Here is a 57671-nt window from a genome sequence, read left to right as displayed (position 1 = left end):
GGATCGGCTTGTCGCCCAGGTGTTCGCGCACCAGATCCATGCCGGCCCGGGCGCATTCGACCGAGGTCAGCGGGTCGACGACGAGGTAGCCGGTGTCGCCTTCGATGACGGTCATGTTCGAGATGTCGAAGCCGCGGACCTGGAAGATCCGATCGGCGACCTTGAACAGTCCGTGCGCCGAGTGCAGCTGCGAGATACGCCAGAGACTGGGGTTGACGGTGGCGGGGGCGTCCTCGTCGAGGAAGCCGTAGCGGTCGAGATCCCAGACAACACGGCCGGTGTCGTCGGTGATGACCATCGAGTCGAGGGTGGCGATGAAGCCGCGGTGCGCGTCGTCGTAGGCGCGGCGGTCCTCGAACGGAAGGTGCTCGAGCACGGCCTGGTTGGCGGCGACGGTGTAGGAGGATGCGGGTTTGGCGTTGCTGGACAAGGTATCTATCTCCGTTTGATCAGTTACGTATAGAGGAGGTTTGTGTCAGTTCGTCGGTTCGCCGGCGGCGATCAGCTTTGCGACGTCGCGTTCCGGGCGGATCAGGGTCAGGGCAAGGAGTCCACCGATGATGACGATGACGCCGGTGAGAGCGAAGGTCGCCGTGTACCCGGAGGACGGGTCGGTGCCTGCACGGTCGATGAGGACGCCCGCAATGGACGGTGCGAGGACACCGGCCAGGGAGTACAGCGCGACGAATGCGCCGAGGACGATGCCGCGCTGGCCGACCGGCGCGATCTCACTGCAGGCGGTGGTGCCGGCTGCGAGGGCGACACCCGAGAGGCCGAGTCCCAGTGCCATGAACAGCAGGGTCATCGCGTTGCCGTGAGCGAAGACGAACATCAGGATGCACACGCCGGACGCGAGAATCATTGCGCCGGGAAGGATTCCGCGGGCCTTGCGGCTGGAGACGCCGTTGCGCATCATGCGCTGCGAGGCGAAGCCCTGGGCCAGCAGGGCGATCATGCCGACGAGCCACGGGAGGGCGGTGAGGGTGCCGGCGGTCGCCTTGCTGAAGCCGAGGTCATCGGTCAGGTAGGCGGGCACCCAGGCGATGAGCAGCGCGAGCGACCAGTAGGCGGCGAAGGCGCTGAGCGCGGCGCCCAGCCAGGTGCGTGAACCGAAGATCTTGCGCAGCGGGACCCGAACCTGATCGATCGGGCGGACAGACGCATCGACGGTCTCTTCGTTGTGCAGATCGACCGGTCCCTCACGGCCGATGAACAGCCACGCCACGCACCACACCGCGCCGATCACGGCGACGACCACGAAGGCCGACCGCCAGCCGTGGGCGCCGATGATCCACGACAGGACGGGGGCACCGATGATGACGCCGATCGAGGTCGCGAGGCTCAACAGTGCGGTGGGGATGCTGCGTCCGGCGTCGTCGAACCACTTGTGCACGGCGTGCTGCGCCACACCGAACGCGGGGCCTTCGGCGGCACCGAGGACGACACGCGACATCAGGATGACCATGAAGCCCGCCGGCCCGATGACCGGGAGCATCGCAAGCGACCAGATCAGGGCCAGGACCAACAGCACCTTCTTGGTGCTGAAGCGGTCGGCGAGGTGGCCGACCACCAAGGCCGAGATGGAGAACAGCAGGAAGAAGGCGCTCGAGATGGTGCCGTACTGCGCAGCGGTAATACCGAACTCTTCACGGATGCTGGTGGCGGCCAAACCCAACACCGCCTTGTCGGCGAAGTTGATCATCATGAACACCATGAGCATCACGGTGATGACCCAGGCACGGGTCCCGCCGATGGTGCGGCTGCGCTTGCCTGCGGGAGCGGTGGAGGCTTCCGGGGGTGCGGTCGGTGTACTTCGTTGCTGCGTGGCGGGCTGATTCATTCGTTTTCCTTGTACTTTTCCTGCGGTCGAGAGCAGATTCGGTGCCGGTGATCGGACTGCGTGAGAACTCGGGTCGCGCTTGTGCTGCGTGACATCGGAGCCTGATGTGCCGTTCACGTCTCTGTGGAGTGCGTGAGGTGCTGCTCATCACATCTGCTTCCAATAAATCAGGCTACGGTGGTCATTTACCCATCGCAATGGGCCATAGACACAGGTAAAGTCCAAGATGCATGTGCGATCGCACAATCTGAGAGGCTACTGATGAGTACGTTGGCACCGAACCCGCCGCCGGCGGGGACAGCAGAGCTTCTCAACCGGCTCCAGGCCCGCGCCTCCGAGATGATCCGGCAGTCGGCTTTGGACAGTTCGGACGCCCTCAGTGCGTTACCTCCGGAGATCACGGTGACCGAGCTGCCGTGGGTGACCCGCCGCACCCTGACGACGGTCTTCAGTACTCTGCGCGAGAACCGGCCGCCGGTCGGCGACGAGTTGCGGCCCGCTCAGGAGATCGCGGTGCAACGCGCGGACGAGGGTGTGCCGCTGTCGGTGGTGATCCGCAATTGGCAGCGCGGGTTCCAGCGCTTCTGGGACGACGCGTCGGCGCTGGCGGGGCCGGAGGACGCGGACGCGATGGCCTATCTCGGCACGGCGCTGCTCTCGCTGTTCGGTGCGTTCGCGGCGACGCTCGTGGATTCCTACGAGCAGGAACAGGTGATCCTCGACAGCGAGAAGAGCAGCGCCGGGCATTTGGTGGCTCGGATGATTCTCGACGGGCAGCAGGCCCGCCCGTACGCGGATCGGTTCCGGATCGAGTTGCACGCCGCGTACCACGTCCTCGCGCTGGCGATCGCCGCGACGCCGGACGAGTCCGTCGACGACGCGACCGGTCGTCGGGTGGCGGGACGGCGCAAGATGCGCAAGATCCTCACGCTGACCGAATTCCGTCGGAGCAGCCCGACGCTGACCACCCTCGGTCCGGCCGGCGGCCACGTGCTGCTGCCCGCCGACATCGAGTCGGCCAACTCGGCGTACGAGATCGCGGTGGAGTTGGTCGAGCGCATCCGGTCCGCGGTCGGCGTTGAGGTACGCGCCGGGTTGGTCGCCGAGGCGCCCATCGGGGAGGTGGCGCGGGCGGGGACATTGGCGTCGGAGGTGCTGCGGCTCTCCGCGCGCCATCATGCGGAGCATCCGGTCTACGTCCTCGACGACGTGGCGCTGGAGTTTCAGCTGACCCGTCCGGGCCCGGCGCTCGACCTCATTCGGGACGCATTGACGCCGATCGAGCCGTTCCCTGAGTTGGTGGAGTTCATCCAGTGCTACATGCGCTGCGACATGGATCGCGGACGTACCGCGAAAAAGCTTGGGGTGCACCCGAACACGGTGAACAACCGGCTACACAAAGTGGCGTCGCTGACCGGGATCGACCCCACCGGCTATCAGGGGGTGATGGCGTTCGGGGCTGCGTTGGCCATCGCGAGGAGTGCCGGGGCCGAAGAGGAGGGGATGTCGGGGTAGGCGTCGATCACCCGCGAGCAGTCACCGCCATGCCGTCGCCATCAGCTCGTCATCGGCGAGTCCGGCGTGACTCGCGGTGAAGCGTCGCAGATCGTCGAACGTCACCGTGACACTCTCAGCTGCAGCGTCTTGCAGGATTCGGCGCCGAAGGTAGTCGGTACGAGACAGGCCCAGCCGTTCGGCTCGGGTGTCGATCGCTGCCAACACCTCGTCGGGGACGTCGCTGATCCGAACATCGTTCATAGGTGAGCACCTCTTTCCCGGTCGGGCATCTGAATGGTACCGCCGTTTGCGGTGGTCAGCCCAGGTATCGAGGTGCGATCCACTTGCGGGGCGACTCAACCTGCGGCGCGCGCCAACTTCTCCGCACGCTTCCCGATCTCCCGGAGCATCTTGTCTTCCATCACCAGTGAACCCGGCTCCATGGGGATCATCCCGAGCCGATCGATCAGCCGCGGCAACCGATAGCGGTTGCGGCTGATCAGTCGGGTCCGGCCAGCACCGTCGTCGGATATGGTGAACGCCCACAACCAGTTTCCGTCCGCGGACCGCCACGCGATCGCGTGCGGCGGGTCGACGAGTTGCAGGATCATCCGGTTGCTGCCGAACTCGATGGTTTCACCGAGACGTGGATGCTGGTACTCGTCGAGGACGAGGTCGACGCTGTGCATGTTGAGCCGCAGCAGGTTCTCGATCCAGTCGTAGGTGTAGGCACCTCCGCGTGGTTCGGGACCCATTTGCGCGAGCCAGGGGAAGACCGCCGACGGCGGTGCGTCGATGGTGATCGCGCGGGTGGTCTGGCCGTCGGGGTCGTCGAGCAGGTCGTCGCCGGGCAACCCCGCAGCGGCCTCGTCGGGTGTCGCGCCCCAGGTGCGGATCCGCTGCCGCAAGAAGACACGGTACGAAACCGCGGCGCCGATCCCGAAGACCGTCACGCCACGAAGTACGGCCAGGGTGGTGCGCATGCTTCCATCGTGACCCGATCTCGCTCCGATGGCGACGGTCCTTGGTCCTGAAATCAGTCGTCCCCAACGCGACAAGTCCGGGCATAGCTGTGGATAACTCCACTGGGCGCGCCGGAAGCATCGTGGCGATGCCCTACCGTGCAACTCATCATCCGAGGTTCCAGTGCAAGGAGTTGCCATGTCCACCAACGACTTCGATGTTTCCGATGCGGACCGGTCCGAGCTGGCCACCGCACTCGCCGGACACGTCGCCGACCTCGCCGACGGCGCGTCGGTGATCGTTGTGCGCGACGACGATCCCGATCAGCACCCGCTGATCGAGTTCCGGCTGACCAGTGCCCGCCGGATTCGCGCGACCATCGATGGTGAGGCGATCGGGGCCACCGGTATTGCGGCCAATGATCACGTGGGCGAGACACTCGCTGCCCTGGGATGGCGGCACCTCCCCACCAAGCGTGAGTACATCGCCGAGGCCGGCCGCAAGGGCGCCGATGAACTCGCGCAGACCGTGGTGGAGACGCTGCGGGAGGTGTGGGGACGCACCGGGTCGTCGGTTGTCCTGGTCGATCCGGAGGCACCGGAGTCCGATCCGGAGGAGGCCGTGGAACCCGAAGCGAGCCCGCATCTTTCCGCGGTGCCCGACCTGGTCGAGGAGACCGAGCAGGTCGCGGAATCCGAACCTCCGGCGGAGCCCGCTGAGTCGGTGACCTCCGCCGCGCCAGAGGTCGTGGGGTGCAGCTTCGAGATTCCGCCGGTGTTTCCGAACGACCCCGAGAACCTCCTCGCGTTGGCGCACGCGGCATTGTCCGCGCTGATGGAGACGCACCTGCCGATTGACGACGGCGCGATCGTGCTGTCGGCGCCCGGCGGTCCGCGGACCCGGGTGTCGACGACCGGTCGCGGATTCTGGTTGCGGTTCACCGCGCAGATCACCGATCGACTGCCCGCTCCTGCCGCGCTGGGTGAGCTTCTCGTCGAGCACTGCGCCCGATGGCCGGAGGTGGCGATCCTGGCCGGCGACGACGGGGTGTTCGCCGAACGGATCATCGAGTCCACGGTGTTTCACCCGCTCACCCTGGAACTGATGCTGCCCGACTGGCTCGATTTCGTCGGCGGCACCCTTCCGCGCTACATCGCAGACCTCAAACCGGCTGGTGCAGAGCCACATCCGTCAACACCGACCATCCCACCGGCCTTACAGGTGCTGCTGGCCGAGCACACCGATGACCAACCGTTGACGGCGGAGCGCATCGCCGAGTTCTGTGCCGGGCGACCCGTGCGGCTGCGTAGTCATCTCGAGGCGTGCCGGACCGTGGCCGACGGCTGGCGCGCCATCGCCCAGGACCTGCGGGCGAATGGTGCCGACGACGAGGCCGACGTCTATGCCGAGATGCAGCAACAATTCGAGGGGTTCGCCGGACTGATCGATGCCGCGATCGTGATGGTGGAGGTTGAGCGTACCTGACCCCACCCCGCCGGAGATGTCCGATTCAAGAACTCACCCCCAATCCGTGTTGCTTGACGGGACCATCACATATGATCCGGGCGAAACCACGATTCAAGGAGTGACTCGATGCTGAGCACCATGCAAGACACCCCGCTGTCGATCGCGCAGATCCTGCGCCACGGCAGCAGCGTCCACGGCACCGCGGAGGTCGTGACCTGGACCGATGCGGGTGCGCGACGTCGAAGTTACGCCGAGGTGGGCCAGCGATGCGCACAACTCGCCCATGCGCTGCGCGGGCTCGGGGTGACCGGCGACCAGCGCGTCGGCACTTTCATGTGGAACAACGCCGAGCATCTCGAGGCCTACCTGGCGGTGCCGGCGATGGGCGCGGTGCTGCACACCCTCAACATCCGGTTGTTCCCGGAGCAGCTGATCCACGTCGCCAACCACGCCGAGGATCACGTCATCATCGTCGATCCCACCCTGCTGCCGCTGCTCAACCCGCAGCTCGCGCAGCTGAGCACGGTCAAACATGTAATCGTCAACGGCACCTCCGCCGACGGCGTCGACGCACCGGAGGGTGTGCAGGTGCACGCGCTCGAGACGCTGCTCGCCGATCAGCCCACCGAGTTCGAGTGGCCGGAGGTCGACGAACGATCCGCGGCCGCAATGTGTTACACGTCCGGCACCACCGGAGATCCGAAAGGTGTTGCCTACTCGCATCGTTCGATCTACTTGCACTCGATGCAGGTGTGCATGACCGAGGGACCGGCACTCAAGCAGGGTGATCGGGCGCTCGCGGTGGTCCCGCAGTTCCACGCGATGTCGTGGGGACTTCCCTACGCGGCGTTCATGATCGGCGCGTCGTTGATCATGCCGGACCGCTTCCTGCAGCCCGAGCCGCTGGCCGCGATCATCGCCGCTGAGCAGCCGACCTTCGCTGCCGCGGTCCCGACCATCTGGCTGGGACTGCACCAGTACCTCGAGCAGCATCCGCAGGATGTGTCGTGCATGCACGACGTGCTCATCGGCGGGTCGGCGGTGCCGCCGTCGCTGATGCACGTGTTCGAGGAGGAGCACGACATCCAGGTGCTGCACGCGTGGGGCATGACCGAGACGTCGCCGCTCGGGTCGGTCGCACGACCGCCGGCCGGCACCGAGGGCAAGGAGCGGTGGTCCTACCGCTACACCCAGGGCCGCTTCCCGGCATCGGTGCAGGCGCGTCTCGTCGACGACCTCGGTGAGGTTGTGCCCAACGACGGCAAGAGCATTGGCGAACTCGAGGTCCGCGGGCCGTGGATCACCGGCTCCTACTACGGCGTCGACGCGCCGGACAAGTTCCAGGACGGGTGGCTGCGCACCGGCGACGTCGGCACCATCACCCCGGACGGCTACCTCACACTGACCGACCGCACCAAGGACATCATCAAGTCCGGCGGCGAGTGGATCTCCTCGGTCGACCTGGAGAACGCGGTCATGGGACACCCGGACGTCATCGAAGCCGCAGTCATCGGCGTACCGGATCCGAAGTGGGATGAGCGCCCGCTGGTCGCCGTCGTACTGCGCGAGGGTTCGGAGGCCACCCCGGATTCGTTGCGGGAGTTCCTGTCCGACAAGGTCGCCAAGTGGCAGCTGCCGGAAAACTGGACGGTGATCAACGAGGTCCCGAAGACCTCCGTCGGCAAGTTCGACAAGAAGCGGCTGCGGTCGCAGTACCACGACGGTGGGCTCTCGATCACCCACCTCTGACCCCCCAACTGGAAACGCCTCCCCCGCGACCCGAAAGGTGTCGCGGGGGAGGCGTTTTCACGTGCCCCGGGGTCAGTCGTTGACCAACTCCTTGGTGGTCGCACCGGTCGTGGTGCCGGCACCGGCGATCGGCTTCTTACGGCGCAGGACACCGACGGCGATCAGGATGAGTCCGAGAACGAGCAGTACAAGCGGGACCACGACCGACAGCAGCGTGAGCTTCTGGGCGGCCGACCCGGCCGACGACACGTTGTCGGCGACGGTCTGCGGGGTGAACTGGGCCTTGACGGCCATCACCGGCATCAGCGGCACGGACTTGCCGCCGATGGTGATGTTCGCGAGGATCTGCTGCTCGACGGTCGAGTTGAGCGGAGCGCCGATGGTCTTGTCGGCGGAGAGTCCGATCTTCGACGACGCGGTGTAGTTCAGCGGCACGACAGCGGGCAGCGTCGGCAACGCTGCGGTCAGCGCGACCCGCTGGGCGGCGGGCATGGTCGCGGCGAGTGCGCCGATCAGCGTCTTGGGCAGGGCCGGCGGCAGCGTCTTGAGCGTCTCCTCGTTCGCCAACGGACCCGAGGCGTCGACGGCATAGCGGTACACATCGCGACCGTTGACGGTGCCCTCACCGAGGTACTTCAGCGGCGCCGCGGTCTTCAGGTCGGGCACGAAGAAGCTGTAATCCTGCTGCTTGGGGTGCGGCGGCAGCGTGAAGATCAGGCCCGACGCCGCCTGCGCGTTGCTGCCCGACGGCGGCTGGGAGGTGGCCTGCATCGAGGTGCGGTCGATGGCGTAGGTGTGCGTCGATGGGCTTTCCAGGCCACCCGGCCCCTTGAGCAGCGAGTTCTGCTCGGTGATCGCCAGACCGTCCTGGATGCCGGTGACCTTCACGCCCTGCTCCAGGGTGATCGGCGCGTCCTTGATCATCGCGTGCGCGAAGTCGTTGGCCGCGAGTGCCTTCGCGTTCAGGAGCGTCGCGGTGCCCGCGTAGGTGGAACCTTTGTCGAGGTCTTCGGGCAGTTTGGTGGCCATCGGGGTCACCACGAATCGGGCGACGGCGGACAACAGCAGGAGCAGTATCCCCACGATGATGAGGACAACCGAGGAACGGCGAATACCTGACATGAACACTCTCCATGTGAATCGAGACTAGACCAGGTGACCCCACCAGAGTGGGACAGATCACAGCAAGGCCAGACCCTCCTCGCGGCCCATTCTTGTGTGACGGCATAACGTCAGGCCTCAGAAAGTGGGTCGCATCACACTGACGTAGGCTGCGAGGGCACGAGGGGGATGCCGATGAAGAAGTCGACCGCACCGGGAGCGATCGGCTCCCGGTTGTCGAACACCGGGCGGGCGCGGGTCGCCGAGGCCGCAGCGACCACCCCTACCCCGCCGGACCTGCTGCAGCATGCGGCGCGGTTGGCCGCCAGCCAGATCTCCCTGATCGCCGACCGCACCTCGGCTCGGATCCGCACGGAGGTGGCGCACTACTCGTCGTCGATCGGGAATCCGCGCGACCTGGAGTCGACGATCTACGCCGCGATCGAGCTTGCCGTGCGGTCGCTGGCCGACACCGATCACTACACCGAATCGGCGCGACACTCGTGGGAGATGGGCCGTATGCGGGCGCGCGACGGCATTCCGCTGCTGGCGATGACCCAGGGCTATCGCATCGGCGCCGCAGTCCTGTGGGACCGGCTCGTCGAGTTGACCACCGCCGACCGACCCGACCTCGCCACCCCGTTCGCGCGCTGCGCCAACGAGTACTGGCAGTTCTGCGAGCGGGACAACCGGCTGATGGTCGAGTCGTACCGACTGGCCACCTCGGGCTACGCAACGCACTCCGAACGCAAGCTGCTGCCCCTGCTGCGGAACCTGCTGCGCGGTCACGCCGACACCGTCGACGCGACCAGTGTCGCTGTCGCACTGGATGTCCCGCACGACGGACGGTACGCCGTGGTACGCATTCCGAGCGGCACCGGACCCATCGACGACGATGGCCCGGTACGCGACGAGATCGGCGCCATGACCTTGTTCCGGTGTCCGCAACGACACGGCATGACCCTCGTCGTGCATCTGGGTGACCGGTCACCCGACGATCTACGGATCGCGCTGACCGAACGGTATCCGGACGTCCCGCTGGGCATCAGTGCGGTGGTCGTCGGCCTGTCGGCCATCGGGCGGGCCAACCAGCACGCCGACCTCGCGCAACGGATCGGCGGCGACGACGCCGTACTGCTGTCCGAGCGGGTTCCCGAGGCGCTCCTGGTGGCGCGACCCGACCTGGCCGCCGTGCATGTCACGTCGGTTCTGGGTCCGGTGCTCGCGCTCGATCCCGCCGAACGCGACATTCTGCTGCACACCGTGCAGACCTGGCTCAACGTCGACGGATCGACCGCGCAGGCCGCCAAAGCCCTGTTCTGTCACAACAACACCGTGCTCAATCGGCTTCGGCGTCTCGAACGGCTGACCGATCGCGAATTGGATCGGCCGCGGGATCTCGTCGAGCTGACCCTCGCGTTGGACGCATATCGATTGACCGGGCCCACCGCGCACTGAGCCGTTTCAGCGCTTCTTCAGCTCCGACGGCGCAGACTCACTGCATGGTCGCGTCACGTCGTGCTCTCGCGGGGATCGTCGCACTGTTCGCTCCCCTGGTTCCGGTCTCCGTCGCGGTGACGCCGGCGTCCGCCGCCGTCGCCTCACCGCCTCCTGTGCAGGCTGTCGCGAGTCGGCCCGCGCCACCGCCGGGAGCGATCGCCTCGGCTTTCGTCGCGAACCAGCTCACGTACTGTTCGCTGATCTGCCCGCACATGCTGGACTTCGTGGTGCAGATACCGACGGCGCTGGTGCAAGCTCCCGGCGTGTACGTCGTTGCGCGGAGCCGGGGCGAAACCTCGGACCGGGCAACGGGAATCGCGGCGAGGTCGGTGACACGCCCGGCCGACTCGGCGATGGCCGGCATCATCGACAACGATCTGAACATCGTGCTGCCCCGCGCCCAGAACGCGTTGGAGGTGGCGGTCGTCGGCATGCTCGACGTCGCCGACACCGCCCGATCGGGCGCGACGCCGGGTGCCGTCGGACAGTCCTTCGGCACCGCGCGCGCCGACATTCTCGACGCGCTCAACGCGCCCATCGTCCGCAATCCCCCCGACATCGCGGTGCCGCATACGCCGGCGCAAGCAGGTGCGCTCGATGTCATCGACCGCGGGTCGGCGGTGTTGTTCCAGGCGCCGGAGATGCTGTTGCCCGAAGCCACCAAATCCGCGGATCTCGCCGCGCAGACATTGGCGTCCACCGGGGATGTTCAGCGTGCGGCAGCCGTCGGCGTCGACCATTTCACCCAGGCACTGGGACGTGCGAACGAGCTCATCGAGCAGGCCAACACAGCACACCACACACTAAACCGCAACCCGGCTCAGGCTTGATGCGACATCACCTGGGTCACCAACTCTACTGCAGCAGTCGCGTTTTCGAGTTGGCGAGCCCGTGCGATGTCCTCGGCGGCGGTGGACTTCTGCCAACGCGCCACCGGATTCAGTTCGCCGTTGATGAACTGATGCCGGCACCGACCGCGCTGGATCTTGCCACTGGAGGTGGTGGGCATGGTCACCCGGTCGACGAGAAGCACCGAATGGGCCATCAATCCGTACACATCGGTGATCGCCTGACGGATCTCCCCGATGACGGCGGTCAGATCCCCTGTGGCGATCCGGTCGCGGTCAACCTCCTGCACCACGACCAACCGCTCCACCTGACGGAGGCCCGGCGTGAACGCGAAGGCGGCACCACGACCGTGGACAAGTGCGGGATGACACTGCTGCACCGTCCGTTCGATGTCATTCGGATAGTGGTTTCCGCCCCGTATGACGATGAGGTCTTTGCAACGACCGGTGATGAACAGTTCGCCACCACGCAGGAATCCGAGATCGCCGGTGCGCAGGAACGGACCTTCCGACGTGTCTGCAATGGTGGCGGCAAAGACGTGTTCGGTCTCTTCCGGTCGCTCCCAATACCCCTGCGCAACAGCCGGTCCGGCGAACCATATTTCTCCGACCTCGTCAGCTGCGCACCGGCGGTGAGTCATCGGGTCGACGATGGCTACCAATCCGGCGCGAGGCCGGCCACAACCGACAAGGGCTACCGACCCGTCACCTTTCGCGGTCTCGACGACACGATCGACAGTGAGTGCCGCCCGGTCGACATGGGCGACTCGCGGCCGCGTGGAATCCGATCCGCCGGAGACCATGAGAGTCGCCTCGGCCAACCCGTACACGGCAGAGAAGGCATCGGGCCGGAACCCGGCGGGCGCGAAGGCTTCGGCAAACGCATCCAGCGAATCTGCATGAACCGGTTCCGCGCCGTTCATTACCCTTCTCAGACTTGAAAGATTCAGCGTCGCAAGTTGTTCGGGAGCGTTGTTCGCAACACACAGATCATAGGCGAAGTTTGGCGCGACGGTGTAGGTCGCACGATGACGCGATATCGCTTCCAGCCACCGCATCGGTCGCTTGATGAACGCGGTGGGCGACATGAGATAGGTGGTGCACCCCAGGTAGATCATCGCGAGAACCCCGCCGATCAGCCCCATGTCGTGATGCTGAGGTAGCCAGAAACATCCGATGTCAGTCTCGTCGCCGCCCCAGGACTGGCGAATGGCTTCCACGTTGCGCAACAGGTTCTGATGCGTGAGGACGACGCCCTTCGGGACGGTGGTAGAGCCAGAGGTGTACTGCACCATCGCAATCGCGTCACTGTCGAGGTCGGGCTCAATCCAGTCTGCAGGATCCATGGTGGCATCGTCGGTCAGGAACCACTGAAGATCTCGAGCCTCACCCAGGGCTTCGAGTGCCGACTCGATTCCGTCCCGGGTCTCGCCGATGCCCAGCACGAACCGCGCCCGCGCATTCGGCACCACCGTCGACAGACGCGGAGCCAGACGTTCGTGTACCGGCACCGCCACAGCCCCCGCGTAGACGCACCCGAAGAAGCCGACAATGTGGTCGAGTCCCGGCCGACACAAGACCAGAACGCGCTGGCCTGCACCACCGCCGCGCTGTAGCGCTGCGGCGACCGCTCTTGCGCGCGAGTCCAATTCAGCATATGTGAGTTGACTGGTCTCGTTCCCGTCGCCGTTATAGGAAAAGCTGAACGCAAGCTTTTCGCCGTGGGTGTGGGCGCGCCGACGAAGCATCGCCATGAGGGTGGTGGCTTGATCAGGGCGTGCGTGCTTGGGCATCTGGGACCTCATCCATCGTGCGGGTCGACCGGGTAGTGACCATGGCCCGGTCCGTCGCGACGCGCTCTGACGCTCGACTGGCGGGAGCGACCTCGGATGCTGAGAGACGATATACCACGAGTCAAGCGGCCCCAGCTCGGGTCGCGGCACCGTCTGCACAGCCTCGACCGCACGGGTCTTATGGCTCTGACCTGCGTATTTTCATCCCAGGCACCTCTCCAAGCGGTGTCACGCGGAGAAAATTGTTGCAACTTTCACATTTTCTCTTCCATTGTGAGACTGCTCAGTCTAAGTTCAGGATGTTCTTACTTTTGAGTAATAAGGAGTTCGCCGTGCCGCGTACAGCCGCCGCCACCATCGATGTGAACGACAATCCATCCCGCCGCCCCTGGCTCGTCGCCGGAGTTGCCGCGGCCAGCGCGAGCATGCTCGCGCTCACGCCCGCCCTTCATTCAGGTATCCCGGACGCGCACAAAGCAATTGAACTCAACACGATCAAACTCACCGCTGACTGGAAACCTCTCGCACCGTACATCGACCAGCTCAACGCGGCGTCTGCCGGCGCCTCCACACTGTTCGACAACTTCATGCTCGCGCCCGGCCTCTCGCTGCAACAGGCGATCGTCAACCAGGCGGGCTACCTGAATGCCGTCATCAGCGGCACCTCCACCATCGAGGATGTCGCAGGCGAGATGCGCGACAACCTGCACAAGATCGTCACGGGGTTATCGCTGATCAGCGCCGATTCTGACACCACCAGCGTGGTCACCAACCACAGCGTCGACGGCCTGCACGGCCTCGTCCTGCAACTCCTCCCGACGTTCCTGCCGGCCGACAGCCCCATCGATCCATCAGTCATCTCGGCCGTCATGAACGTACTGGCGTCACCGTTGAGCGGCGTGCTCATCGGTATGGCGGGCCCCTTTGTCAGCCCGCCGGTCGCACTGCTGAACAGCGCACTCACGATCGCAGCCGCGATCAAGGCCGGCGACCCGGATGCCGCCTTCTCTGACCTATTGGCCACCCCCGCCAATGTCGCCGGATCGTTCTTCAACGGTGCCACACTGGATCTCAGTGGATTGACGCCGTTGATCAACAGCACCGGTGTACTCGGTACCACCACTCTGAACAGCCTTGACATTGCGTTCGGCGGCCTGTTCACCGCCGGCAGCATCGGACGTGGGTCTTACGACGTGAACGGCAACACGATCACCGCGCCCGGCGGGTCAATGCTGAACAGCGTCGGAATGAGCGTGACCACCGACGCCCTCGGATTCCCATTCACCTTGGATATCCCGAGCCAGGCAGTGGGACCGATCGGTGCGCTCGAAGGGATGTCACAGACAGTCGGTGCCCTTCTCGGCGACAATTGGGACGGCAAGAGCGGCAACCCCACACCGCCGCTGGCCGGGCTGCACTTTCCCACGTTCCCAGGCGGATCGGACGACTCGAGCAGCTCGACAGACACCGGCGCCACCGCCGCCAGTGTCGTCAGCGGCAAGCACGTGAGCGAGACAGCTTCCGTCGAGACATCCGCGCAATCGCCTGCGGCCGCCGACCCGGGCACGGAGGCAACCACCACCACGGCGGCCGCCGATACCCCGGAGACAGCGACCACCGAGTCGTCCTCGACCGGTTTCGATTCCACCGCAACGACTTCGGTACCCAGCCAGCCCTCGTCTGCCCCCGTCGACTCGACCGATACCGCGGCATCCGCCGAGAGCGATTCGGCGGGCGCCGATTCGTCCGGTAACGGTTCATCATCTGGCAGCGAGAGCAGCTCCACCGGCACGGATTCCTCGAGCGGTAGCGAAACCTCGAGTGCCGACGGCGGTTCGCCAGCTGATGACACGAGCTCGGCCGGCTCGTCGACCGGCGGCACTGGCTCGTCGTCGAGCTCGGCGGGATCGTCGTCCGGTTCGGCCGGCGGATCCTCGTCGACGGGCAGCGGATCGTCGTCGTCGGGTAGCTCCGGTAGCTAACCGTATCCAGGGCCACCAGAAGTGCTCGACCTCCCCGGGCCGAGCACTTCTGCTGTTCTTCAACAACTTTCATGGGGAGCGAAGGCAAGCCGTTCCATCGCAATTCGTCGAAACCCTACCCAACCAAGCACTTGCTTTGCTAGCGTCCGAGTGGTGCCGTTCCTGAAACAGACCACCCCCACCGTCGACTTCGCGACCTGGAGTCAGGGCACCCGGGCGGAGAAGATCCGCCCGATGGCCCTGCACTGGGCCGAGGTCGGATTCGGGACGCCGATCGCGCTACACCTGTTCTATGTGCTGAAGATCGTCGCCTACGTTGTCGTCGGCTGGGCGATTGTGGTCTCCACGCCCGGCATCGACGGTTTCTTCGACGTGACGACCTGGTACAACGAACCAATCGTGTTCGAGAAGGTCGTGCTGTACACGATGCTGATCGAGGTGATCGGATTCGGGTGCGCGTTCGGGCCGCTCAACAACCGATACTTCCCGCCGTTCGGATCCATCCTGTACTGGTTGCGGCCCAACACCATTCGGCAGCCTCCGTGGCCGTCTCGAGTGCCACTGACCGGCGGTGACAACCGCACCCCGGTCGACGTCGCGCTGTATGCGGCGCTCGTGGTGATGCTCGTCGTCGCCTTGTTCTCGCCTGGCACGGGGTCGATTTCGGCGCTGGACACCACCGTCGGCGTCCTTCCGCTCTGGGAGATTGCGACGATCGTCGCACTGCTGGCGCTGATCGGGTTGCGCGACAAGACCATATTCCTCGCCGCCCGCGGGGAGGTGTACGGCGCGTTCTGTGTGACGTTCCTGTTCGTCGGAGTCGACATGATCATCGGCGCCAAGCTGGTCTTCCTGTGCATCTGGCTGGGTGCGGCGACGTCGAAGCTCAACAAACACTTCCCGTTTGTCATCGCGACGATGATGTCGAACAACCCGATATTTCGGTCACCGGGTATCAAGAGGAAGTTCTTCGAGAACTTTCCCGACGATCTACGGCCCGGTCGCCGCGCCCGGTGGATCGCGCATTTCTCCACGGCCGTCGAGGGTTTGGTGCCGATCGTGCTGTTCTTCTCGCACGGCGGATGGGTGACGGCGATCGCGGCGACCATCATGGTGATCTTCCACTTCGGCATCCTCTCCGCGATCCCGATGGGAGTTCCATTGGAGTGGAACGTCTTCATGATGTTCGGGGTGCTGGCGATCTTCGTCGGGCATGCCGATATCGGTCTCACAGACCTGACCTCGCCATGGCCGCTGCTGCTGTTCGGCGTATCGGTGGCGGTGGTCGTCGTCGGAAATCTGATGCCGCGCAAGGTGTCTTTCCTACCAGGTATGCGGTACTACGCCGGCAACTGGGATACGACGCTGTGGTGTCTCAAGCCGTCGGCGTCGGCGAAGATCGAGCGGGACATCGTGGCGATCGCAGCCATGCCGGCGTCGCAGATCGAACGCTTCTACGGGTCCGCCGAAGCCGCCCAGGTGATGCTGTACATGGGATATGCGTTCCGTGCCTTCAACTCTCACGGTCGCGCTCTGTTCACGCTGGCGCATCGCGCGGTGGCCGATGGCGATGAGGCCGAGTACATGTTGACCGACGGCGAACGGATCTGCAGCACCGCAATGGGCTGGAACTTCGGGGACGGTCACCTGTCGAACGAGCAGTTGATCGCATCGCTGCAGAAGCGGTGCGGCTTCGAACCGGGGGAGGTGCGAGTGGTATTGCTCGACGGCCAGCCGATTCATCGGCAGACGCAACAATATCGGCTCGTCGACGCGGCGACCGGGGAGTTCGAGCGTGGCTTCGTCAATGTCGCGGATCTCGTCACCCGGCAACCGTGGGATGATGGGGTGCCTGTGGCGGTGACGTGGCGGGCAGAGGGCGTGCCACCCTCGTAACCAGGTCCCAACGGTGGAGGTTCAGTGGTGATCTAGGTGCCCTCTGCGCGAACCACTGTGAGGGCTCTGCGGAGCTCCGCAACGACGCGCGACTTGTCGGCATCTCTGGTGCACAAGGACAGTGGACACGGTTCGACATCGTCGATCGGGATGAAGGCGACCCCTCGATTGCGGAATGTCTGCGCGACAAACTCGCCTGTGATCGCCACGGCTTGACCGGCAGCCACCGCCTCCAGCAGTTCATCCATAGTGCGGACCGATGGTCCGTACCGCACCGGCATGCCGCTGGGCCGCGGGTCACATGCCCACCATTTGACCCACTGCGGATCGGCGTCGTCGTCGGCCACGTGCGGTTCGTCGTCGAGGTCCGAGATGCCTATGGATCGCCGTCCCGCAAGGTGATGCGTGGCCGGGAGGACCGCGACCCGTGACTCATGCTGAACGACGTCGAACACAAGTCCAGTGGTGTCGGCAACAGGTGGTCGCACGAATGCGGCGTCGACGTCACCGCTTTGGACAGCCGAAGTCTGTTGTGGCCAGGGTAATTCGATCATCTGGACGGTCACGTCGGGCACGCGTCGTCGAAGTTGATCGAGGACCAGTCGCATCCGTGGGCCCGTTGACGCCGTCATGAATCCAAGCCTGATCGAATTCTCCTGTGCTCGACGATAGGATTCGACGGCGCCGATCGCCCGATCGGCTGTCTCGATCGCCACCCGTGCCTGCGACGCGAACACAGTGCCAATCTCGGTGAGCCGCACCGGATGCGTTGTCCGGTCGAGCAGTTCTGCCCCCAACTGGCGTTCGAGTTTGCGGACCTGCTGACTCAACGATGGAGTGCTGACAAACATCTTCTGTGCTGCACGGCCGAAGTGTCCCTCGTCAACGACGGCAAGTAGGCACCGCACGAGGTGGAGGTTGAGATCCACACCGGCAACGATAACAGATATGTGACGTGGCGCACAGCACTGGCACCGCGCTGAGCTGCACCGTTAGCTACTTGGTTTACGGTCAGCGCGGAATATGTAATGGACCAGATGCCGCGATCTCGCCATTATCGAAGCACACCATTCGGCCCGCGAATCGACCTCACAGCCCGTCTCAATCGCGCGTCCTGTCGTGTGGCAATCCATCGCCGATCGGTTGTCGTCCACTGTGATGAAGGAAGGTCATGACCACCACAACAGTTCGAATACCCACGAGATCCATGGTGACGGGAGCAGCGTCGGGCATCGGTTTTGCCATCGCCGAGCGTCTCATCGCCGACGGCGGCTCGGTGCTGGCATTCGACCAGGATGCAGCCGGACTGGAAACAGCCGCAAAGGAACTCGGTGAGAGATTCTTCGCGAATCCCGGCGACGTCACCAGCGCAGCCGACATCGAATTGGCCGTGACGCGAGCAGACAACGAATTCGGCGGGATCGACAGCCTGTTCAACGTCGCCGGTGCGCTCCGGCCCGGACCGATCACCGAACTCGACGAACCGACATGGGACTTCACCGTCGACATCGTGCTGCGCGGAGTCTTTCTGTGTACCAAATATGTTGCGCGGAGCATGATTCGATCCGGAACCGGAGGATCGATAGTCAATGTGTCGTCGTTAAACTCGCACATACCGCTGTACGGCGGCAGCGCATATGCCGCCGGTAAGGCCGGCGCTGATATGTTCAGCAAGAACGCCGCACTCGAACTCGGACGGCACGGCATCCGGGTCAACGCGATCCTGCCCGGGCTCGTCGATACCCCGATGGCGGGATTCATCACAGGCAACCCCGGCATCATGAGCGAGTTCGAGGCGAACGCCGTGTTGAAACGCCCTGCCCACCCCGCCGAACTCGCGGCACCGGCAGTCTTCCTCGCCAGCGCAGACGCAAGCTATATCACCGGTGTCAGCCTCGTCGTCGACGGTGGTTATGAAATCGGCAGTTACCCCGACCTCAGCAAATACCTCTGAACTCGACCTAGGAGAACACCATGAGCACAACCGAATTCATCGCACATGCCATCACGACCCGTACTCCCTACGAGGAGGAGTTCGTCCACATGATGGACGACGTCGACTCCCTCATCGATGCCGAGACCAATCCGCTGCATCGCACCATTCTCATCAATTATCGCCGGCATGGACTGCTCGAGGTCTCCGGTCGCTACGAGGACCTGCTCGCGCCAAATATGACTGTGGCACATCCCCATTACCGGATCTTCGAGGGCGGACAGGGTGTGATCCTTGATGGCATGGAGGCTGTCCGCGCCTTCTATCGGCAACTCGAAGAACTCGACATGCTCGTGATGTGGACGGGGAAACAGAGTATGGCAGTGCATGATTGGGGTTTCGCTGGAGAGGCGGAGTTCAGCCAGTTCGTGCCGGGAGCGCTGCTCGGCGACAATGTCTTCGATGCGGTCGCCAACGGCGTCGGGTCCGAGTCGAGATACGATAGCGGCTCGTTCTATCTGGTTCGCCGCACGCTCGCCTTCATGTGGCCGTACAACCAGGACGGCAGGATGATTGGCGAACATGTCTACGAGGACACCGAGTCGAAGGTGATCACGAAGGTGAACGACGACGAGGTCATTACCGCGTCGCGAGCCGCAGAGCTGTTGGCACCGATCATCGAGAAGTACGGGGTTCCGCAATAGGCCGGCGCGCGCACAGATAGCGCCGCCATGACCTCTTGATCGCGCCCGCTCGCCAGCCGCCCTCTGAGGAGCGGCGAGCGGGGCAGCGGTGTTTCCGCTTTCGGTGGCGAGTCGAGGTACGCATCCCACGCGCCGACTACTCTCGGACCATGGACGTGCTCTCGATCGCCTCGCTGCGCGCGGCCTCGCCTCTGTCCGCCGTGGGGTTCGCTCCCGCGATAGCCTGTCCGTGCGCGAAGGGACCCACGATCGCCGCATGAAGACCGACTTCAAGAAGACCCTGGACTGCTACCAGGCCAAGCACAATCAGTTCCGCATCGTCGACGTTCCGCCGTTGCAGTACTTGATGATCGACGGGCACGGTGATCCGAATACCGCGGCCGAGTACGCGAGCGCGATCGCCGCCCTGTATCCGGTGGCATACAAGCTCAAGTTCGCGAGCAAGCGTGAGCTCGATCAGGACTACGTCGTCATGCCGCTCGAGGCCCTGTGGTGGGCCGACGACATGGCCTCCTTCACGTCCAGTCGTGATAAGTCGCAATGGAATTGGACCGCGATGATCGTGGCGCCGGAGTGGATCACCGACGACATGTTCAGCGCCGCGGTCGCAGCAGTCGCCGCCAAGGACCGGCCCGCGGCACTCGACAAGCTCCGGTTCGACACCCTCAGCGAGGGGCGCTGCGTCCAGACCTTGCACATCGGGTCCTACGACGACGAGACCGCGATCCTCGAGCAGATGCACGGGACGTTCATTCCGGATGCGGGACTGCGCATGACGGGGAAGCATCACGAGATTTATTTGAGCGATGCGCGTCGGGTGGAGCCGGCGAAGCTGCGGACGATTCTGCGGCAACCGGTTGCCGAGGCGTAGCAGCCCGGTTCACCACCCAGGTAGCGCTCAGGGCCATTGCGAGTCCGAGTGCTGTTGTCCACGTGAATGTCTCGCCGTACATTGCGGTACCCCAGAGCGCTGTCACCGGCGGAATCAGGAACATGAGGGTGTTCACCGCGGTCACCCCTGAACGCCGGAGCAGTATCCAGTAGAGGCCGTATCCGCCGATCGTCGACAGAACGACCAACCAGGCTATCGCCAGCCAGAAGTGTTCCTGCATCGGTGGTTTCGCGGTTTCGGTCGCCACGCAGACGATCGTGAAGATGCCGGCGGAGGTTGCGCAGTGCACGGTCAGCGTCATCATCGGTGACATCGTGTCCGCACTGCGTCGGTCCAGGAAGGTCGCCGCCACCAGGCAGGCCATACCGATCAGCGGCACGAGGTAGCCCCACCACGGCGCGTGTCCGGCCGATGACGTCGCATCGGTGCAGGTCACAACGACCACGCCGATCGCCCCTGCGGCCAGGCCCAACCATTGGCGACGACTGGTGGCGGCACCGAGAACAGTTCCGGCCAGAGCAGCGACGACGAGTGGTTGGACACCGTCGATCAACGCCGTCGTGCCCGTGCTGACGCCCAGGGAGACAGCCCAGTAGATGGTGACCGTGTAACCGGCCTGCGACAGTGCGCCGATAAGGACTTGTCGACCGTAGCCGCGGCCAGCCCTCAGAGTCCCGGGACTACAGGTCGCAAGAACGGTCACGAGGAGAGCGGTGACCGTGATGAATCGCCACATCAGCACGGTGGTGACCGGTACCCCTGGGCCGATCAACTTGGCACCGATGAAGCCCGACGACCAAGTGAGCACGAACAACGCACTGAGGACGATTGTGACCCAACGGGTGGGTATACCGATCGGTGAAGTGAGCATGTCGGCGACTATACCGATCGGTGTAGTCTGTGTCATGTGACGACTGATGTGGAGTGGACACCGAAGGCGCGGGAGATCTTGGCCGCCGCCACCGAACTGTTCTACGACCAGGGCATTCACGCGGTCGGAGTGGAAGCCATCGCGGCACGCGCGGGGGTTACCAAGCGCACCCTGTACAACCGGTTCGAGTCGAAGGAGCAGCTGGTTGTCGAATACCTACATGCCCGCGACGTCGCGTGGCGCGAGCTGGTGGCGCGTCATCTCGAGTCGGTCGGCGACGACCCGCGCGCTCGCCTGGCCACGATCTTCGACGCCACCCGGGAGTGGATGATCGAGCGAAGCCCCAAGGGCTGCAGCATGATCAACGCGCATGCCGAGATCAGCGACCCGGCGCACCCGGCATATCCGATCATCATCGGACAGAAGCGCTGGATGCTGGAGTTGTTCACCGCCATCGCGAGAGATGCCGGCGTCGAGGAGCCCGCCGTGACCGGGGAGCGACTCCTGATGACGCACGAAGGGGCGCTGGTGACCGGTGGGATGGGCGTGGTTGCCGACGCCTACGACGCCGCCGGGGCGATGGCGATGGCACTGTTGGACGCTGGTTGAGCGACCGCTCATTGATCAGAAACTGGGTCTTGTCCTGACCCTCCGCGCGGCGTAGACTATCGAACATCAGTTCGAGCGATTTGGGAGGTGAGGCTCGATGACCAGCGGCAATGAGAGTGGCGACACCGGCGCAGAGATCGTCGGGCTCTACCGCGAACTCGACGACGTGCTGGACCGGATCGCGGCGTCGTCAACGACGTCCGCCTCGCATGATGAGGTGCTGGCGGTCGCCGAATCCCACGAACGCTCGGCCCGGCGGATGGCCTACCTCGGCCTGCGGCGGGTGATGGATTGCTCGGACCGCGGGGTCACGGAACGCGAGGGTTACAGCCGACTCACCGACTTCATGGTGCTGCACCTGCGGATCACCGACCCGGGTCGACGCCGCAAGTTGATGGCAGCGTTGTTGTCGATGTACTCGCTGACCGGGGACGTCCTGGACCCGAAACTGCCGAACCTGGCGGCGGCGTTCGCCGAGGGGGCGATCGGCCCCGACCATGCGCTGACGGTGATCAAGATTCTCGACAAGATCCCCACCGCGGTGGAACCAGAGTTGCGGGACAAAGCCGAGTTGGTGATGGCCGGTTACGCCCGCGACCATGAGCCCAAAGAGCTGATCGTCCTGGGTGCCGAACTGTTGGCACACCTCGACCCCGACGGCACTCTCGCCGATGACAAGGATCGGGCACGACGGCGCAGCCTGGAACTCTCGAAGCAGGACGCCGATTTGATGAGCACCCTGGAAGGACACCTCGACCCGGTCACCCGAGCGCTGTTGGATGTGGTGTTCGCGGCGTGGGCGGCTCCGGGAATGAACATGCCGGGCGATCCCGACTCACCGAAAGGCAGTAGCGACGACGTCGACATGGAGGTGCTGAAGAAGGCGGCCGAGCGTGACTACCGCACTCCGGCGCAACGCAATCATGATGCGTTGCACGCACTGTTGGATGCGGTCGTCAACGGCGGCGTCCTCGGAAAATCCCATCGGGGGTTGCCGCCGCAGTTGATCATCTCCATCACCGAGACCGCGCTGCGGGCACAGGCCGGGGTGGCGACCACCGCCAGCGGTGCGCTGCTGCCGATCTCGGAGGTGATCGAGTTGGCCGCCGAGGCGCAGCAGCACCTCGCGGTGTTCAGCGGTCACAGTGCAGAACCGCTGTATCTGGGGCAGGCCAACAGGTTTGCGAACCAGGCACAGCGGTTCATGTTGTTCGCGCGGGACGGCGCGGTGTGTACCTGCCCGAATTGCACTCAGCCGTTCACTCATCTCGAAGCCCATCATGCGGAGAAGGATTGGGCGCAGGGCGGGTTCACCGACATCATCGATCTGGCCGGGGCGTGCGGCAAACACAATCGGATGGTCGGTGACAAGCCGGGGCAGTGGTCGACCCACATCATCAAAGACGGACCCGACGCCGGGCGTCCCGCGTGGGTGCGTAACGGGCGCGACGGACGCCGCGGGAAGCCGCAGGTCAACCGCAACGGGATCGTCGGGGCGGAACTGGCCCGCCGATTGCGGGAGCGGCACCGCCCACCGGATAAGGAGAAGAACTCGCGGACAGTCGAATCCGCGCCCAGTACCGGACCACCGGGCAAACCGGAAGAGCGACGAAGGGTGCCGCGGTTGATCGCGTCGGGGTGGGCAGTCAACACCCTGGACCTGTAGCAATCCCCCGCTCCCCCGAGCGGGGGGGTGGTTGCGGCGTGCGCCGAGCTCTGGGAGCGAGGGGTGCGGGGCGCGCTGCTGCGCTACGGTCGTGACGTGGAACCCGACGAGGCACCGCTCGACAACCCGGCGTACGCGGCGCTGATCGGCCCGCATGCCGAGTTCGTCGAACGTCGTGGTGCTGCGGTGCGCTACGCGCCCGACGTCTGCCCGATGGCGGCGCTGCCAGACGATCCGTCGGAGTGCGACTGGGCAGACGCCGCGGCGCTGGCGGGGCCCGGGTCGTCGTTGTTCCTGCCCGTCGTGGATGTCACCGCACCCAGCACGTGGGGTGTGGTGATGTCGATGCCGGGAGTGCAGATGGTCGATGCCGGTATCAAGGCGGTACCCGACCAGGAGGCTGTCGCGCTGACTGCGGCCGATGTGCCGGAGATGCTGGATCTGGTGCGCCGCACCGACCCTGGGCCGTTTCGGCCGCGGACGATCGAGCTCGGCACCTACCTCGGCATCCGCCGGGAGGGTGCGTTGATCGCCATGGCCGGCGAGCGGCTGCGGGTGCCGGGCTGGACCGAGATCAGCGCGGTCTGCACAGACCCCGCCTATCGGGGGCAGGGATTGGCGAGCCGACTGATCAGCGCGGTCGCGCACGGGATTCGCGGGCGCGAGGAAATCCCATTCCTACATGCCGCGGCCACCAACACCAGTGCGATACGGCTCTACGAGACAATGGGGTTCGTACATCGGACATCGGTCATGTTCCAGGTGTTCCGAGCACCCGAGTAACGGAGAATCCATGGACGCCAACCAGTTACGACGCCTCCCGAAGGCCGAACTGCATCTGCACATCGAGGGCACGCTCGAGCCGGAGATGGTGTTCGAACTCGCCCGCCGCAACGACGTGCGACTGCCGTACGCGACCGTCGCGGATCTCCGTCGGGCCCACGCGTTCTCCGATCTTCCGCATTTCCTCGACCTCTATTACGCGTGTATGGCGGTGCTGCAGACCGAAGACGACTTCGCCGATCTCGCCGCCGCCTACCTCCGGACCGCCGCGGCACAGGGCGTGCGGCACGTCGAGGTCTTCTTCGATCCCCAAGCGCACACGTCGCGCGGTATCCCGATCGCGACCGTGGTGCAGGGCCTGCGACGCGGTCTGGATTCGGTGCGCACCGAACCCGCGATCCACGCCGACCTCATCGCCTGCTTCCTTCGAGACCGACCCGTCGCCGAGGCCGAGCAGACCCTCGACGACCTTGCACCGTTCTTCGATTCGGTCATCGGCGTCGGCCTGGACTCGGCGGAAGTGGGTTTCCCGCCTGGGCAATTCGCCTCGGTGTTCGCGCGTGCCCGGGAGGCGGGACTGCATGTGGTTGCGCACGCCGGTGAGGAGGGGCCGCCCGACTACATCTGGGAGGCGCTCGACGTGCTGGGTATCGAGCGAGTCGATCACGGTATCCGGGCACTTGAAAGTGCCAGTCTCATCGAGCGTTTGAGCACCGACCGCATACCGCTGACGGCATGTCCGCTGTCGAACGTACGCCTGCGATGCGTGGACACGCTAGGCGTCCATCCGCTACCGGCGATGCTCGACGCGGGGCTGATGGTGACGATCAACTCTGATGATCCGGCGTACTTCGGCGGATATGTTGGCGATGTCTTCGTCGCGCTCCGTGACGAACTCGCTCTCCCCGAGGAGCAACTCATTGCATTGGCCCGCAACTCATTCACCGCATCGTTCATCTCGTCGGAAGAACGTGCGTTGCTGCTCGAGCAGTTGGCCGCGCACTCGTCGTCATGATTGGCCCACTCAACGCGCCAGGTTTGACGCGGCGCTCGTTCCTGCAGGCGGCAGGCATCGCGGGAGCGGCGATCGCGACCCCGGCCGTCGCTTCTGCGGCCCCGCTCCCGTATTCTCCTCGCCTCGACCATGATTCGCCGATGGTGCCCGGAGTGCCCTTCTTCACCTATCACTCTCCGCCGCTGGTTCCGTTCGTCGACGAGCTACCGCGACTGCCGATCATCGGACCGCCCCGGCGAATGGTGGCCGCCAACGACAGCCACCAGTTCCATCGAGACCTCCCACCCGTGCCCAGCCTGGGTTTCGGTGGCCTCTCCCACCACGGTCCGACCATCGAGACGTTCGCCGGCGAGGAACCAGAGATCACCTTCGCCAATCAGATACGGCACAACCCGATGGGGGCCGATGTCGATCCCACGCTGCACGGCGCCTCCGACATCGATCGGTCTTACGCGCCCTTGACCGTTCACCTGCACGGCGCACCCAATGGACCCGCCGACGACGGGTTCCCCACCTCCCCATTCCGGATGGGCCGGTCGGTCACATACCGATTCCGCAACTCGAAACAAGCCGCGTCGCTCTGGTATCACGACCATTCCATGGGGACGACCCGGCTGAGCATCTACGCCGGGCTGGCGGCTCACTATTTCGTCCGCGATGAGTGGGACACGGGTCGCGACGACAATCCCCTCAACCTGCCGACCGGCCCCTACGAAGCCGCACTGATCCTGTGCGACAAGCTGTTCTACCCCGACGGCCGTCTGCGTTACGCCAACACACCGACTGTCATGCCTGGGCATTGGTCCGGCGGCATGGCCGGCGACACCATGGTGGTGAATGGCAAGGTATGGCCGCGGATGGCCGTCGACCGGGGCGTATATCGGTTCCGGATCCTCAATGCCAGTCAGCTCGAGGACTACCGACTGTCCCTCTCCGACGGCAGCCGCTTCTGGGTGATCGGGAGCGATGGAGGGCTATTGAACACGCCTGTCCCGGTCACCGCCGTCGACATCGGTGCCGCCGAACGATACGACATCCTCATCGATTTCGGGTCTCGGGTACCCGGCGATCAGATCCAGCTGATCAACACGATGCAGATCTCCTGGATCGCACAGGCCAATGGCGCCAAGATGATTCGGCCAGTGATGAGGTTCGACGTCGGTTCCACGCGCGGACGATATCGCACCGTGCCGCAGCAACTTCGTGGTGCCCCGAATCTTCCCGGCGCACTGCCAACCCGAGACACCGGACATGGATCCAGACGCATAGCGACGCTGAACGTGACTCTCAATCCACGCAATCCGTCGTGGCTCGGGGTGCTCAACATGAACCTCAATAATCTGCCGTTCGACACCGACGAGTTCGAGCACCCCGTCCAGGGCACCACCGAATACTGGGACCTGGTCAACGCGGATGCGATCATGCAGACGCACGCCATGCACATCCATCTCGTGCACTTCCGGGTGGTCGGCCGGTGGGATTTCGACAAGGTCAGCTACCTCGCGCATCATCCCCCGCCACTGCTCGGTACCCGGTGGACACCGGACCCGGCACCGTTCCTGACCAGTCGGATGTTCGCTCCGGCCCCGTACGAATCCGGTTGGAAGGACACGGTGCGCTGCCCACCCAACCAGGTGACACGGATCGTCGTGCGGTGGCCGACCCAGGCGGAGTTGGGATTTGATCCCGACGCGGTATTCGTCGGCAACGACGGAGAGCCCTTACAGGGATACGTTTGGCACTGCCATCTCACCGACCACGAAGACAACGAGATGATGCAGCGGCTGCGGGTTGTCCGGCCGGGAGGACAACACAACCCGGAACTTTCACCGATGCACCGTCACCACAACCACTGAACGCCAACCCCTTTCGAAAGGCACGCTGATGGACACGTTCGTCGCATGGTGCGGCTTCTTCGGCGCCTGGCTGCTGGTGGCCGGGCCGATGTATCAGGGCGCGCTCGAGCTGCACGAGCAACAATTCGACCGGTCGGCGATCGTCACTCAATCGATGACCATCCCGCACCCCAAGCGGGTGTCGCCGTGGTGGTGGTTGCTGCCTCCGGTGGCCATCGTTCTCATCCGCCGGACACAGGGCTCCTGGCAGCGGGAGGTGATGGCCTCGCTGACGGCGCAGCAACGCGAAGAGTTCATCACGTATTCGAACAAATCCGTGGGCTGGTTCATCGTCGGCAGCGGCGCCGCGCTGATCGGCATCAAGGAGGCGTTCGAGCTGGTCGAGGTGATGGAGTGGCCGGAGTGGAGCACGCTGATCCTGTGTGTCGTCGCTGCCGCGCTCGGACTCACGTACACCGTGCAGCGCATGCGTCGGGCCGAAGACGCGTTGCACCAAGAACATTGATCACCGCCGGGGCATCGCGAACTCCACCAGGACGATGACCACGGCCATCACCGACGACATCGCCAACAGAAAACTCGGACCACTGGTACGCGAGTCCAGAACTGTCACCGAGGCGATCGCCGCGAGCACATCCACCACGATCATCACCGCCGCGATCCGCCGGACCAGGTCCCACCGCAACGGCGACTGCGCCACCACCAGGATCATCGCGACGTAGCCTGCGACGTTGACCGCACCGATCACCACGGCATATCCGGTGTCGACCGCTACCCCGGCAAGCGTCGGAATCGTCGACAACATGAGCGTCGCGACGATTCCGGCCAGCGCCAGCACAATCACCAGCACCTGTTGGGGAGCCGGGCGCTGCGGGTCGGACTCGTCGTCGGGGCTCACCGTTCCCACGATGCCAGCGAGGGCCGAAATGTTCCCGGCTTCGATCACCCGAATGCGGGTCAAAATGTTCCCGGCATCTGTCGCCCAAATGACGTTCGCGGCCGGTCTGCCCAGGTCAGCGGGTCGTGAGCCCGTCGGTGGGTAGTCCTCCCCATTGTCGGTCCATGCCGATCGGGCGCAATCTGGTTCTGCCAACGCAAGCCGCCTCATACGAAAATCGCTGAGGCAGAAAGGAAATCACAATGATTGTCGCCATCTGGAATGTCTTCGCATCCATCTGGAACCTCGTCTTCAGCATCATCTGAGGACCTGCCGCACAATGCCGTCCGAACTCCGCGTCGGGCGGCATTGTGGATCCGGCGTCGAATGACGGATCCGGAATTGTCAGTCCGAATTGCTACGTTCTCCGTGCAGTCGCACCCCGACCGAAAGTCCAAGCGATGAGCAGCAACCGCGTCTCCCTTAACGACCAGTTGGTCGCCATGTCGACGGCCAGTGGCCGGCCGGCCGTTGACCGCGACCAGCTACGGTCGCTGCTCGCCACCGGCACCCCTGAACTCGCTCGCTACGCCTACCTGCGCCACACCGCGTCGAACCGCCCCGCCCCAGCACCGCCACGCCGCCATCCGGCCGGCTCGTTCTGGGGATGGTGTCTACGGCATCGGCCCATCGCAATCATCATCGCCCTGTTCCTGTGGGCGTACCTGGGCGGGATCACCGGCTCGGTCACCATCGGCGGACTACTCGTCGCGACGATGGTCGGCGCCATCATCGTCGTCCAGACGTGGCCCCGACGTCGACGCACACCGCCGGCCGACACCAACCCGTGGCCGTTCGGCGCCGATCGCGTGCCGGGCTACGGCCACCTCGCCGGTGAGTCCAGGCTGCTGCGCCCAGAGGCCGAACTCCTCGGCATCGCGGTCCTCCTGGTCGAGGGCATCAGGGTGTCGCCGATCGCGAAGAACAACGTCATCATCGTCGGCAACCTGCTGCACCAGGTCGAGCAGTCGTTGCAGGGCATCGGCCACGAGTGCTACCGCATCTGGCAGATCCGGTCATCCCTCGAGGCGCCGGAGACGCACACCGACGTCGGTGCCGCGTTGCAGGCTGCCCTAGATCAGCGCATCGGGATGGTGCAGCGGAATTGGCGTGAACTGCTGGACAACGTCGCGCAACTCGCCGAACTCGCGGTCAACGTCGACGCCTACACCAAACTCCTGCGCGATCATGAGCGTCATCAACGGCTGATCGCCGAATCCCCCGGCTACCCGATGCCGGCGATGCCTCACCCGCAGTGGCAGCAACTGCAGGAGATGCAGGTCAATCTGGCGGCGCAGGTGGGGTTCATCAATGACACCGCCCGACGAGTGAGCAATGTCGACTTCCGGTGAGAGTGGCGCGACTACGCTCATCGCATGAGTGCACTGGGCCTGGTCCTCATCGTCGCCGGGGTGACCTGCGTGTTCTGCTGGGTTGCGTCGCTGCTGACCAAGGACACCTCGTGGGTGGATCGCCTCTGGTCGATCGTGCCCGTCGTCTACGTCTGGATCTTCGCCATATCGGTGATCACCAACGGGCACGACGCCGCGCGGCTGATCGTGATGGCTGTCGTCGTGACGTTCTGGGGACTGCGGTTGACGTTCAACTTCGCGCGTAAGGGTGGCTACTCCGGTGTCGAGGACTACCGGTGGGCGGTCCTACGAAACCGCATGTCGCCCGCACAGTTCCAGCTGTTCAACCTGTTCTTCATCGTGCTCTACCAGAATGCGCTGCTGGTCCTGATCACACTGCCCGCCTACTTCGCGGCGCAGCATCCGACCGCACTGACGCTCTGGGACTTGCTCTTTGGTGTGCTGTTCCTGCTGTTCCTGATCGGCGAGACCCTCGCCGATCAGGAGCAGTGGGCGTTTCACCAGGAGAAGGCGCGCGCCGAGGGCCACCTCGAGCCGGGTTTCGTGACGAGCGGGTTGTTCCGCTACAGCCGCCACCCCAACTTCTTCTGCGAGCAGGCGCAATGGTGGATGATCTATTGCCTCGGCGCCACCGCCGCGGCGACCTCGGGCCTCGGGTTCTTCGGCGGCGCACTGAATTGGACGATCATCGGGCCGGTGTTGCTCAGCGTGCTGTTCATCGGGTCAACCAAGTTCACCGAATCGATTACCGCGGCTAAATATTCGGCGTACACCGACTACCAACGCCGCACCTCGATGCTGATACCGTGGCCGCCGCGCACCACTGCCGGACAACAGCTTTGAGGGGACCCGACATGACAGCTCCGGCATCGACCACGACGCTGGGACGGTGGCTGCCCGGGCTCACCACACTGCGCAACTACGAACGGGGTTGGTTGCGCGGCGACCTCGTCGCCGGCGCGGTGCTGACCGCCCTGCTCATCCCGGCCGGCATGGGCTATGCCGAGGTGGCGGGACTGCCACCGGTGACCGGCCTGTACGCGACGATCATCCCGCTGCTCGTGTACGCGATCGTCGGGCCGTCGCGCATCCTGGTGCTCGGTCCCGACTCGTCGCTGGCACCGATCATCGCCGCTTCGATCATCCCGCTGGCCGCCGTCGACTCCGAACGAATCGCGTTGGCCGGCTTGCTGTCCATCGAAGTGGGCATCGTGCTGCTGGTCGCCGGACTGTTGCGCCTCGGCTTCGTCACCGACCTGCTCTCCAAACCCATCCGAATGGGTTACCTCAACGGCATCGCACTCGTCGTGCTGATCGGCCAGCTCCCCAAACTCCTCGGATTCAGCGTCGACGGCGACTCGGTGATTTCCGAGGCCGTCGAGACCGTCAAGGGCATCGCCAACGGTAAGGTGGAATGGCTGCCGACCGCCATCGGCCTGATCTCACTGGCAGTGATCCTGGGACTCAAGAAGTGGCGCAAGGCGATTCCCGGAGTCCTGGTCGCGGTGGTGGGCGCCATCATCATCGTCGCGATCTTCGGCTGGTCCGATGATCTGCCCGTCGCCGGCGCCATGCCGCGCGGCTTCCCCGCCCCCGCGTTGGGTGGCGTCACCGTCTCCGACGCCTTGCACCTCATCGGTCCGGCCTTCGGTATCGCACTGATCGCGTTCGCAGACACCAGCGTGCTCTCCCGCACGTTCGCCGCACGTGCCGGCACCACCGTCAACGGCAGCCAGGAGATGGCAGCCATCGGCACCGCCAACGTCGCGACCGGTTTCCTCGGCGGGTTCGCGGTGTCCGCGTCGTCGTCGCGCACCCCGGTGGCCGAGCAGGCGGGGGCGCGTACCCAGCTCACGTCGGTGGTGGGTGCGGTGCTGATCGTGGTGTTCATCCTGGTCGCGCCGGGCGTCACCGAGTACCTTCCGTCGTCGGCGTTGGCCGCCGTGGTGATCTCGGCGGCGCTGTCGTTGGTCGACATCCGAGGTGTGGTCGAGCTGTTCCGGGTCAAGCCGGTGGAGGGTGTGCTGTCCGTCGCGGCGTTCCTCGGTGTGGCGTTGATCGGCGTGTTGCAGGGCATTCTGGTGGCGGTCGGGCTGTCGTTCATCGCGTTCGTCAACCTCGCGTGGCGGCCGTACCGCACCGAACTGGGTCGGGTGCCCGGCGTCCGCGGTTACCACGACGTGACGCGGTATCCCCAGGCCCAGCACATTCCGGGAGTCCTGATTCTGCGCTTCGACGCCCCACTGTTCTTCGCCAACGGCGGCATGTTCGACGACTATGTCCGCTCCAAGGTGGTCGAAGCGCACGCCGCCGGACGCGACATCCACACGGTGGTCCTGGCCGCCGAACCGATCACCGAGATCGACGCGACCGCCGTCGACGAACTGGTGGAACTCGACGACTTCCTGATCACCCACAACATCACGCTGATCCTGGCGGAGATGAAGGATCCGGTGCGCGAGCAACTCGCCCGCTACAACCTCATGCTCGACGGCAAACCGCGCTTCGACGACTCGCGCTTCGCCCCGACGACCGGCGCGAAGATCGACGAGATCACCGGGCAGATACGCACGGATATCGGGCGCGACGACACCCCGTGAGACCGGTCATTCATCCGAATGGGTGACACGACACCGTGCGAATCGGACGGCGCGAAACTCTGCCGCTGTCGTACCGATCCCCTAATCTGCTGATAGGCGTGCTCGTGCGGAGAGGAGGCGACGATGACCGATATGAGTTTCGACGCCCTCGTCGAGAGCGCATGGAGTGCGTTCACCGGGGACCTGGTGATGCAGCTGAACGCCCTCGATGTGGGCGACGGCTTCGACGTCCGACAGTCGCCGGAATTCCCCGGACCGCACGGCTGCATCCGCTTCTCGGTGACCCGTGCCCGCCGGTGGCGAGCGACCATTGATGCCGCTGACCTGCACACTTCCCCCGATTGCCACGAAGAACAGGCCGACTGGCTGGTCCATACCGGGTGGCGCCGGCTGCGTAACCACACGTTCATCCGCGAAGTCGCCGCGTCGCGCTGCAACGAACTCGCGGACGCGGCGGTCCATGCACTGCGCGGCGTCTGGGACCCGGTCGACCCGGCGTTTCTCGCGCACGCCACCGACGAGATGCCGATCGAGCCGGTCATCGAGATCGATCCGCCGTCGCCGGGGCCTGATCGGCCCACCAACACCTGACCCATCGGCCCCGCGCCGCCTGGCGATTTTGTGTTGCTCGTGACACTCTGCGACATTGTGTAACGCAAACGATCGGGGGCGGCGATGTTTGGTTCGACGCACCCATCACGCGTACGACCAAGCAGGGACCGCATGACCATCACCAGCGCGCACGACACTGTCACGTTCGCCTTTCCGGACGTTCACGCCGACGCCGAGCTCTACATCGAGTTCATCCGCACCCTGCGCATGCGCGGTGATGTCACCACCAACATGTCGGCGCCGGGGATCGGCTCGTTGAACGTGCTCGCGGCAGCCGACTGTGTGCGACCCGCGCCCGAATCGTGGAACACCGACGATGTGGTGCTCCCCCTGTGGCAGTCCGAAGCGGCGACCATCAGCTTTGCCGCCGGCTATCCCTTCCTCGTCCGGGTGGACGTCGACGGGACCAATGCGATCACCGGCTCCCGCCGCACCGCCACACCGGACTTCACGACCATCGACCACCTCGAGATGCACGTGCAGTCGCGGTTGAGTGGCCACCGCGGCGGCGACGGCCTCGTCCGGCAGTTCGTACCGAGCCGCCTGCGTGCGCCCGGCACCCCCGTCGACGGCACCGACGTCTGCACGGTGGCCATCGAGGTGACGCCACTGCGTGGCGAGGTGTGGGATCGGCGGGTCGTGGCGGCGGAGGAGATGTACCTGCGGTCGGGGGCGGTGGCCGAGTCGTCGATCACCGAACCGTCGGACAACTGGGATCTCGCGGCGCGCGCGACCGGTGTGGTGCGCATCATCAACTCCGCGCTCTGGCTCCAGCTGAATCATTGCGACCCGCCGCACCGTCGGCTGACACAGGCCACCTATCGCCGCGACGGACTCCCGTGGTTCGAGTGGTACGACGACGAACTCGCGGTCTCGGATGAGGTTGCGCCATCGGCTGGTTGAGGGTCTCGACAAGCTCAACCAACGAGAGGGCGCTCAACCAACGGGAGGGGGCACGTCGCCGAGGAGTGCACGGACGTCCTCGGGGCTGATCACCGACCCGAAGAGATCGCCGTCATCGACCACGGCGTCGAAGAGTTTGCGCTTCTTGTCCTGTAGCTCAACGACTTTCTCCTCGATGGTGCCCGCGGAGACGAGGCGGTAGACGGTGACGGGGCGGGTTTGGCCGATGCGGTGGGCGCGGTCGACGGCCTGCGCTTCGGCGGCGGGGTTCCACCAGGGGTCGCAGACGAAGCAGTAGTCGGCCTCGGTGAGGTTGAGGCCGAACCCGCCCGCCTTGAGGCTGATCAGGAAGACCTTGAACTCACCGCTGGTGAACTCCTCGATCACCCGGGCACGTTGCTTGGCGTTCATCGAGCCGTCGAGGTAGCTGTGGGCGATGCCGAGTTCGACCAGCCGTTCGCGGATCAGGCCGAGGAATCCGGTGAACTGGCTGAACACCAGCGCCGCATGGCCTTCGGCGATCAGTTCGGGCAATTGTTCGGCGAGATAGTCGATCTTGGCCGAGGCGACCGCACGGTTCTCCTCCTCGACCAGACCGGCGTGCAGGCTCAGTTGCCGCAGCATGGTCAGCGATCGGAAGATGGCAAATCGGTTCTCGTCCCAATCCCCCAGCAGACCAAGAACTTTCTGGCGCTCTCGGTTCAGTCGGGTCTGGTAGATCTTGTCGTGCTTGGGTGCCAACTGGATCGGCACGACCTGTTCCTGCTTGGCGGGCAGCTCGGCAACCACCTGGTCTTTGGTGCGGCGCAGCATCACCGGCCGAATGCGTTGGCGTAGTTGCGCAAGCCGCTGCGGATGCTGTCCCGATTCGATGGGTTTGCGGAAGTACTCACCGAAGATCTTGGGCGACGGGAACAATCCGGGCGCGGTGAGCGACAGCAGCGCCCAGAGCTCCATCAGATTGTTCTCCATCGGCGTGCCGGTGATGGCGAGTTTCATCTCGGCGCCGAGCCGTCGGGCGCACTGGTGGGTTTTGCTGTTGTGGTTCTTCACGAACTGCGCCTCGTCGAAGATGACTCCGGTCCAGCGGAATTCGTTGATCTTGTCGAACTGCAGGCGCAACAGGGTGTAGGAGGTGACGACGATCGTGGCGTCGCCGACCTGCTCGGCGAAGGAGATCCCGCTCTTGGCCTCGGTGGCGGTCACCGCGACGGCGGTGAGGTCGGGGACGAATTTGTTTGCTTCGTTGACCCAGTTGGTGACGACGCTGGTGGGGGCGATGACCAGGAAGCAGCCGGACGGTTCCTCGGTGGCGGCCTCGGCGATGAGGGCGAGTGCCTGCACGGTCTTGCCGAGGCCCATGTCGTCGGCGAGGATGCCGCCGATCCGGTTCTGCCACAGGAATCTCAGCCAGTCGAGGCCGTCGCTCTGGTAGTCGCGGAGGTCGGCGTGCAGGCCGTGCGGCGGACCGCTGGGTGCCGGGATGGTGGCGTTCGCAAGTCGAGTGAGACGTTCGTGCCAGTCGGCGAGTTGATCGTCGACGACGCCGAGGCTGAGCAGTTCCTCCCAGAGCGTGGCGTGGTAGGTGTCGCGGCGGACGAGTCCGTTCTCCACCTCGCCGATCTCCTGGGCCTCATGGATGAGCTCGGTGAGTCGGGTGAGTTCGGGTGTGTTGAGCGGAAAGTAGGTACCGTCGGGGAGGATGAGGTGGGTGGCACCGAGCGTGATGTCGCGGACGATCTCGCCGAGCGGCACCTTGTGGCCGTCGACGTCGACGGTGATCGCCAGGTTGAGCCAGTCGTTGCCGGCCGAGCTCTCATCCTGGCCGAACTCGATCTGCGGATCCGATTGAGCCGGACGATAATCCGGTGTGGTGCCGATGATGTCGACGACGATGTCGGAGCCGAGTTCGCCGACGAGTTCCCCGAGGAGTACCGCGGTGTCGATCTCGGAGTAGGTGTAGATCTTGGCCAGGAGTTCGATGCCGGCGTGGGCGGCGGCGGTCGCGGCGTCGGGGGCGACGAGGATGTCGAGTTCCTGGTCGACGACACTGGCGCCCAGCAGCCTGGCCTGGCTCAGGTACCGTGCGGCCTGCTGCTGCCATCGGGTACACCGTCCGGCGACGACCTCCATCGCCGGACGTGCGGCCTCCCACATCCGCGTTTCTGCCTCGGCGTCACGGATTCCCGTCGCCGTCGGGGCTTCCTTCAGGGTGAAGGTGCGCGGTTTGCCGTTCAGCAGGTACCGCAGCTTCCAATCGACCTGGGCGCCATCCCCGATGATGCGGATGGTCAGCAGCGGCAGTGGTCCCTCGATGGTGGGCGGGGTGATGGCGTCGTCGTCGACGCGGACGGGCATCACCGCATTCAGGGCGGGCAGCATCTCGGCGGCGAACTCGTCGACGTCGTCGTCGGGGATGAGGATGCCCTCGGGCAGTGCCAGCAGGTTGAGCAGTGCACCCATGTCCGGCGGTGGGGTGAACGGTCCCATCAGCAGCAGTCCTTCGCCGATCGCGAAGCCGCCGTGCGCGATTGGTGAGCCGAGCAGCGTCACCTGCGCACCGGCCACCGCCTCGTGGTCAACGATCATGCTCGGCCACACCCGCACGCCGTCCACGTCGCGAGTCACCTCGAACGAGACCCGCGAGCCGCGGAAGAGTTCGACCTTGTCGGCGTCGACGTCCGGTCCGGCGAGGAAGGTGACGCCCGCGTCGCGGGCGGCGGTGAGGAGATCCCAGATCTCGGCGGGCGCGGTGTCGAGCGAGATGGTGTCGCCGGGATTCTGCCGGGCGACCGTGCGCGCGATCGCGCGGACCGCCCGCAGGTGCCGGGCGTCGAAGATGTCGGCCAGCGCGTCGTTGGGGTAGGTCGGCTGCGCGACGGTCCGCCAGCTGATGCCGGTCTTGATCCACGTCGCCGGTTTCTTGCCGGGCCGGACCAATCGCATGACCGGTACCGGTCCGCCCGGGCGGTGGATCGGGTCCCGCAACCCGACCTGGATGCCGATTGGTGCGTGCTCGATGGCGGCGGCCGTCACGAAGGCGCCGAGAGCGGCGCGCCACTGGGGAGGCAGGGCCGCCACCGGCGCGAGCCGCGGGATGGCACGTCCGTCGTCCTCGGTGAAGAGTTCGTAGCCGTCATCGTCGTAGTCGTCGTAGAACTCGTCGTCGATCTCGACGAGTCCGAGTGCTGTGGCCAGGAGCGCGACACCGTGCTTGCAGTTCATGCTCACCGGGCAGGAGCAGTGCGCGGTCTGCAGGACGCGTTCGTTGCCGCGCTCGATGAACGTGATCACCACCTGGTAGAGGCTTCGGCCCGACCCGTAGCTGGTGCCACGCAGCCGCCGCCCACCTTCGGACCACTCGAAGTCGGGGATCATGCCCTCGGCCGCATAGTCCAGGCCTCTGGTGACCGTGACGCTGCCGAACTGCTTGACGAGCGTGGTGTCGTCGATGCGGATGGGCAGGTGCTCCGTCATGCGCCCCAGGTTAGGGGCCGATCCCGACATGTGCGTGGGGCACGCGCGAGTTATCCACAGATGTGTGGTTACCGTGTCGGATGTGACCAAAGTGCTCGCCGAACTGCACCCTCGGGAGTGGGACGGATATGCCACCCTGGCCGACGTGCTGCCGGCGATCGACGATGCGTTTGCGCGGCAGCCGTCGCCCTTCGTGCCGATCCCGTCGAGCCAGCATGTGGTGGTGCTGCTGATCGACGGGCTCGGCGACCAACTGCTCGCCCGCCACGCGGAGATCGCGCCGACGTTGACCGCGATGCGCGCCGGCACTCTACGGGCGGGGTTCCCCGCGACCACTGCGACCAGTATCACCAGCCTGATGGCCGGCACCCAGTGCGGTCAGCACGGCATCATCGGCTACTCGTTTCTGCCCGAGGAGGATTCCGACTTCCGCCGCAAACGCCGCACGCTCAACGCCCTGCGGTGGACCTTCGACACCTCCGACGGCCCGTCGGCGACGAGTCGGTATGTGCCGGAACGGATTCAGCCGTTGCCCGGGCTACTCTCGGAGATGGCGCGCCGTGGGGTGGAGGTCAGCTACGTGATGCCGGCGTCGTACCGCGGATCGGGCTTCAGCCGCGCCGCTTTTCGGGTGGACGGCCGGTACCTGGATGCGACGACACCGGCCGACATCGTGTCGGGCGTCGCCGATGTGCTGGCTCCCCGCACACCACGGCACCGGTTGATCTACGCGTACTGGCCCGATCTGGACATGACCGGGCACATTTTCGGTCCGGGTTCGCCGCAGTGGGTGAGCACCCTCGCGGCGGCGGACCGTCTAGTGGCCGACCTGGCTGCGGAACTCCCCCGCGACGCCACCTTGGTGGTGACGGGTGATCACGGAATGGTCCAGGCGGACAATCGAATCGACATCGACACCACGGACGGGATGCTCGGTGGGGTATCGGTGGTCGCCGGAGAGATGCGGGTGCGGCAGATCTACACACGCTCGGGCGCCCGCGACGACGTGCAGGCGTTCTGGTCGGACGTCGTCGGCGATCACGCGCACATCGTCGCGCGGGAGCAGGTCCTCGACGAAGGCTGGTTCGGCTCCGAGGTGACCGATGTTGTCGCACAACGCATCGGAGATCTGGTGGCGGTCGCCCGCGACACCACCCTGCTCACCCGGTCCCTCACCGATCCCGCACCTGAGGTCACGATGGCCGGGCATCACGGGGCCTGGACGCTCGACGAGCAACTGGTGCCACTGCTCGTGCAGCAGGGCTGACCAGCTCCGCAACGTATCTACCTAACTCTGAGGCGGAAATGTCGAACCGCACCCGCCGCTGGCATCTGCCTGGCCTTTGCGCACTCATCATGAGCCGTTAACCGCAGGTCATACGGTCGTAACGCGAGTTGTATAGCTTTCTTCGTCAGAAGTATTGACAGCAGGGAGCCGGCGCGGAAGAGTATGACCATGATCACATCCAGAAAACAGTTCGACGTCGTCGTCGTGGGCGCCGGCATCGTCGGACTCGCGCACGCCTACCACGCCCACCAGCGGGGTCGCACGGTCGCGGTCATCGAGCAGAACGACCGGGCCGCTGGAGCGTCGGTCCGCAATTTCGGGCACGCCTGCATCACCGCGCAATCCGATCTGGCGCTCGGCTTCGCCCGTGCCGGCCGGGACCACTGGCTGGAACTGTCCCGTCGGGCGGGGTTCTGGTCGGCGGAGACCGGGACCCACGCGATCGCACGCCACGACGACGAGCTGGCGGTCATGCACGAGTTCGCCGCGGCCCGTGGCCCGGATGATGCGCGGGTGCTGAACCGCTCCGAGATCCTGGACCGCGTCCCGGCCGGGCGGACGGGGGTGGTCGGCGGCATGTATCTGCCCGCCGACCTGCAGGTCGATCCGCGGACTGCCGCACCGGCGATCGCTCGTTGGCTCGAATTCGTTGGTGTGCAGTTCTTCTGGCATACGTCGGCCATCTCCTTCGAGCCGGGGCTGGTCCGGACCTCCCGCGGCGACATCGGCGCAGACACCACCTTCATCACCGTGAACCACGACATCGATCGTCTGTTCCCCGACGTGACAGATGATCTCGCACTGCAGCGATGTGCCCTACACATGATGAAGGCAGTTGTGCCGCTGCGGTTCCCGCTCGCCACCCCACTGTTCACCGGCTGGTCGTTGTTGCGCTACAGCGGATTCGACGACCTCCCGTCGACGACGAGGGTTGCCGAACGGCTACACCGCACCTATCCCGAGTACACCGCCATCGACCTCCACCAGATGTACACCCCGCAACCCGACGGAACACTTCTCATCGGCGACACCCACATTCGGGAACTGTCCACCTCCCCGTTCCAGTCCGAAGACGGGTTCGACGTCCTGCTCGAGGTCACCAAGGAACTCTTCGACGTCACCACCATCGACGTCGTCGAGCGGTGGCAGGGCGTATACAGCACCGCACCGGGTCGGGAGTTCCTGCTCCGGGAACCGTTGCCCGGCACCCACATCGTCACCGTCACCACCGGTATCGGCATGACCACCAGCATGGGGCTTGCCCTCTCGAGTGTCGAGAAGGCGCTCGGGGCCACCGCCGCGGTGGCGTGAGCCCTCCAACTATCCCAAGTTTCACCACTGAAAGGAACTGAACAGCAATGCCTTCCACTCCCATTGAGCTCGTCGTCTTCGACATGGCCGGAACCACCGTGCAGGACGAGGGTCTCGTCGTCGCATCGTTTCGGGCCGCCGACGAGCATGCGGGCCTGTCGGCCACCGACGCCGACCGGGCCGCCATGCTCGACTACGTCCGGGAGACCATGGGTCAGTCCAAGATCACCGTCTTCCGTCATCTCGCGAAAGGCAATGAGGAACAGGCACAATCGGCCAACAAGGAGTTCGAGCGCACCTACGGCCAGCTCGTCGCCGAAGGAAAGTGCAGCGCGATGCCCGGCGCCGAGGAGCTCTTCGCGCGCTGCCGCAGCCGACAGGTAAAGGTCGCGCTGACCACCGGATTCGCCAAGCCGACCCAGGACACGATCCTCGAATCGCTGGGCTGGCAGAACGTCGCCGACCTCGTGCTGTGCCCGGGTTCGGAACTGCGCGGCCGTCCGCATCCTGACATGCCGCTGGCCGCCCTCATCCAGACACGCACGACCTCGGTGCAGTCGATGATGGTCGTCGGCGACACATCGTCGGACATCACCAGCGGTCTGCGGGCAGGTGCAGGCAGTGTCGTCGGCGTGCTGACCGGTGCACACAACGCTGATCAGCTCGTCGCTGCCGGGGCGCACCACGTCGTCGAGAAGGTCACCGACATCGTGTCGCTGCTCGGCTGATTGTTGGATTCCGTTCTTGCCCTTCGAGGCTCGGCTAGCGCCTCGCGCCCTTCGGGACGCTCGCAGGCTCGCTCCTCAGGGCGGCGCCTCAGGGAGCGGTGGGTCGTCTCGCCTACCGCTCCCTTCCCGGTGGGTGATTCCTACCCCGCCCCCTCGCACCTCCCCTCCGCACCACGTCTCCCGTCACGCGCATCACTGCCGCTGCGTCCCATTCACCGTGCGCGTTGCGCAATTCTCACCCACACTTGAAGGACGTCATGACAACCCCAGCCACCACTTCGCACGCCCCCGGCGGCTCCGTCGCCGGAACCCCGCCCGCCTACCGACGGTGGCGGGTGCAGACCTTCGCGGTCACCTGGATCATCTACGCCGGCTTCTACTTCACCCGCCAAGCCTTCTCGGTCGCCAAACTCGGCATTCTCGAGGATCCCGTCCTCTCGACATCCCTATCCAAGGAAGTCCTCGCCAATCTCGACGCCGTATACCTCACGGCCTACGCGGCGGGTCAGTTCGTGTGGGGCGCGATGTCCGACCGGTTCGGTCCGCGTCGAATCCTGTTGGGCGGCTTGGCGGTATCCGCGGTCGCGGCCGTCTTCATGGGTCTGCTGCCGGCACTGCTGTTCTTGGCTCCGTTGATGATCTTGCAGGGGCTGGCGCAGTCCACGGGGTGGTCGGGCACCTTGCGGAACATGGCGCAGTTCTTCACCATCGCCGAGCGCGGCCGCATCCTCGGCTTGTGGAGCACCAACTACGCGTTCGGCGGACTCGCCGCCGCCCCGTTCCTCGGCTGGATCGCCTACAGCATCGTCGGTGACTGGCGTGCAGCGTTTTTCGCGGGTGCCGGGGTTGTCGCGATCATCATCCTGATCACCCTGAAGTTCCAGCGGAACTCGCCGAAGGATGTCGGACTCCCCGAACTCGAGGAGCTCCACGAACCCACTCCGCAGGGTGAGGTGACTGCCGACGACCTCGAGATGACCCGCGAGAGCACCTCGGCCTGGGACACCTACCGCACCGTCCTGGGCAACAAGATGGTTCTGACGCTCGGTGCGACCTACTTCCTGCTGAAGCCGGCCCGCTATGCCATCCTGCTGTGGGGTCCGGTGATTGTCGCCGAACGTCTCTCGGATGCCAGCAACCTCACCGCGGTGACGGTGCCGATCGCCTTCGGTGTCGCCGGTGTGCTCGCGCCGATCCTCATCGGCCAGATCTCCGACCGCGTCTTCCACGCCAAGCGCATCCCGGCGTGCGTCCTGTCGCTGGTGCTACTGATCGCTGCCCTGCTGCTGTTCACCCCGCTGACCGCCACCCAGAACGTCTGGCTGATGATGGTCGTCCTCGCCGTGATCGGCCTGACCCTCTACGGCGCCGACGCGATGGTGTCGTGTGTGTCCGCAGTCGACTTCGGCACGTCCAAGCACGCCGGTGCGGCCACCGGCATCATCAACGGCTGCGGTTCGGTCGGCGCGATCTTCGGTGGACTGTTACCCGGTTACCTCGGGACGACCGCGCTGTTCTACGGGTTCGCCGGGGCTGCCGCGGTGGCACTGGTGATCCTGCTGCCGCACTGGAATCGGGTGCCCAGCAGCGACTGACTCCCGTCTACAAGGCGGCCCCGCGACGACGTGTGCGGGGCCGCCCCTCATCGGTCGGCTAAGGTAGGTACACAAGTCAGGCAGTTGTCACGGCGCGGAGGTCCGGTGTCCCCTCGATATCAGGAGATCTACGAGTCGATTCGTGGCCAGATCCTCACCGGCGAGTACCAGGCCGGTGACGAATTGCCGCCGGAGACAGCGCTAATGGAGCAGTGGCAGGTCAGTCGCGGTCCGATCCGACAGGCGCTGTACAACTTGCGCACCGAGGGCCTGATCTACACGACCCGAGGCCGCCCGGCCCGGGTGCGGCGACCGCACCAGCCGACACAGACCCTGAGCTCATTCACCCCGTTCTCCCAGTGGGCGGTGACCACCGGACGAGAGCCGGGCAATCACACCCTGAGCGTGGCGCGCACCCGGTGCAGCGCCGAGATCGCCGACGCGTTGCAGATCTCCGAGGACGATTTCATCGTCGAGATCGTCCGGCTCCGTACCCTCGACGGGTCGCCGGCGCTCCTCGAACGCAGCCGGTTCACCACCGACGTCGGATCAAGTCTCTTCGACTTCGATCCGGACATCGGCTCGATCACCGACCACCTGACCGACCACGGAGTGCAGTTCGCGTCGATGCGGCACGAACTCGACGCGGTGGCCGCCGACAGTGTCGACGCCGATGCATTGCAGATCGACACCGGCGCACCGCTGTTACGGGAACGGCGCACCAGCTTCGACCCACAGGGCCGACCGTTCGAATACTCCGACGACCGCTATCGTCCAGACCAGGTGACCTTCTCGATCATGAACTCGATGGCAGCGGAGAAGTAGACTCTCGCCAACCGAAGTGTTCAGAGCGTGAGAGCCAGTTCCGCCAGACGTGGGAGCACGGTGTCCCGCCAACCAGGTCCCATGTGGCGCAGTGCGTTTGCCATCCGAGGGTCGTCGAGGTCGAATCCCGAGTGCTCGAGGAAGAGCCGCGTGCCGGCGCCTTCGGCTGCGAGGGTCCAGGTGAGCGTCCAGTTGTCGGTGAACGTGTAGACGAAGCGCGTGGGCTTCTCGACCTCGACAACTCGGCAGGGCTGTAGTCCGAATCCTGGCATATCCAAGGTGAATTCGTGTCCGACGACCGGCGCGACGTTGCCGGCGACCCACCAGCGCGCCAGGAGTTCGGGTTCGGTGAGCGTGCGCCACACCGTTTCCGGGGATGCGGCGATGAACTGGTCGACGTGTATGGATTCGAGGCGGCGGGTAGGGTCGGGGGTCATTCGAGATCCTCTGCTAGGCGGGCGATGTCGGACATCCGTGAACGCCAGTAGCGTTCGAAGGGCCGGAGCCAGTCGTCGAGTGCGGCGAGCGGCTCCGCGGTCAGGCGGTAGATGCGTTGCCGTCCATGGGCTTCGTCGGTCACGAGGCCGGCGTCCTTGAGTACCTTCAGGTGCTCGGTGACCGACGACCGACTCAGGTCGAAGCGGGACGTGAGCTCACCTGCCGGAGTGGGTTGCTCGGCAAGCATTTCCAGCAATGATCGACGAACCGGGTTGGCCAGCGCCAGGAAAACGTCGTCGTCGGATGTCACCGCCCGACAATATGACGGATATCTCCGACACGTCAAGTCGCGGTGCGCGCAGCAACGACCCCCGTCGCGGGAGAGTGGTTGCGACGGGGGCGTGCGATGGGAGTTGGTCAGCTCAGCGGGTTCCTTTCTTCGCGTAGTCGGCGATCGCATCGATGTTGGATTTGTCGATGAACGCCGGGCCGGTCAGGGTGGGCAGTCCGCCGCCGATCACGTTGCGGTTGTTGAGGTAGAGCCATAGCGAGTCGACGGCGAGGTAGCCCTGCAGGAACGGTTGCTGATCGACGGCCCACTCGATCTGTCCGGCCTTGATGGCGTCGACGAGCGCGGCGTTGGTGTCGAAGGTGGCGATCTTGGCCTTGCTGCCGGCGTTGTCGGCGGACTTCACCGCGGTCAGTGCGATCGGCGCGCCGAGAGTGATGATGTGGTCGACGCTCGGATCCTCTTGCAGCTTGGCGGAGATGGTCGACTGCACCGACGGCATGTCGGTGCCGTTGACGTTGAGGTTCTCCACTCCGCCACCCATCCCGGCAGCGACACCGGCACACCGGGATTCGAGCGCCACGTTGCCCTGGTCCTGGATCACACACACGACCTTCTTGGCGCCCTCGTCCTTGAGCCGCTTGCCGGCCGCCTCGCCGGACACCTTCTCGTCCTGACCGAAGAAGGACAAGGCGCCCATGGCTTTCCACTGATCGATACCGGCGTTGAACGCAACAACCGGGATCTTGGCCGCGGTGGCCTTCTCCACCGCAGGTGCGAGGGCTTCCGGCTTGGCCAGGGTGACGGCCATGGCGTCGACCTTGCTGTCCATCGCGTTCTGCACCAGGTTGGCCTGGTTGGGTGCCTCGAGTTCCGACGAGTACTTCAACTCGATGTTGTCCTTGGCTGCAGCGGTTTCCGCGCCCTTGCGGATGAGATCCCAGAACGTGTCGCCGGGCGGGCCGTGGGTGATCATCGCGACGGTGAACCGCGGTGTGTCGGCCTGCCCGGCGGCCATTCCCCCACCGCCGCCCGAGTCGGGCTTACCACCGGTGCTCGAGCAGGCCGACAACACGGTGATCGTGGCCAGCACGGCGCCGACGGTCGCGGCGACGCGGCGCATGGGGGTGGTGTTCATGGTGTGCTCTTCTCTCTTGCGTGAGACTCAGTGGACGAGTGCGGAATTGGCGGAGTGCAGGGTGTCGGCGGCGACCTTGAGGCCATCGATGCGATCGAACTCGACGTCTTCGTGTTCGATGTTGACCCACATGTCGGGGTCGACCTTCTCCAGTGCCTGCAGGAAGCGGGTCCAGAAGTCGACGTCGTGGCCGCGGCCGACGGCGACGAAGTCCCACGCGGAGTCTTCGGGCCACTTGTTGACGACATGCTTGCCGCCGAGTCCGGTGGGATTCTCGCTCATCGGGATTCGGGTGAAGCGTTCGTCGAGGACGCCGTAGATCTCGCAGTTCTTGTTGATACGGGTGTCCTTGGCGGCGGCGTGATAGACGAGCGGGCCGAGCCATTCGATCGCCGCGACGGGGTCGATACCCTGCCAGAACAGATGCGACGGGTCCATCTCCGCGCCCACGTTGGTGGCACCGACCTTGTCGACGAGACGCTTCATCGTCGGCGGGTTGAACACCAGGTTCTGTGGGTGCATTTCGATGGCGACCTTGACGCCGTTCTCGCGGGCCAGGGCGTCGATCTCGGTCCAGAACGGGACGGCCACGTCATCCCATTGGTAGTCCAGCGAGTCGAGATAGCCGGAGTCCCAGGTGTTCACGTGCCAGGCCGGCCACTGGCCACCCGGATGTGCCTGGGGCAGACCGGACATGGTGACCACGCGGTCGACGCCGAGCAGGCCGGCGACGCGGATGGCGTTGCGGAGGTCGTCGGCGTCCTCGGGTCCGACCTCGGGGTCGGGGTGTAGCGGGTTGCCGTTGCAGTTGAGCCCGGCGATCGATACCCCGGTGCCGTCGAAGATCTTCAGGTAGTCGGCGGCTGTCATGTCGCCCGACAGCAGTTCCTGGACCGGCAGGTGCGGGGTGCCGAGGAAGCCGCCGGCGTTGATCTCCGCGCCGGTCAGCCCGACCGACGCGATGACCTCCAGCGCCTCGGGCAGTGGGCGGTCGTGCAGGATGGCGGTGTAGACACCGAGTTTCATGGGTTTGTCTCCTTGGTTGGGTGTGCCCGCTGATCGATCAGCGGGATGGGTTCAGCTGACCTTGACGGTGGCTCCGCCGCCGGCCGCGGATTCGGCGATGGAGGCGACGACGCGCATGCTGTGCAGACCGGTATCGAAGCCGGGCAACGGTCCGAGGACGTCGATACCGGCGACCTGGTCGAGGAACGCGCGGGCCTGGTAGGCGAACAACTCGGCCTTGCCGTGGCCGACGCCGCCGGCATCCATGGGGAGGCCGCCGCGAATGTAGGGGTGGTCGGGGCCGATGGTGATGCGGCGGGGGCCGCCCAGTTCGGGGCGGACGTCGTCGGCGGCGAGGTGGAACTCGGCGATCCGGGCCAGTTCCCAGGACGCCGATCCGCCGGTGCCGAAGAGTTCGAAACCGAGGCCGTCGGGCAGACTGTGCGCGACGCGGGAGGCGGAGAAGGTGGCGACGGCACCGCCGGCGAAGGTGGCGGTGAAGGTCGCGATGTCCTCGTTCTCCACCGGTGCCATCTCATCGCTGACCTCACCCTTGGTGTGGCCGTAGGTGGTGCCGATGGGGACGGGACGTTCGGTGATGACGGTGTGGAACCGCGCGCCGGAGATCTCGACGATCGGTCCGCAGACGAACTCGGAGAGATCGATGAGGTGGCTGCCGACGTCAGCGAGTGCCCCGGTACCGGGGCCGCCCTGGTAGCGCCAGGTGATCGGCGAGGTGGGGTCGAGGGCGTAGTCGCACCAGTAGTGGCCGTTGAAGTGGACCAAATCGCCGATGGTGCCGACGGCGAGTTCGCGGCGGATCATCTCGACGGCCGGCGCCCGGCGGTAGGTGTAGCCGACCGCGGCCTGGGTGGACGCGTTGCGGGCGGCTTCCAGCATCGCCTCGGCGTCGGCGAGTGAGCCGGCCAGGGGCTTCTCGCACAGCACGTGCTTGCCGGCGGCCAGCAGCCCCTCGACCATCTCGCGGTGTAGATGATTGGCGACGACGACGCTGACGACGTCGATGTCGTCGGCTGCCGCGATGGCTTGCCAGTCGTATTCGGCACGGTCGTAGCCGTAGCGCTTGGCGTTGTCGTCGGCGATCGCTGGGTTGGCATCGGCGATGGCGACGAGCCGGACGTCGGGGCGGTCGGTGCCGAACAGCGTGGTGGCGGTGCGGTAGCCGGCGGCGTGGGCCCGGCCGGCCATGCCGCCGCCGATGACGGCGACGCCGAGGGGTCGTTGCGACATGTGGTGGTCCTCCGATGGTGCGTTTGGGGGTGTTCAGGTCCTGTGGTGTACCGGTCTACTAAACCGGTCTAGTTCGAGTACTATGGACCGGGTCACAGCGGGGTGTCAACCCCCTGGAGGGAATCGAGTTGAAGGGAGTCGGTGGATTGCGATCGTCGAGTCGGCCGACCATGCAGGACATCGCCGAGCGGGTCGGGGTGTCCAAGGCGACGGTGTCGTTGGTGTTTCGCAAGGCCCCCGGGGTCGGCGACGACACACGCCGCGCCGTGCTCGCTGCCGCCGATGAGCTCGGCTATCGGATGAATCGCACGGCCGCGCTGATGACCGCGCGGCGCTCCCACCTGATCGGCGTGGTGGCCCAGATCAGCAACAGTTTCCACGCGGAGATCGCCGAGAGCATCGTCGCCGCTGCCGATCGGGCGGGCTACGAGATCGTGCTGGGCGCGGTCACGCCGACGCACAGTGAGTCCCGGGTGATCGAGACACTTCGCGATTTTCGTTGTGAGGGAATGCTTCTCATCGGACCAGAGCTGGTCGACGACGTCATCGAAGCACTCGGTGATCAGCTACCGACGGTAGTGATCGGCCGGCGCATCAGTGTGGGCTCGGTGGACGTGGTGCGCACCAACGACGGCAAGGGCATCGCCGGGATGGTCGACTACCTCGTCGAACTGGGTCACCAACGAATCGTGCACGTCGCCGGCGGCACGGGAGTGATTGCAGCCGACCGGCGTACCGGTTTCCTGCGAGCGATGCGCCGGCACGGACTGGTCGGCGACGACGCGGTGATCGAGGCGACCGGTTTCACCGAGGACGCGGGGATGGCGGCGGCACGGCAGCTGCTCGACGGTTCGCTGCCGACGGCGGTGGTGTGCGCCAACGATCGGCTCGCCGTAGGTGTGCTCGACGTGTTACGCCGCGCCGGCGTCGAGGTGCCCGGGCAGGTGTCGGTCACCGGGTACGACGACAGCATCCTCGCCCGCCTCGGGCACGTCGACCTCACCACGGTGAGCCAGCAACCGCAGGCGCAAGCGGACCACGCCATCGACGCGGTGATCGGCCGGCTCGACGGTGATCGGGTCGACCGCTCGGCATCGACGCTGACCCCTGAGCTCGTCGTCCGTAGCACCACCGCCCCACCCCGCACTCGCTGACAGCAACCACTTTCCCGCCCACAGCAACCACTTCCTCGTCGACAGCAACCACTTTTCTCGTCGACAGCAACCACTTCCTCGTCGACAGCAACCGTTTTCTCGGCCACAGCAACCCGATTCGCTGGTTGGCGGGGTTGTCATACCTGGGGCATAGGGTGCGGGCATCACGACGCACAGTGGGAGGACAGCGGTGACAACCCAGCACAATCAACGACAGAATCGACCGGGCATGGTGGCCAGAATCGGGAAGGAAGAACTCGTCGCCGGCTATGGGCGCGCCATCCGACGCGACACCGGTTCGATACGCCTGGCCGAACTCGAGGGCGAACTGGCCGCGTTGCTCCTCGGACGCAACGAGATCGACGCGGAGATCAGCCGTGAGGGGTGCGGTTCGAACCCGAACAACAGCGATGGGCTGCACCGCGCGCTGCTACGACGAGCGGAGAATCAGGAGCGGATCGCGCGGGTTGCCGAAGCGATCGCCGGTCACATGGCACAGCGTCCGGAATCACTGCTGCGCAGAGATTTACGACGATACATCGTGGTGCCCGGCAGCGTCGTCGACGTCTACTTCGGGGCCGATCGCGCAGACAAGGAACGACTGGTGATCGGTCCGTCGCGACCCACGGACACCGATCGGTGCTCGCCGGAGTCGCCACTGGGGCGGGCACTGTTGGGTAAACGTGCCGGGCAGACGGTGCGGTATCGGTGCGCCGATGGGCACCTGCAGACTGTCACGATCGTGCGGGTGGAGTGAACTTGATTGCGCCCTGAGGAGACTCGGAACGCTGGCGGAGGTTGCGCCACGAAGGGTCACGTACGATCGGATTCTTCTGTGGCCCTTCGTGGCTCGGCTAGCGCCTCGCACCTCAGGGAGCGGGGGGCCGGCAGCGCCTCGCACCTCAGGGAGCGGAGGGCCGGCAGCGCCTCGCACCTCAGGGAGCGGGTTGTCGAGGTTGCCGAATCTGCCCTACAGGTAGGTGCCGATGGGCAGCGCCGCGGCATAGTCGTGCGTACCGATCACCGAGAGCATGGTCTCGGTGGTCAGTGCGGCGCCGTCGACGAGGATCGCACGGCGCACCGCCTCGGTGATATCTGCGCCGGAACGATCCGCCGGCAGCGCTGCCACCACCCGGGACACGTCGACATCCGCGGCCGGCAGGTGCGCGAGCACACCGGCCAGGATGGCGGCCGCAGCCACATCCGACGGCGGGCCCAACTCGAGGATCGAGTCGAACCGCGCCGCGCGAGTAGCCGCTGCGTCCAACGCATTCGGGTCGTTGGTGGTGGCGATCGTCAGCACCCGGTCACGCTTGGATGCCCCGTCGAGCGCGGACAGCAACGCACCGAGTCCCATGTCGTCGCCATCACCGCGACGGCGGATGTAGAGGTCGATGTCGTCGAGCACCACCACCGTCGGCCCGAAATCGTCGGCCTGCGCATAGACATCGGAGATGCCGTGCGCCATGGCCACCGGATCGGCGAGGATGACCGTGAAGTCGCCGGCCATTTCGGTGGCGACCGCACGGACGACGGCGGTCTTGCCGACACCCGGCGGTCCGGCGAGCATGACACCGCGGCTCGTCGACAGCCCTGCGGCCGCGAGCGTTTCGTGCCGCGAGGTCACCGCACCGATCGCGAGGTCGATCTCTGTCCACACCCGCTCCGGCACCATGACGTCGGATCGTTCGGCATGCAGGTCGTCGACGACGACGAAGCCGAGGCCACCGCGATACCGGGTGCGGAGGATGCGGCCGCGCAACGGGTTTCGCGCGTCGATGCGTCGGCGCAGTTCCGTGATCGCGCCGCGCGCCAGATCATGTTGCCCAGGCGGAGTCATCACGGTCAGCGTCGGGCAGCTGTACGACGGATCGATCATCGCCGAGATCGCCAGCGGCCCAGTACCGAACGGGTTGGTCGTCGTGAAGGCGAGTGTGACGTCGGCGGGAGTGGAGTATTCAACGTCTCCGACCCGATGATCGGCCCAGCGCGGTGGGTCGTCGTCAGCGTCCGGCCCGATGGCGGGTGCGTGTTGGTCGACGAGGTCGGCGAGGACGAGTCCAGCGGCCAGGACGGTCGCCGGGGAGAGGTGCAGGCGGTGAACGGTGAGTTCGTGGCGCGGCGCACCGAGGTGCTCGGCCAGGAACTTGGTCTGGGTGGGTGTGGATTCGGTTGCGGCGCCGGAGAGTACGCGGGCGAGTGCGCCGACAGTGCGGCGCACGCAGTAGGTCTCGTCGGCGAGCAGTTCATCAAGTGTGGTCATGGTCTCGTGGTGGTGTCGGTGGGATGGGGGCGGCCCTCCTTTCGTCTGGGCAGCAGTCACTGTGACACGAGACCGATGGTTGCGCAACGGGTTTTCTCAGGACTCCGGCCGTGCGAGTGCCTTGGCGAGTCGTCGTAGACGCGGACTCCGTTGTCCCGCAATGATGGTGTGGGTGAGTCCGCGCGGCGGCTGTCCCTCGAACCGTCGCGTCAGCCAGCCGACCGCCGTCGGACCCGACAGCGCCAGCAGCGAATAGTGTTCGCTCAGTTGATCGCGGAGGTAGGTCACCGATGTGCCGAGTTCGCGGTAGCGGTCGACCAGGCGGTCGATGTCGTCGACGCCGATCACTTCGTCGTGCACTGCCTGGACGACCAACAGCGGAATGTCGGGTGCGTGGGAACCGAGTTGGAGGTCGGCCATCATCTCGACCATCTCCGGTTGCGCGAGGAGATCGGCGAGCGGGATGTCGAGGTAGTCGTCGATGTCGTGGTGCCCGAACTTTCGCACTGCGTCGAGGGTGGGCAGCTCTTCGATTTCGGCGAGTTCGCGACGTCCGGTATAGGTGGCGTGCTCCTCGATGGCCCGATCGAGTGCGGGGTAGACGCGGCGGAGTCCGGCGATGACCATGATCGGCAGTCCGGAGTGGAATCCACCGTCGAGGCGCAGGAGCGCGGAGGCCATGTCGCCCACCGGGGATCCCAGAACGGCGCCGGCGATGTTCAGCTCCGGCGCGTAGGTGGGAGCCATCTCGGCGGTCCAGGCAGTAGCGAGCCCACCTCCGGAGTATCCCCAAAGGCCGATCGGGGTGTCGGCGGCGAGCTCGAGCGCGGGGAAGGCGAGTGCGGCGCGGATGCCGTCGAGCGCACGATAGCCGGGTTCGCGCGGTGCACCCCACGCGCCGAGCATGCCCTCGTGGTCCGGGATGGACACCGCCCAGCCCTTCGCCAGTGCGCGACGGACGACGAAGAACTCGACCGGGGCGATGGCGCGACCGGCTTTCGCACCTTTACGCAGGGCATACGACGGGAAGCAGCGACTGGTGACCGCGTCGATGGCGCATTGGAACGACAGCAGTCGCGGTTCGGTGTGGGCGGCCTTGCGGGGCAGCACGATGGTGGTCACGGCGAGGCAGGGCTGCCCGTTGAGGTCGGTCGAGCGGTAGGCGAGCTGCCAGGCCTGGGTGCGGTGTTGCGATGCCCAGTGATCCTTGAGGTCGACCTGCCGTGAGCGGATGAGCGCGCCGGGTGTGAGCGAGTGCAGGTCGGTCGGGGGCGCGTAGAAGGGATCGTCGGCGGGGAGCATCGGTGGTGCTGTCGCCGGGGTTGACGTCGTTGTCGGAGTTGTCACCGTTGTCACCTCTGTTCTGGTTAGGGCAACGCTGGGTCGGCGGTGGAGATTCCGGGCGCTGTCGGTGTTGAGGCGGGCGCTGTCAACGCGCACGAAGGCGCTGTGAACGGGAACCGAGGCGCCGTCGACGTGGGAGAGGGCGCTGTCAACGTGGGTGAGGGCGCTGTCAACGATCTGGCGGGCGCTGTGGACGGGATCCGGGGCGCTGTCGGCGTTAGGCGGCGCGGACTATGAGCAGGCCGAGTTCGGTGCGGTCGGTGACGTTGAGTTTGGTGCAGGCGCGGTAGATGTGGCCTTCGACGGTGCGCACCGAGACGGTGAGGCGGTCGGCGATCTCGCGGTTGGAGAGGCCGGCGGCGACGAGGTTGGCGATCTCGCGTTCGCGGGTGGTCAGCGGGAGCGGGTCGTCGGCGTCGATGAGGGCCGGGGTGACCAGTCCGCCGCACAGGGCGGCGAGGCGGTGGGCGAGGACGCCCGCGCGGGAGGCCGAGGTGCGGTCGTCGTCGGCGGCGTAGGCGGAGGCGGCTTGGGCGGCGGAATCGGCTGCCGACACCAGGGCGCCGATCGTCTCGAGTTCGGTCGCGCACTTCTCCAGTTCCACGCCGTCCTTCTCGGCGACGGCCACTGCGTGCCGCGCGTAGAGGGGTGCAAGGACTCCGTCGATCATGGTCGCAAGCTCGGCCAGTCGCGGGGCGCCGGAGGCGTCACCGATGCGGGCGAGCGCGTGCAGCGCCTCCATCTCGACCGCCCACTGCGACGACTCGCGCGCCGATGCCGCTGCCTTGCCGAATGCCGCGACCGCATCGGATCGGACGCCCTCGGCGGCCGCGATCCAGCCTTCGGCGATCCGCAGGGTCGGGTCGAATACGGCCACCACGGGTTGCATCGCCGAGCGGGTCACCGCAGCCACCTCGCGGGCCTGATCAGCCTGTCCGAGCAGCGCGTAGGTGACGGCGAGCAGCATGCGGGAGGGGAAACGCCAGGCGGCCAACGAGTCCGTGGTGATCGCCGCGGTCGCCTCCTGCAGCACCACGACCGCCTCGTCGAGCCGTCCCCGATACACCGCGGTGAAGCCACGCAGGGTTTGGGTCATCGCCCACGCCAGATATTGTCCGGGAGAACTGAATTGGGCGCACCGGGCGACACAATCGTCGGCAATGTCGAAACGACCGGCGTACACATTCGCCTGCACCTCGCCGAAAGCGGCGGAGTACCAGAGCAATCCGTCGACGCTAGACGGCATCTGCATGTCGGCGGCGATACCCGCCACCTCGTCGGACCGCCCCATCAGGGCGAGCGCGCGTTGGGCGCCGAACGCGCCCCAGAACTTGGCGGTCGGCGGGGCCTCCGGGTCGTCGATCACCGCGCGGGCGCGGTCGGCGGCACCGGTGATGTCGTTGGCCAGCAGTGCCCGCACGGCGTCGACCGCCTCGACCACCGAGACGAGGATGGGCAGCGTGATCCGCTCCCGAAGCATCTGCATCATCTCGTCCGAGCGCTGCTGATCACCTTGGGAGAACAGGAAGTTCGACATCCGGGTGGCGCCCCAGCGCAACAGTCCCAGTTCGTCGAGTCCGTCGGGGCTCAGCGAGATCAGGACGGATTCGACATCGTCGGGTCGCCCCTGCCAGAGCAGTGCGCGGGCGAGCGCGTCGGCCGAGTCGATGGTGGGCTGCTGGTCGAAGGCAGCACGCGCAAAGCGTTCTCCCGCAGCGACATCGGAGAGTCCGATGGCCACGCGCGCGGCATCGGTGAGTGCTCCGACGCCGATGTCCTGGTCACTCTCGAGCGCGAGGTCGGCCAGCCGCATCCGGTCGTGGTTGGTGTCGATCCGGCGATCGAGCATCGCGCTGACGAGCCGGCCGCGCAGTCGACGGGCGCGGACGCGACCCAGTCGGCGCCGGATGACATCGCCGAGCAGCGGATGCATGAACTGCACGGTGAAGCGGTTGCCGCCCCGCGAGATTCGGATGAGCTCCCGCTCTTCGGCGTCGTCGACGGCGGTCTCGCCGGCCAGGTCGCACAGGAGGTCGAGTTCGACGGGTTCGCACAGGGCCACCAGATCGAGCACGTTGGTGACCTCGTCAGGCAGATCGACGAGGCGATCGCCGAGCAGGGTCGCGAACTCGGAGGTCACCGAGGTGTTGCCGCGCAACTGCCAGATCCCGTTGCGCTCCCGCAGGTTTCCGGCCTCGACCGCCCCGTCGACAAGATGCCGGAGGAAAAGTGCGTTGCCGCCGGACGCCTCCCACATCAGCTCGGCGGACAGTCCTTCGACGTGACCGCCGAGTGCGCGTTCGAGTAGTTCGACGCTCTCCTCCTGGGTGAACGGCGACAGTTCGAGTCGTTTGAGGTAGCCGTCCTTCCACAGCGAGGTGACCGCGTCCGGCAGGGTTTCACCGCTGCGGACGGTGGCCACGATGCGGGCGTCCCGGTCGATGGCGAGCTGATGCAGCAGCGTCGCCGACAGCGGGTCGAGCAGGTGGGCGTCGTCGACGCAAAGGACCAGTGACTCCTCCGAGAGCAGCGATTCGCGGGCCGAGGAGAGCACGCCGATGGTGTCGCGGGCGGCGGCCGGCGCCACGACGTTGGCGAACGCGCCCAGCGGGATGGCGCGCGCCGATTCGGTACCGACGACCCAGCGCACCCCATCGAGTGGTGCGACGACCTGGCGGGCCAGCGTGGTCTTGCCGACTCCGGCGGGCCCGGTCAGCACGGTGCCGCAGCACGGCGGGGTGCCTGAGCCCAGCGTGGATTTGATCGCGTCGAAGTCCGCGCGACGTTCCACCAGTGGCCAGCTCAGGGGCATTGACCCAGTTTAGGTCAGGCTACCGACTCGACGACACCGGCTTTCCCGGCGCGCCGGTCGGGACGGTAGGTCACCGGAGGTGATCGACCTCGTTGAGCGACAGGATCTCGCGGTAGCCGTCCGGCTCGGCGCGCAGCCGAGATACCGAGGTGTAGAAGGGATCGGTGAAGAACATCCGGGGCGCACCGAGGACATGCGACAGGTAGGCGTTGATGACCCCGCCATGGCAGACGATGGCCACCGATTCCTGGTCAGAACCATTCACGACGTCGTCAATTCCCTGAATTACCCGGTCCTGGAAATCCCGCGGATCGAAGGTTCGGTGGGCGATGCGGCCGGCGTTCATATCGTCGAGCAGGGCACGGCGGTCGGTGTAGGCGGTGGAGGCGAGGCCATATTCGGCCCACCCGTGATTGAGTTCGACGAGGCGGTCGTCGACGGCGATGTCGAGGGCGAGCTCGCGGGCGGCGGGTTCGGCGGTCTGCACGGCGCGCCGCATCGGGCTGCTCAGCATGCCGTGCACCGGCCCGTATCGGCCGGCGGCGATCGCGGTTCCGAGCCGTGCGGCCTGGTCTTCGCCGTCGGGGGTGAGTTGGGGGTCGGCGACGCCGGAGGGGTCGGTGACGTGGAACGGGCGGGCATGCCGGATCAGCAACAACTCCATGGCCCTCAGTTCACCCGATCGGTCAGGGGCCGACGACGGCGGGTCCGAGGAGTTCGCACACTGTCAGCGCGAGCGCGAGATCGAGTCGGTCGCGGGACTCCGGGATCTCGGCGAGTGCCTTGCCCACGCGATACTTGACCGTGTTGCGGTGGAGGTTGAGGCGCTCAGCGGTGTGCAGGTGGCTTTCCTTGGTGGCGAAGTACACCGACAGCGTCTGCCGCAGTACCGCGGTCGCCGGGGTGTCGTCGGCAAGGTTCCCGAGGACTTCGCGTACCCAGGTGCGGGTGGCGTCGACATCACGCGCCAACAGCGACACCACCCCGATCCCCCGGTCACCGAATCCGACGACCGGGGTGGCGGTTGCGCCGGGGATCGTGGCGACGCTGTACGCGGCCTTCGCCTGCTCATGGGACCGTCGGAAACCGGCGACACCGCTACCCGGAAAGCCCATGGCCACATGGATATCCGGCGGGGGCGTCAGCTCGGCCGGATCGGTGGTGCCGGTACGCGAACCGAGTGGAATCCATGCGTAGACGGTCGATCGGTCGATGGCCGTGATGATCGGTGGGCCGTCGGCGCGCAGGGTGCGGGCGAGGTCGCGGGTCGCGCGGTCGAGCACGCTGAGTTCCCGCGTGTCGGTGGTCCACACGATCACCGCGAGGTGCTGTTGGTCCAGGCGATAACCGGTTTCGGCCTCGAATGCCCTCGCGTCGGGGTCGTTGGAGTCGAGGAGACGATGGATGGTGGACGATGCGACGTTGGCCTCCGCCGAGATCCATCTGCCGCGTTCGTTCTCGTACGCCTGGAACACGTACAGGGTAATCCAGTCGATATAGGCGAACATGACGTCGGAGATGTGGCGGGTGACGGCCATCGCCTCGGCGGCCGGCAGACCGAGCTCCTCGATCAGGCCGTAGCACAATAGCATCACCTGGTTCTGACCCAGGTGGTACGCACGTACCAGTGAGTTGGACGGGACGTCACGCTGTGCGAGGCGGAGTGCGTATTCGACTGCCGCGGTGGCCGGTTGGATGTGATCAAGGGGAATGTCGTTGGCCAGTACGTGGATGATGGTCGAGATGTTGCCGTGCACGCTGGCCTCGAGCAGTTCCACGAGCTTGGGATCGGTGTCGAGTTGATCGATCTCGCGGGCCATCATGCCGGTGAGCCCGACGACGAGTTCGTTCTCCCGTTCCCGCAGTTGTTTGGCGATCAGCGCGACGGTGTCGAGCAGGGCGGAGTCCGCCGATGCGGGGACCTGAGCGAGTCGGGCGCGCGCGGCGTCTCCCAGTGCGGGCGGGTCGCCGGTCATCGTCGAAGCTTCTTCAGGGCCGAGTCGGCGGCGTGTTTGCCGCAGAGCCCGTGCACACCGGCGCCCGGCGGGGATGCCTGTGAGCAGAGGTACACACCGTCGACGCCGATGGCGTACGGATCGACCGCGAGGCGGGGACGCAGCACCATCTGCAGCCCGTCGTTGGCACCGCCGATGATGTCGCCGGCCGCGAAATTAGGGTTGGCGGAATGCAATTGCTCAGTGCCTGTGCTCGTGGTGGCGATGATCCGGTCGCGGAACCCGGGCGCGAAGCGTTCGATCTGCGCGACAATGGCGTCGGTGGCGTCGCCGTCGTAGCCCTTGGGGACGTGGGCGTAGGCGTAGATCGGGTTGACCGAGCCGTTGCTGCGGGTCGGGTCGGCGACGTATTGCTGGCCGAGGAGGACGAACGGCCGCTGGGACATGACGCCGGCGGCGCGTCGACGTTCGGTCTCGGCAACCTCGGCGAAATCACCACCGAGATGGACGGTTCCGGCCCGGACACAGTCCGGGTTGGTCCACGGGATGTCGCCGTCGATGGCGAAATCCACCTTGAACGCCGACGCCCCGACCCGGTATCGCCAGTAGGACCGCCGGATGTGGGCCGGCATCTGCTCCCCGTAGATCGACAGCACCTGCGCGGGTGAGAGATCCAGGAGTACGACGTCGGCAGCCGGGAGATCGGCGCGGCTGCTGACCCGCACTCCGGTTTCGATCTTGCCGCCGGCGTCGAGCAGTGCCGATGCCGCCGCAGCGGTGATGGCGCCGGACCCGCCCTCGGCGACGGGCCAGCCGAAGCGGTGACCGCTGGCACCTATCATCAGTCCGAGCGCCGCGGTGAGCGGGCGGTCGAGGCGTGAATACACGTGTGCCGCAATGCCGCCGTAGAGTGCGCGGGCCTTCTCGGTGCGGAACCAGCGGGCCAGGACCGTCGCCGGGAGGACGGCACGCGGACCGAAGGCCGCCAAGCGAAGTGGATGGCCCGGGATGTTGACGATGGGGCGCAGTAGGTCGTCGCCGAGGTCGTCGAAGTGGCGGGCGAGATCGCCGAAGAGGTGCCGCCAGCGGTTGCCGTCGGCGCCGAGTCCGGCGGCGGTGGTCTCGAGCGACTGGTAGAGCAGGCCGACGTCGCCCGAGTCGAGGGGGTGGGCGCAGTCGATGTCGGGCCACCGCCAGGTCAGGCCGTAACGGTCGAGGCCGATCTCGGCCCAGAACGGTGAGCCGACGCCGAGCGGATGGAAGGCCGAGCAGTGATCGTGGATGACGCCCGCCACGGTCAGTTCACCCGACCGCGCTCCCCCGCCGACGGTGTCGGCGGCCTCCCGCACCGGGGCGTCGACGCCGTTGGGGGGCCGGGGGAGGGCGGTGGGGGGGGCCGGGGGGCGGC

48 protein-coding genes and 1 pseudogene (1 of these 49 running past the window's edge) are annotated in these 57671 nt (G+C 65.9%); 28 read left to right on the top strand and 21 right to left on the bottom strand.

The window, feature by feature from the left end:
- Positions 1–430, bottom strand: the beginning of a protein-coding gene (locus tag AAFP30_RS05505) for an alkyl/aryl-sulfatase (protein ID WP_419228863.1). 1466 nt of this gene lie to the left of the window's left edge; 430 of the gene's 1896 nt are visible here — the first part of the coding sequence; the start codon lies at positions 428–430; its stop codon lies beyond the left edge, outside the window.
- 45 nt (positions 431–475) lie between these two features.
- Positions 476–1840, bottom strand: coding sequence for an MFS transporter (locus AAFP30_RS05500; RefSeq protein WP_419228862.1), 1365 nt, complete (start codon positions 1838–1840; stop codon positions 476–478).
- A 261-nt stretch (positions 1841–2101) separates the two neighbouring features.
- Between AAFP30_RS05500 and AAFP30_RS05495 the strand changes: the two genes are divergently transcribed.
- Positions 2102–3355 (top strand): helix-turn-helix domain-containing protein, encoded by a 1254-nt coding sequence (locus tag AAFP30_RS05495; RefSeq protein WP_419228861.1) that lies wholly within the window; start codon positions 2102–2104, stop codon positions 3353–3355.
- A 21-nt stretch (positions 3356–3376) separates the two neighbouring features.
- Here AAFP30_RS05495 and AAFP30_RS05490 read toward each other — a convergent pair whose 3' ends face one another.
- Positions 3377–3598: an antitoxin gene (locus AAFP30_RS05490; protein ID WP_419228860.1), complete on the bottom strand. Its 222-nt coding sequence runs from the start codon at positions 3596–3598 to the stop codon at positions 3377–3379.
- Positions 3599–3693: 95 nt separating this feature from the next.
- Entirely contained in the window at positions 3694–4320 is a 627-nt protein-coding gene (locus AAFP30_RS05485) for an SRPBCC family protein (protein ID WP_419228859.1), read from the bottom strand.
- A gap of 178 nt (positions 4321–4498) precedes the next feature.
- Here AAFP30_RS05485 and AAFP30_RS05480 point away from each other — a divergent pair, with 178 nt between their 5' ends.
- Together AAFP30_RS05480 and AAFP30_RS05475 are read left to right on the top strand one after the other, a co-directional pair.
- Complete coding sequence (locus tag AAFP30_RS05480) at positions 4499–5785, top strand: TY-Chap domain-containing protein (protein WP_419228858.1); 1287 nt, start codon at positions 4499–4501, stop codon at positions 5783–5785.
- A 108-nt stretch (positions 5786–5893) separates the two neighbouring features.
- On the top strand, positions 5894–7516 hold the full coding sequence (locus AAFP30_RS05475) for a long-chain fatty acid--CoA ligase (protein WP_419228857.1): 1623 nt from the start codon (positions 5894–5896) through the stop codon (positions 7514–7516).
- 72 nt (positions 7517–7588) lie between these two features.
- Here the strand turns inward: AAFP30_RS05475 and AAFP30_RS05470 are convergent, their stop codons facing one another.
- Positions 7589–8638: a porin PorA family protein gene (locus AAFP30_RS05470; protein ID WP_419228856.1), complete on the bottom strand. Its 1050-nt coding sequence runs from the start codon at positions 8636–8638 to the stop codon at positions 7589–7591.
- A 174-nt stretch (positions 8639–8812) separates the two neighbouring features.
- On the opposite strand from AAFP30_RS05470, the gene AAFP30_RS05465 reads away from it, so the two are divergent.
- Together AAFP30_RS05465 and AAFP30_RS05460 are read left to right on the top strand one after the other, a co-directional pair.
- On the top strand, positions 8813–10075 hold the full coding sequence (locus tag AAFP30_RS05465; protein ID WP_419228855.1) for a helix-turn-helix domain-containing protein: 1263 nt from the start codon (positions 8813–8815) through the stop codon (positions 10073–10075).
- A 44-nt stretch (positions 10076–10119) separates the two neighbouring features.
- Entirely contained in the window at positions 10120–10947 is an 828-nt protein-coding gene (locus tag AAFP30_RS05460; protein ID WP_419228854.1) for a hypothetical protein, read from the top strand.
- Here AAFP30_RS05460 and AAFP30_RS05455 read toward each other — a convergent pair.
- The gene (locus tag AAFP30_RS05455) at positions 10938–12758 is read right to left on the bottom strand and encodes a fatty acyl-AMP ligase (protein ID WP_419228853.1); all 1821 of its coding nucleotides are present in this window, start codon (positions 12756–12758) and stop codon (positions 10938–10940) included. The genes AAFP30_RS05460 and AAFP30_RS05455 overlap by 10 nt on opposite strands.
- 41 nt (positions 12759–12799) lie before the next feature.
- Here AAFP30_RS05455 and gjpA point away from each other — a divergent pair, with 41 nt between their 5' ends.
- Positions 12800–14740: an outer membrane porin GjpA gene (gene gjpA / locus AAFP30_RS05450; RefSeq protein WP_419228852.1), complete on the top strand. Its 1941-nt coding sequence runs from the start codon at positions 12800–12802 to the stop codon at positions 14738–14740.
- Positions 14741–14893: 153 nt separating this feature from the next.
- Complete coding sequence (locus AAFP30_RS05445; protein WP_419228851.1) at positions 14894–16636, top strand: DUF3556 domain-containing protein; 1743 nt, start codon at positions 14894–14896, stop codon at positions 16634–16636.
- Between the two features lie 32 nt (positions 16637–16668).
- Here AAFP30_RS05445 and AAFP30_RS05440 read toward each other — a convergent pair whose 3' ends face one another.
- On the bottom strand, positions 16669–17565 hold the full coding sequence (locus AAFP30_RS05440) for a LysR family transcriptional regulator (protein WP_419228850.1): 897 nt from the start codon (positions 17563–17565) through the stop codon (positions 16669–16671).
- Between the two features lie 278 nt (positions 17566–17843).
- Here AAFP30_RS05440 and AAFP30_RS05435 point away from each other — a divergent pair, with 278 nt between their 5' ends.
- The 3 genes from AAFP30_RS05435 (at position 17844) to AAFP30_RS05425 (ending at position 20144) form a co-directional block, all read left to right on the top strand.
- Positions 17844–18590, top strand: a complete 747-nt coding sequence (locus AAFP30_RS05435) for an SDR family NAD(P)-dependent oxidoreductase (RefSeq protein WP_419228849.1) — start codon at positions 17844–17846, stop codon at positions 18588–18590.
- An 89-nt stretch (positions 18591–18679) separates the two neighbouring features.
- Positions 18680–19273: a hypothetical protein gene (locus AAFP30_RS05430; protein WP_419229208.1), complete on the top strand. Its 594-nt coding sequence runs from the start codon at positions 18680–18682 to the stop codon at positions 19271–19273.
- Between the two features lie 256 nt (positions 19274–19529).
- Entirely contained in the window at positions 19530–20144 is a 615-nt protein-coding gene (locus tag AAFP30_RS05425; protein ID WP_419228848.1) for a GyrI-like domain-containing protein, read from the top strand.
- On the opposite strand, the pseudogene AAFP30_RS05420 reads toward AAFP30_RS05425, so the two are convergent.
- Positions 20062–21036: pseudogene (locus AAFP30_RS05420) on the bottom strand (DMT family transporter); the annotation flags it as partial. The gene AAFP30_RS05425 and the pseudogene AAFP30_RS05420 overlap by 83 nt on opposite strands.
- Before the next feature lie 36 nt (positions 21037–21072).
- On the opposite strand from AAFP30_RS05420, the gene AAFP30_RS05415 reads away from it, so the two are divergent.
- The 6 genes from AAFP30_RS05415 to AAFP30_RS05390 all read left to right on the top strand — a co-directional run bounded on the left by AAFP30_RS05415 (position 21073) and on the right by AAFP30_RS05390 (position 27470).
- On the top strand, positions 21073–21645 hold the full coding sequence (locus AAFP30_RS05415; protein ID WP_419228847.1) for a TetR/AcrR family transcriptional regulator: 573 nt from the start codon (positions 21073–21075) through the stop codon (positions 21643–21645).
- A gap of 97 nt (positions 21646–21742) precedes the next feature.
- A complete protein-coding gene (locus AAFP30_RS05410; RefSeq protein ID WP_419228846.1) occupies positions 21743–23311 on the top strand; it encodes a DUF222 domain-containing protein in 1569 nt (522 codons plus the stop codon).
- 96 nt (positions 23312–23407) lie between these two features.
- A complete protein-coding gene (locus tag AAFP30_RS05405) occupies positions 23408–24094 on the top strand; it encodes a GNAT family N-acetyltransferase (RefSeq protein WP_419228845.1) in 687 nt (228 codons plus the stop codon).
- 10 nt (positions 24095–24104) lie between these two features.
- Complete coding sequence (locus tag AAFP30_RS05400) at positions 24105–25109, top strand: adenosine deaminase (protein ID WP_419228844.1); 1005 nt, start codon at positions 24105–24107, stop codon at positions 25107–25109.
- Positions 25106–26965, top strand: coding sequence for a multicopper oxidase family protein (locus AAFP30_RS05395; RefSeq protein ID WP_419228843.1), 1860 nt, complete (start codon positions 25106–25108; stop codon positions 26963–26965). The genes AAFP30_RS05400 and AAFP30_RS05395 overlap by 4 nt, the downstream gene beginning before the upstream one ends.
- Before the next feature lie 28 nt (positions 26966–26993).
- Positions 26994–27470 (top strand): hypothetical protein, encoded by a 477-nt coding sequence (locus AAFP30_RS05390; RefSeq protein ID WP_419228842.1) that lies wholly within the window; start codon positions 26994–26996, stop codon positions 27468–27470.
- Here the strand turns inward: AAFP30_RS05390 and AAFP30_RS05385 are convergent, their stop codons facing one another.
- Positions 27471–27863, bottom strand: a complete 393-nt coding sequence (locus tag AAFP30_RS05385) for a hypothetical protein (protein ID WP_419228841.1) — start codon at positions 27861–27863, stop codon at positions 27471–27473.
- Positions 27864–28303: 440 nt separating this feature from the next.
- On the opposite strand from AAFP30_RS05385, the gene AAFP30_RS05380 reads away from it, so the two are divergent.
- The 5 genes from AAFP30_RS05380 (at position 28304) to AAFP30_RS05360 (ending at position 33390) form a co-directional block, all read left to right on the top strand.
- A complete protein-coding gene (locus tag AAFP30_RS05380; protein ID WP_419228840.1) occupies positions 28304–29254 on the top strand; it encodes a hypothetical protein in 951 nt (316 codons plus the stop codon).
- Between the two features lie 24 nt (positions 29255–29278).
- Complete coding sequence (locus AAFP30_RS05375) at positions 29279–30118, top strand: DUF1295 domain-containing protein (protein ID WP_419228839.1); 840 nt, start codon at positions 29279–29281, stop codon at positions 30116–30118.
- An 11-nt stretch (positions 30119–30129) separates the two neighbouring features.
- On the top strand, positions 30130–31875 hold the full coding sequence (locus tag AAFP30_RS05370; protein WP_419228838.1) for a SulP family inorganic anion transporter: 1746 nt from the start codon (positions 30130–30132) through the stop codon (positions 31873–31875).
- A gap of 123 nt (positions 31876–31998) precedes the next feature.
- On the top strand, positions 31999–32466 hold the full coding sequence (locus AAFP30_RS05365) for a TY-Chap domain-containing protein (protein ID WP_419228837.1): 468 nt from the start codon (positions 31999–32001) through the stop codon (positions 32464–32466).
- 132 nt (positions 32467–32598) lie between these two features.
- A complete protein-coding gene (locus AAFP30_RS05360) occupies positions 32599–33390 on the top strand; it encodes a hypothetical protein (protein ID WP_419228836.1) in 792 nt (263 codons plus the stop codon).
- 33 nt (positions 33391–33423) lie between these two features.
- On the opposite strand, the gene AAFP30_RS05355 is transcribed toward AAFP30_RS05360, so the two are convergent.
- Positions 33424–36867: an SNF2-related protein gene (locus AAFP30_RS05355; RefSeq protein ID WP_419228835.1), complete on the bottom strand. Its 3444-nt coding sequence runs from the start codon at positions 36865–36867 to the stop codon at positions 33424–33426.
- An 82-nt stretch (positions 36868–36949) separates the two neighbouring features.
- On the opposite strand from AAFP30_RS05355, the gene AAFP30_RS05350 reads away from it, so the two are divergent.
- The 5 genes from AAFP30_RS05350 to AAFP30_RS05330 all read left to right on the top strand — a co-directional run bounded on the left by AAFP30_RS05350 (position 36950) and on the right by AAFP30_RS05330 (position 42614).
- Positions 36950–38134: an alkaline phosphatase family protein gene (locus AAFP30_RS05350; RefSeq protein WP_419228834.1), complete on the top strand. Its 1185-nt coding sequence runs from the start codon at positions 36950–36952 to the stop codon at positions 38132–38134.
- 192 nt (positions 38135–38326) lie between these two features.
- Positions 38327–39466, top strand: a complete 1140-nt coding sequence (locus tag AAFP30_RS05345) for a TIGR03364 family FAD-dependent oxidoreductase (protein ID WP_419229207.1) — start codon at positions 38327–38329, stop codon at positions 39464–39466.
- Between the two features lie 47 nt (positions 39467–39513).
- On the top strand, positions 39514–40194 hold the full coding sequence (locus AAFP30_RS05340; protein ID WP_419228833.1) for a phosphonatase-like hydrolase: 681 nt from the start codon (positions 39514–39516) through the stop codon (positions 40192–40194).
- A 257-nt stretch (positions 40195–40451) separates the two neighbouring features.
- Positions 40452–41789 (top strand): MFS transporter, encoded by a 1338-nt coding sequence (locus tag AAFP30_RS05335; protein ID WP_419228832.1) that lies wholly within the window; start codon positions 40452–40454, stop codon positions 41787–41789.
- 105 nt (positions 41790–41894) lie between these two features.
- Positions 41895–42614, top strand: a complete 720-nt coding sequence (locus AAFP30_RS05330) for a GntR family transcriptional regulator (protein WP_419228831.1) — start codon at positions 41895–41897, stop codon at positions 42612–42614.
- A 20-nt stretch (positions 42615–42634) separates the two neighbouring features.
- Here AAFP30_RS05330 and AAFP30_RS05325 read toward each other — a convergent pair whose 3' ends face one another.
- From AAFP30_RS05325 to AAFP30_RS05305, 5 genes are all read right to left on the bottom strand, one after another.
- Positions 42635–43051, bottom strand: a complete 417-nt coding sequence (locus AAFP30_RS05325; protein ID WP_419228830.1) for an SRPBCC family protein — start codon at positions 43049–43051, stop codon at positions 42635–42637.
- Positions 43048–43362 (bottom strand): ArsR/SmtB family transcription factor, encoded by a 315-nt coding sequence (locus tag AAFP30_RS05320; RefSeq protein ID WP_419228829.1) that lies wholly within the window; start codon positions 43360–43362, stop codon positions 43048–43050. The genes AAFP30_RS05325 and AAFP30_RS05320 overlap by 4 nt, the downstream gene beginning before the upstream one ends.
- Before the next feature lie 112 nt (positions 43363–43474).
- Positions 43475–44464, bottom strand: coding sequence for a substrate-binding domain-containing protein (locus AAFP30_RS05315; protein ID WP_419229206.1), 990 nt, complete (start codon positions 44462–44464; stop codon positions 43475–43477).
- 42 nt (positions 44465–44506) lie between these two features.
- Entirely contained in the window at positions 44507–45505 is a 999-nt protein-coding gene (locus AAFP30_RS05310) for a sugar phosphate isomerase/epimerase family protein (protein WP_419228828.1), read from the bottom strand.
- 51 nt (positions 45506–45556) lie between these two features.
- Positions 45557–46735, bottom strand: coding sequence for a Gfo/Idh/MocA family protein (locus AAFP30_RS05305; protein ID WP_419228827.1), 1179 nt, complete (start codon positions 46733–46735; stop codon positions 45557–45559).
- A 146-nt stretch (positions 46736–46881) separates the two neighbouring features.
- Here AAFP30_RS05305 and AAFP30_RS05300 point away from each other — a divergent pair, with 146 nt between their 5' ends.
- Positions 46882–47889 carry a LacI family DNA-binding transcriptional regulator gene (locus AAFP30_RS05300; protein WP_419228826.1) on the top strand — a complete coding sequence of 336 codons (1008 nt, stop codon included), beginning with the start codon at positions 46882–46884 and terminating at the stop codon, positions 47887–47889.
- A 229-nt stretch (positions 47890–48118) separates the two neighbouring features.
- Complete coding sequence (locus tag AAFP30_RS05295; protein ID WP_419228825.1) at positions 48119–48646, top strand: GreA/GreB family elongation factor; 528 nt, start codon at positions 48119–48121, stop codon at positions 48644–48646.
- 213 nt (positions 48647–48859) lie between these two features.
- On the opposite strand, the gene AAFP30_RS05290 is transcribed toward AAFP30_RS05295, so the two are convergent.
- The 6 genes from AAFP30_RS05290 to AAFP30_RS05265 all read right to left on the bottom strand — a co-directional run.
- Positions 48860–50152 (bottom strand): ATP-binding protein, encoded by a 1293-nt coding sequence (locus AAFP30_RS05290; RefSeq protein WP_419228824.1) that lies wholly within the window; start codon positions 50150–50152, stop codon positions 48860–48862.
- A gap of 96 nt (positions 50153–50248) precedes the next feature.
- The gene (locus tag AAFP30_RS05285) at positions 50249–51454 is read right to left on the bottom strand and encodes a lipase family protein (RefSeq protein ID WP_419229205.1); all 1206 of its coding nucleotides are present in this window, start codon (positions 51452–51454) and stop codon (positions 50249–50251) included.
- Between the two features lie 259 nt (positions 51455–51713).
- Entirely contained in the window at positions 51714–54308 is a 2595-nt protein-coding gene (locus tag AAFP30_RS05280) for a LuxR C-terminal-related transcriptional regulator (RefSeq protein WP_419228823.1), read from the bottom strand.
- A gap of 70 nt (positions 54309–54378) precedes the next feature.
- On the bottom strand, positions 54379–54972 hold the full coding sequence (locus tag AAFP30_RS05275) for a histidine phosphatase family protein (protein WP_419228822.1): 594 nt from the start codon (positions 54970–54972) through the stop codon (positions 54379–54381).
- A gap of 22 nt (positions 54973–54994) precedes the next feature.
- Positions 54995–56284, bottom strand: a complete 1290-nt coding sequence (locus AAFP30_RS05270; protein ID WP_419228821.1) for a PucR family transcriptional regulator — start codon at positions 56282–56284, stop codon at positions 54995–54997.
- Positions 56281–57671, bottom strand: a 1391-nt coding sequence (locus tag AAFP30_RS05265) for a phytoene desaturase family protein (RefSeq protein ID WP_419228820.1), incomplete at its 5' end; no start/stop codon positions are given. The genes AAFP30_RS05265 and AAFP30_RS05270, both read right to left, overlap by 4 nt.

The organism is Gordonia sp. CPCC 205515 (genome assembly GCF_048537925.1).
Taxonomy (GTDB): Bacteria; Actinomycetota; Actinomycetes; order Mycobacteriales; family Mycobacteriaceae; genus Gordonia.
The sequence above is the reverse complement of the archived record's forward strand: the minus strand, read 5'-3'. Positions and strand labels throughout refer to the sequence as shown.

Bases quoted from the DNA above. Each gene is read 5' to 3' on its own strand.
- AAFP30_RS05305 (WP_419228827.1), bottom strand. From the start codon at position 46,735: ATGTCGCAACGACCCCTCGGCGTCGCCGTCATCGGCGGCGGCATGGCC.
- AAFP30_RS05380 (WP_419228840.1), top strand. From the start codon at position 28,304: ATGAGCAGCAACCGCGTCTCCCTTAACGACCAGTTGGTCGCCATGTCG.
- AAFP30_RS05465 (WP_419228855.1), top strand. From the start codon at position 8,813: ATGAAGAAGTCGACCGCACCGGGAGCGATCGGCTCCCGGTTGTCGAAC.
- AAFP30_RS05275 (WP_419228822.1), bottom strand. From the start codon at position 54,972: ATGGAGTTGTTGCTGATCCGGCATGCCCGCCCGTTCCACGTCACCGAC.
- AAFP30_RS05470 (WP_419228856.1), bottom strand. From the start codon at position 8,638: ATGTCAGGTATTCGCCGTTCCTCGGTTGTCCTCATCATCGTGGGGATA.
- AAFP30_RS05315 (WP_419229206.1), bottom strand. From the start codon at position 44,464: ATGCGCCGCGTCGCCGCGACCGTCGGCGCCGTGCTGGCCACGATCACC.
- AAFP30_RS05400 (WP_419228844.1), top strand. From the start codon at position 24,105: ATGGACGCCAACCAGTTACGACGCCTCCCGAAGGCCGAACTGCATCTG.
- AAFP30_RS05280 (WP_419228823.1), bottom strand. From the start codon at position 54,308: ATGCCCCTGAGCTGGCCACTGGTGGAACGTCGCGCGGACTTCGACGCG.
- AAFP30_RS05360 (WP_419228836.1), top strand. From the start codon at position 32,599: ATGACCATCACCAGCGCGCACGACACTGTCACGTTCGCCTTTCCGGAC.
- AAFP30_RS05395 (WP_419228843.1), top strand. From the start codon at position 25,106: ATGATTGGCCCACTCAACGCGCCAGGTTTGACGCGGCGCTCGTTCCTG.
- AAFP30_RS05455 (WP_419228853.1), bottom strand. From the start codon at position 12,758: ATGCCCAAGCACGCACGCCCTGATCAAGCCACCACCCTCATGGCGATG.
- gjpA (WP_419228852.1), top strand. From the start codon at position 12,800: ATGGCCCGGTCCGTCGCGACGCGCTCTGACGCTCGACTGGCGGGAGCG.
- AAFP30_RS05480 (WP_419228858.1), top strand. From the start codon at position 4,499: ATGTCCACCAACGACTTCGATGTTTCCGATGCGGACCGGTCCGAGCTG.
- AAFP30_RS05495 (WP_419228861.1), top strand. From the start codon at position 2,102: ATGAGTACGTTGGCACCGAACCCGCCGCCGGCGGGGACAGCAGAGCTT.
- AAFP30_RS05435 (WP_419228849.1), top strand. From the start codon at position 17,844: ATGGTGACGGGAGCAGCGTCGGGCATCGGTTTTGCCATCGCCGAGCGT.
- AAFP30_RS05285 (WP_419229205.1), bottom strand. From the start codon at position 51,454: ATGCTCCCCGCCGACGATCCCTTCTACGCGCCCCCGACCGACCTGCAC.
- AAFP30_RS05390 (WP_419228842.1), top strand. From the start codon at position 26,994: ATGGACACGTTCGTCGCATGGTGCGGCTTCTTCGGCGCCTGGCTGCTG.
- AAFP30_RS05295 (WP_419228825.1), top strand. From the start codon at position 48,119: ATGGTGGCCAGAATCGGGAAGGAAGAACTCGTCGCCGGCTATGGGCGC.
- AAFP30_RS05365 (WP_419228837.1), top strand. From the start codon at position 31,999: ATGACCGATATGAGTTTCGACGCCCTCGTCGAGAGCGCATGGAGTGCG.
- AAFP30_RS05270 (WP_419228821.1), bottom strand. From the start codon at position 56,284: ATGACCGGCGACCCGCCCGCACTGGGAGACGCCGCGCGCGCCCGACTC.
- AAFP30_RS05425 (WP_419228848.1), top strand. From the start codon at position 19,530: ATGAAGACCGACTTCAAGAAGACCCTGGACTGCTACCAGGCCAAGCAC.
- AAFP30_RS05410 (WP_419228846.1), top strand. From the start codon at position 21,743: ATGACCAGCGGCAATGAGAGTGGCGACACCGGCGCAGAGATCGTCGGG.
- AAFP30_RS05335 (WP_419228832.1), top strand. From the start codon at position 40,452: ATGACAACCCCAGCCACCACTTCGCACGCCCCCGGCGGCTCCGTCGCC.
- AAFP30_RS05430 (WP_419229208.1), top strand. From the start codon at position 18,680: ATGATGGACGACGTCGACTCCCTCATCGATGCCGAGACCAATCCGCTG.
- AAFP30_RS05310 (WP_419228828.1), bottom strand. From the start codon at position 45,505: ATGAAACTCGGTGTCTACACCGCCATCCTGCACGACCGCCCACTGCCC.
- AAFP30_RS05375 (WP_419228839.1), top strand. From the start codon at position 29,279: ATGAGTGCACTGGGCCTGGTCCTCATCGTCGCCGGGGTGACCTGCGTG.
- AAFP30_RS05485 (WP_419228859.1), bottom strand. From the start codon at position 4,320: ATGCGCACCACCCTGGCCGTACTTCGTGGCGTGACGGTCTTCGGGATC.
- AAFP30_RS05370 (WP_419228838.1), top strand. From the start codon at position 30,130: ATGACAGCTCCGGCATCGACCACGACGCTGGGACGGTGGCTGCCCGGG.
- AAFP30_RS05490 (WP_419228860.1), bottom strand. From the start codon at position 3,598: ATGAACGATGTTCGGATCAGCGACGTCCCCGACGAGGTGTTGGCAGCG.
- AAFP30_RS05290 (WP_419228824.1), bottom strand. From the start codon at position 50,152: ATGACCACACTTGATGAACTGCTCGCCGACGAGACCTACTGCGTGCGC.
- AAFP30_RS05500 (WP_419228862.1), bottom strand. From the start codon at position 1,840: ATGAATCAGCCCGCCACGCAGCAACGAAGTACACCGACCGCACCCCCG.
- AAFP30_RS05355 (WP_419228835.1), bottom strand. From the start codon at position 36,867: ATGACGGAGCACCTGCCCATCCGCATCGACGACACCACGCTCGTCAAG.
- AAFP30_RS05325 (WP_419228830.1), bottom strand. From the start codon at position 43,051: ATGACCCCCGACCCTACCCGCCGCCTCGAATCCATACACGTCGACCAG.
- AAFP30_RS05460 (WP_419228854.1), top strand. From the start codon at position 10,120: ATGGTCGCGTCACGTCGTGCTCTCGCGGGGATCGTCGCACTGTTCGCT.
- AAFP30_RS05340 (WP_419228833.1), top strand. From the start codon at position 39,514: ATGCCTTCCACTCCCATTGAGCTCGTCGTCTTCGACATGGCCGGAACC.
- AAFP30_RS05475 (WP_419228857.1), top strand. From the start codon at position 5,894: ATGCTGAGCACCATGCAAGACACCCCGCTGTCGATCGCGCAGATCCTG.